Raw genomic sequence first — 43100 nt, forward strand, 5'->3', positions numbered from 1 at the left:
GTCGCTACCTATCTCGCTAGAAATAAGTAACTATATTTATTTGCATGAACATCATTCATTAAGCGTTTTTGTTCTCCCCGAAAGGAAAACTAGGTAAAACAACATTAATGTGAGTGCTCACACAAATTGCATGATAACTAATTGTTAAAGAAAATATCTCGATTGAGATATCGATGAGAGTCGCATTCGCTCTTCACCGGAGCAAGTTAAGTTGAACTTAATTTGCTTGGCTTCGTTGCTGTAGCCCCGAAGCAGGATGCGTATAATACGCTTCCGAGTTTTGAAGTCAACGTTTATTTTAAATAAATTTAAAATCCTACGTTAAGTTAACTAATTTCGCTTAAAAGCAAGTAGATAACTTATCAAAACGCCCAGTTGGTAAAGGTTTTCGCCTGAACCCCTTGGAACTGGAGCGCATTATAGAGAGCTTTAAGTTTTGGTCAATAGCTTTTTAACATAAAATCCTAGTTATTTAATCGTTCGTTTAGTTAAGCGACATAATGATTATTTAAACAACTATTCTAGTAGGTATTCTTAGTGTTTGTGCTTTATTAGAAGATTAATTGCATAAATTTTGCACTTGATAGTTGCACATTATAAAAAGCTGCGTAACATAGAATTGCTATTTGCATATATTCAAGCAGTTAAATTAGTTTATTAAAATAATAATTAGGTATCTTTATATGAAGTCTCCAACTTTACAAACAGTCATCATTGCTGTTGTTTTTGCCATCATCGCATACATCATCACATACATTGTCGCCCCTACCATGCCAGTTAGCTCTACTCTTGTAGCTGGTCTAGTATTTATTAGTGCGTTTCTCGCACCTCTAGTTATTGGTAAGTCCTCAACTAGCTCTGGTTCATCTACAGACAGTAACACTAATGTTTCAGATGAAGATGTTAGAACACTCTATGTTGGTAACTTACCTTATAGAGCAAATGAAACCGCAGTAAGAGAACTTTTTTCCAATCATGGCGCGGTACTTTCTGTACGCTTAATGAAAGATAAGCATACCGGAAAACGTCGCGGTTTTGGTTTTGTTGAGATGGCTGCTGATGATTTAGATACTGCTATTTCAGCTTTAAATGATACAGAGTTTCAACAGCGTACACTTAAAGTAAGAGAAGCAAAAGAACGCCCTGAACGAACAGATGAAAATAATCTAGATGATTAATCTCTGATTGAGTAAAATATAAAAGGCTACTAACGAAGGTTAGTGGCCTTTTTTAATGACTTTTAGTTACCGCATTAACATTAACTGTTCTAACGAATTTCCTTTTTGCTAAAGCTTCAAGCAGCTTACCTCTCATATCAAGCAGCAATTAAAGCCTATAGTCATCCATTGTAATGCTCAACTCTGCTTTACTCGCTATTTTTTGTTAATAGCATCATCCAAGTAAAAACTTGCACTTACTTTAATGAAGACTGCTGAACGGCTTTGGCTTTTTATAGCTACAGGCATCTTAATATTCAAGGGGTTAGTTTAATTAACCATGATACAAACCTTACCTTAGTCTTACAACATAGTTAATTATTGGCAAGATGCACTAAAAATTTAACTTTTTAGTTATACTTTGTTTATTAATTATATGAATTAAAGGCTAGACAAAAGCTAAGTCGATAGTAAAATCCGCGCTGTTATTCTTATCTCTATTTCTTTATACAAGGCACTTTTATGTTTAGTCACATTCATCCCGATAATTACGATGCGCAATTATCTAAAAAACAACAAGATATGGCTGAGTTATTTAGTGACTTTGCGTTACCACCTGCCGATTTATATCCATCTGCCCCCTTAAATTACCGTCAAAGAGCTGAATTTAGGGTTTGGCATGATGGTGATGATCTTTATTATATTATGTTTGATAGTAAAACTAAGGAAAAATTTAGAGTAGACGACTTCCCTGTTGCCAGCGAATTAATTAATAAAGCGATGAAAGCTTTGTTAACTGCTATTAAAGGCCATAAGGAATTACGTTTCAAGCTATTCCAAGTAGATTTTTTATCGACATTAAGTGGCGAGCTATTAATAAGTATGTTGTACCACAAACCTTTGGAAGATAATTGGCAAATTGAAGCCGAAAAGTTAAAAGCTCAATTATCAACTATTGCTCCCGTTGATATTATTGGTAGAGCAAAAAAGCAAAAAATTATTGTTGATAAAGATTATGTGATGGAATCATTACAGGTTGGGGAAAAGACCTTTGTATATCAGCAAGTAGAAAATAGCTTTACCCAGCCCAATGCCGGCGTAAATGAGCAAATGCTGTTATGGGCTCAGCAAGCGACGATAAATTCCAGTGGAGATTTAATTGAGCTGTACTGTGGTAATGGTAACTTTAGTATTGCACTTGCTGAAAACTTTGAGCGAGTACTAGGTACAGAGATATCTAAAACATCGGTTCGTTCTGCCCAAATAAACATTAGTAAAAACAATATTGATAATATCGATATTGTTCGTATGTCGAGTGAAGAGTTTAGCCAGGCAATGAATGGCGAGCGTAAATTCAGACGCTTAGAAGGTTTCGATTTAACAGCATATAACTACGATACTGTGCTAGTTGATCCACCACGTGCTGGATTGGATAAAGATAGCGTTGAATTGGTAAGTCGCTTTAACAAAATTATCTACATATCTTGCAACCCAGAAACATTAAAAGATAACCTAGCTCTGCTAGTTAAAACCCATAAGATTGATAAATTCGCTTTGTTTGATCAATTTCCTTACACCCATCATGTTGAAACAGGTGTAATACTAACAAGGAAGTAGAACTAGCGATTTCTTCTCAATTTTTTACGGCGATCACTGAGCTCAAGTGCGCCGCGTGCAATGAAGCGTAGTTGCTGAATAGTTTGCTGGGCTAGTTGATCGCGCTCTGCTTTGTCTTCAATATCAAGCGCATCTGAGCCAGCACTAAAAACAATGGTTACCGCTGCATTGGCTTGCATATAAGCGACATCTGCGTCTAATTGGTTAGCTTTTTGTAAATAATCGCACAACTCCATAGTAAAATAACGTATCTCTCGAATAACTGCGGCACGAAAAGCTGCAGAAGTCCCAGAACGCTCACGTAGTAAGAGTCTGAAAATATTACCATTACTTTCAATTAACTCCATAAAGGTTTGCACTGATATTTGAATTACAGAGCCACCTTTAGCTATACGTTGTCGTGCTTGACGCATTAACTGTCTAAGCGTTAAACCCGCTTCATCTACCAGAGTTAAACCTAATTCGTCCATATCAGAAAAATGACGATAAAAAGAAGTTGGCGCCAATCCGGCTTCTTTTGCTACCTCGCGTAAACTTAAGCTAGAGAAACTGCGCTCGGCACTGAGTTGTTTTAAAGCCGCATTAATTAGTTGACGACGGGTCTTTTCTTTTTGCTGTGCTCTTACACCACTCATGCTCATTGCTCTTGTAAAAATACCGAATTATTTTCTATAGCTATCATACTGTAATAGCGAATAAATGTCAGTTTTGCCCAATAAGTATAAAGATATTTAATAAACATACTTGACTGGTCGGATGATCTAGCTAAAATAGTTATAACAGCGTACACGTGTACGCTTAAATTTATTTAATACTATTTTAGAGAAAGAAATGAATAAACCCGCTGTCATTTGGCCTAATGTTACACTTTTTTTAGTTACCTTTTTAGTAGCCGCTATAGCTGTGCCTTATCGGGCATTAACTTATGGTTTTGATAACACGGAAATAATCTTTGCATTGCTTTGTTTTATTTATTGTGGCATGTCAATTACAGCAGGTTATCATCGCCTCTGGTCACATAAAACCTATCAAGCGCATTGGAGTTTGCGTTTCATATTTGCACTTGGTGGTGCCTTTGCCTTACAAAATAGTATTCTACATTGGTCCTCAGACCATAGAATACATCACAAGCATGTTGATAAAAATGATGTCGACCCCTATTCAGCTAAAATGGGATTTTGGTATTCTCATATAGGTTGGATGTGTAGGGAGTATCAAGCAAATCGATACCATGATTACAAAAATGTTCGGGATTTACAGAAAGATGCCATCGTTATGTGGCAACACAAACATTATTTACTACTAATGCTATTAATGAACATAGGTATTCCGGTTGCTTTTGGTTTATGGCATGGCAATGTAATTAATAGTTTATTATTGGTAGGATTCTTTCGTCTGGTAATGAGTCACCATACAACTTTCTTCATCAACTCATTGGCACACATTTGGGGAAAACAGACTTATAGTGACAAAAATACCGCTCGAGATAATGGTTTATTAGCTTATCTAACTTTTGGTGAGGGCTATCATAATTATCATCATATTTTTGAAAATGATTACCGTAATGGTATTCGATGGTGGCAATTTGACCCAACAAAATGGTTAATTAAAAGCTGTCAGTGGTTAGGTCTAACTCATCATTTACGTGTTAGCCCTGAAGATAAAATCGAAAAGATGCGTATTGCCATGACACTGAAACATACTAAAGCAAAGCTAATTAGTCACCCACATACTGAGCAAACTCTTATATACCTTCAACAAGAGTATGAATTACTGGTAAATAAGATTAACGAGTATTACATTATTCGTAAAAAAGTCTTGCAAGAAAAACGAGAACACCTACTGGTTGAGGTTGAAAAATCAGACTTGATGGCTCATTACCAAGAATTAAAGCAAAGATTAACGGAGCAACGTCGTAGCTGGCAGACTTTAACGGAAAAACTCGGTTAACATCAATAAAATGGTCTAAAAACTGTATTACCATTTGCCTCAAATCCTGTTAAAATTTTTGCTTCAAATAAAATGAATGAGCAAGGTTTGAGGACTTCTTTTGACTAAATCAAAAACAAGTAAAACTGAAGTAAAAAGTTTTGATTATGACGTAATTATTATAGGTACGGGCCCAGGAGGAGAAGGTGCGGCAATGAATCTTGCTAAGCGCCAAAAGAAAGTTGCCATTATTGAACGTTACCATCAAGTTGGCGGTGGTTGTACTCATTGGGGTACCATTCCATCAAAAGCATTACGCCAATCAGTAAGTCGTTTGATTGAATACAACTCCAACCCATTGTTTAATCAAAACGATCAAGTAAAGCAATTAACCTTCCAAGATATATTAAGTCATGCCTCTTCGGTAATTCGTAAGCAAGTTAATTTACGTAGCGGTTTTTATAACCGTAATCGCGTAGAACATATATTTGGTGAAGCTTCTTTTATTGATGCCCATACTATACGTGTGTTGCATCCTGATGGTTCAGTAGAAAAAATATCCGCTAAACAAATAGTTATTGCTACCGGATCTCGACCTTACCAACCGGATAATATTGACTTTAATCATTCCCGAGTTTATGACTCCGATAGTATATTAAGCCTAAAACATGCTCCTAGACATATCATTATTTATGGTGCAGGTGTTATTGGTAGTGAGTATGCTTCTATATTTAGAGGCTTAGGGGTAAAAGTAGATTTAATCAATACCCGTGAGCGATTACTGTCGTTCTTAGATACAGAAATGTCTGACTCACTCAGTTATCACTTATGGAATAACGGTGTAGTTATACGCCACGGTGAAGAGATTGAACGCGTAGAAGCTACCGATGATGCTGTAGTGGTACATTTGAAGTCAGGTAAAAAAATGCGCGCCGATTGTTTACTGTTTGCTAATGGACGCACAGGTAATACTGCAGATTTAAACCTTACAGCTGCTGGCTTAAAAGCAGATAGTCGCGGTCAGTTGAAAGTAAATGATTGTTATCAAACTGACGTAGATAATATTTATGCCGTAGGTGATGTTATCGGTTACCCAAGCCTAGCCAGTGCTGCTTTTGATCAAGGTCGAATCGCCGCTTTAGCTATGGTTGATAGTACGAGTAAAGCTAAGTTAATTGTTGATATACCCACAGGCATATACACTATTCCTGAAATAAGCTCTGTCGGTAAAACTGAACAGGAGCTCACCGCAGCCAAAATACCTTATGAAGTGGGTCGTGCTCAGTTTAAACACCTTGCTCGTGCACAAATTTCTAATAATCTGGTTGGCTCGTTGAAGATACTTTTTCACCGTGAGACTAAAGAAATCTTAGGCATTCATTGTTTTGGTGAAAATGCTGCTGAGATTATTCATATCGGACAAGCAATTATGCAGCAAAAAAATGGTGGCAACACCATAGAATACTTTGTTGAAACAACTTTCAATTATCCAACTATGGCTGAAGCATTTCGTGTAGCTGCCTTAAATGGGTTAAACCGGTTGTTTTAATGATGGTATAGGCTTTACGGTTCAGAGTGATAGTAAATACTTATCACTCTGAACCGCTCACTTTTATTTAAAGAAAATAATACAATAAAAGCTATATGATGAAAAAATTAACTTTAATGATTGCCAGTGCTTTATTATTGCAACCTTGCCTAGCGAGCGATAATTTTACTCTTTACCTAGTAAGACATGCTGAAAAACAGACTGACAGTAAAAACCCGCCATTAACTCAATGTGGTAAGGCAAGAGCAAAGCAGTTAGCCACTTTACTTAGCAATGCTGAGATAAAATCGGTTTACAGTACAAGCTACCAAAGAACCATGTCGACAGCTGCCCCGCTGGCTAAAAAGCAACACGTTGCAATCAAACATTATAATCCTAAACAGCTGGAGCAATTTGCTCTGCATTTAAAGCTGCAGAAAGAAAATACTCTCATTGTCGGCCATAGTAATACTACTCCACAACTTACTCAGTTATTGAGCGGTAAAAAAGTAGCTGATTTAAGTGATAAGGATTATCAAAACTTGTATCAAGTTCAATTTATTGCAGGTAAAAGCCAGTTAACATTATTTAAACAACCCTTGGCATGCAAGCAGCCTTAATACTTGGCACCTGTGTTTTTGTCCTGCTTATTACCTAACTTAATTAACTCAACATCGTTAATTTTAAAGGGTTCTCCCCATTGTTGAATGGTCATCATATCTTTAATCAGCTGACCTTTCACTTTCAATTGTGTACCTTCCAATTGGTACTCCTTGGCTAGGTTCATTGGTAAAAGTTTTTCACCTTTACTCGACACTAAACCGTAGAAACCACCTTCAAAGTTCAAGTACTTCACGGTAACTTGTTGCCAACTTTGTTTTGCTGATTTATCCATATCGCTCTCCCTTAGCTCAGTCACTTTATTTTCATTGTTTGATACATCATGTGCTTGTGAACAGCCAGCTACTAGTAAGGTCAATGTAACCGCTACGATTAAAGTTTTTTTCATAATAATTATCCAATAAAAAAGGCCAAGGTAATTTTTATACCATGACCTTTATTTGTATTGTTGTCAAAACAATCAAGGACTAACGAAGGTAAAGTGACATTGCCCTCACATTCATTAGCCAATAACTACTAAGCCATGTAGTTCTCAGGCATTTCTAGAGCGGCAACACCAGAGTCTACCGCAGCTTGGGCAACAGCCTTAGCAACGGCAGCACACAAACGAGAATCCATAGGTTTAGGAATAATGTAATCTTTACCAAAGGTCAGGGCTTTCACACCACTCGCTTTAAGTACTTCCTCTGGTACTGGCTCTTTGGCTAGCGCTCTAATGGCATGTACAGCTGCGATTTTCATAGCATCATTGATAGTACTAGCGCGAACATCTAATGCTCCACGGAAAATAAATGGAAAGCACAGAACATTATTTACTTGATTTGGATAATCCGAACGGCCAGTAGCAATAATTAAGTCATCACGCACAGCAAGGGCAAGCTCAGGTTTAATTTCTGGATCTGGGTTAGAACAAGCAAAAATTATAGGATTTTTCGCCATGGATTGTACTTGCTCTTGAGATAGAAGATTTGGACCTGAAACACCGACAAAAACGTCAGCCCCTTCGATAGCATCATCAAGGGTACGTTTATCGGTATTGTTAGCAAATAGTGTTTTATATTCATTTAGATCAGTACGACGAGTGTGTATTACACCCTTAGTATCTAGCATGTAAATTTTTTCACGCTGGGCACCACACTTAATCAATAATTCCATACACGCTATTGCTGCAGCACCGGCACCTAAACAGACGATGTTAGCTTGTTTAATATCTTTACCCTGGATATCTAGCGCATTCATCATGCCTGCAGCTGTTACTATGGCTGTTCCGTGTTGATCATCATGAAACACCGGAATCGCACAACGTTCAATTAGCGCTTTTTCTATGGCGAAACATTCCGGCGCTTTAATATCTTCAAGGTTAATACCACCAAAACTATCCGCAATACTGGCAACAGTATTGACGAACTCTTCAATCGTTTTATGTTTTACTTCGATATCAAAAGAGTCAATATTGGCAAAACGTTTGAAAAGTAACGACTTACCTTCCATAACTGGCTTTGACGCCATAGGTCCTAAATTACCTAAACCTAAAACCGCCGTGCCATTAGTAATAACCGCAACAGTATTGCCTTTAGCTGTGTATTTATAAACATCATCTGGGTTTTTAGCGATCTCACGACAAGGCTCAGCTACACCTGGGCTATAAGCGAGTGACAAGTCATAACTTGTTTCCGCTGATGTTGTCAATGCAACACTAATTTTACCTGGCGTAGGTAGGGAGTGGTAATCTAAAGCTTGCTGACGTAGATCTGTCATGATAATTCCTAATGCGTTATTGATAGTGTTAGTTTTTGTTGTTAGTGCAAGTATAGCTATATTTGTTTTTTCTTATTATTATCGTGATTATTAATACTAGCTTTTACGTACTTATATGGTATTGCAATTAAATAGCTCAATACAAGTCTGTTTTGCTATATGACATTTATGTAAGCTATAACCAATAAGACTCTAGCATACGATAAAATCATATCAATTTGATAAATATCGACTATATCGAATTAACTATTCAAGCAATAATCTAGCTTAGCTAAGCTGGAACAGGCTTAAAGCTATTTAAAAGACATTATCTATCCACATGCCATATATAGCGTACTATGATAACCGAAATGGATTAATCTAGACATCCGATCACTTACTCATACTTGGTAATTTAATCAAAAAATTTCCCAAAAAAAGTCAAAAAAAAGCCCAGCACTTAGCTAGACTTTTTATTAAGTAATTACCCTACCTTCTCTTTATTAGAGAAAAATAGCTAAAGTTATCCTAAACGAAAGGGTTCACTTTAATAATCGTTTCAACACGATCTGGACCGGTAGAGATAATATCTACTGGTATACCGGTAATTTCTTCAATACGCTTGATGTAAGCAATAGCATTTTCAGGTAAGGCATCAACTGATGTTGCGCCTACTGTGATTTCAGTCCAGCCTGGCATCTCTTCGTATACTGGCGTAACCTTTTCATAACCTTCAGCTGCCGTAGGTGGCACAGTGATAATATCACCTGCTTCAGTTTTATAACCAATACAGATTTTTAATGTTTTTAAACCATCAAGTACGTCAAGCTTAGTTAAACAAAAACCTGTGATACTATTTACTTGAATTGCACGATGCATAGCAACGGCATCAAACCAACCACAACGACGCTCACGGCCTGTAGTAGCACCAAATTCATGGCCAACGGTACCTAAATGTTCACCGATATCATCATGTAGCTCTGTCGGGAAAGGACCTGAACCAACACGCGTAGTGTAAGCTTTGGTAATACCTAAGATGTAATCTAAATGACGAGGTCCAACACCACAACCTGTAGCAACACCACCGGCAGTAGTATTTGAAGAGGTTACATAAGGATAAGTACCATGATCGATATCAAGTAAAGTACCTTGAGCACCTTCAAACATGATTGACTCACCCGCTTTGCGCGCTTGATCTAATATTTCTGAAATATCAGCCGTCATCTTTTTAATGGTATCTGCAACAGCTAACGCATCAGCTAGTACTTCTTCATAGTTCACTGGCTCAACTTTATAGTAGTTAACCAATGAGAAGTTATGATATTCAACAATCTCTTTTAGTTTAACCGCAAATGTCTCTGCACAGAATAAATCACCAACACGTAAACCGCGTCGTGCAACTTTATCTTCATATGCTGGACCAATACCACGACCTGTAGTACCAATGGCTTTACTACCGCGTGCAATTTCACGTGCAGCATCTAAAGCGTTATGGTAAGGAAGGATTAGTGGACATGCGTCACTAATCAATAAACGCTCACGTACTGGAACGCCCTTGGCTTCTAACATGGTAATTTCTGTCATTAAAGCTTTAGGACATAAAACTACACCATTACCAATTAGACATTTTACGTTATCACGTAATATGCCCGATGGAATAAGATGTAACACGGTCTTTTCACCGTTAATCACTAAAGTATGGCCAGCATTGTGACCGCCTTGATAACGAACTACATATTTAGCTTTATCAGTTAGTAAGTCTACGATCTTACCTTTACCTTCGTCACCCCATTGGGTGCCGAGAACAACTACATTTTTGCCCATGTTTTACTATTTCGTAAGTAAATTAGGCGGGGATTTTACCAAAGATCTATTTGTAGTCCAAGAGAAAAAAGCAGCTTTTTAGGCTGCTTTTAAAATAACCTATTAAGTTAACAAGTTAGCTCAATAATTATTCATAGCCCCAGGGCGTAATTGGCGTACTAATTGGCTTAGTTAAGTCAAAATCTACTCTAAATTCTCTACCTTGACGGATCAACCGGTAAGTAAATTTTTCTGGATAGATATACATTTGCCAGGTATTACCAACAGATTGTGGTATGCCATTAGAGACAAAAAGTTCTTTAGAGTATTGATCTGCAGGGAAAGATTGTACTTCGGCCCAACCAGCGTCATTAGTATGACCACCATACATAGTTGAATTGTCGTTGCTGCCATCTTTTTGTCTATGATCATGCTTTAGCGACAAACCTGAGCCAGTTTTAGTAATGATCCAAGTACGTGAAGCATCGTCACCAACATGGAAAGGGACTTGTAATTGACTATCAGTACACTTGCGCACATGCATAACTAATTTTTTATTAGCAAAACTACCACCATCTGAATTATCAACAGTAACTTTACCCTCATAGGATTTACCACAGAGTTTACTGATATTATTAAAAAAGTCATCTTGGGTCTTAATGGAAACTAAAGGAGCTTCTGCCGCCATTAACGTTGTTGTCATTGGTAACGATACGATTGCCGCGATAAGATATTTTCTTATTGTCATTTTTTTACCTTTATTGAATGGGTACTCTACAGTCGCGCTTACTACTGCTATTTATCTATTATTTAGAGTTAATCTCCTTGAATATAACAGAAGTTAAACGGGTTATTTGTTTCATAGTGTTCATTTGCATTAAGTAACCTGAACTCGGCTTAACAAATGTTTCTCTAGCCGCTATTTTTACTTACTTCTGCGTTAAATTCACTTGCAATAGGCCAGCTATTGACGCGTAAATTAGCCTTGAATTAAGAAAAACTATCAAGCTAGAGGTAGCACTAAGTTATTTGGCTCATAGTTTCAATGAGTTAAATATATCTTAAACCGGGATCAGGTTAAGTACAGCTGATTCTGCATCAAGATATTTTGTATTAGGTACAAAAAAGCCAGCAGATATGCTGGCTTTTTATAACACTAGAGTACTAACTAGTTTTTAACTGCACTACCGCCTTTTAAATAACGGAAGAATTCGCTATCAGGTTGGACCACCATGATATCATTTTTACTGCTAAAGCTCTTTTCATACGCTTCAAGACTACGATAGAAGCTATAGAACTCGGCATCTTTGGTATAAGCATCGGCATAAACTTTCGCTGCAATAGCATCACCTTCACCACGTACGGTAAAAGAGTTCTTTTGTGCTTCAGCTAACATGATTGTTACTTTAGCATCAATAGTCGCACGGAGAATTTCTGCTTGCTCTTGACCTTGTGACCTATGCTCTTTAGCAACAGCCGTTCGCTCAGCACGCATACGCTCATAAATTGAATTACTTATCTCAGTAGGTAAGTTAATCGCTTTAATACGTACGTCTACTACTTCAATGCCTAAATCTTCCCGACTACTGGAAGCACTTTCTAAGGCTTTACTCATGATCGCAGAACGATCACCAGAAACGATTTCTTTAATGGTACGATTACCGAATTCGGTACGTAAACCGTTATTAACTTTCTGCTTAAGTAGTGCACGAGCATTATCTACAGAGCCGCCAGTACGGAGGTAATAAGTAGAAAAATCAACGATGCGCCATTTAACAAATGAGTCGACCATTAAATCTTTTTTCTCTGATGTTACAAAACGATCTGCTGGTTCATCTAACGTTTGAATACGCGCATCTAATTTACGTACTGTCTCGATAAATGGAATCTTGAAATGTAAACCCGGCTCAAACACCATCATTTCATCAGTAGCACTATCACGTTTAATCTTTGAGAATTGGAATACGATGCCACGTTGGCCTTCGTAAATCACAAAAACTGACGATACCGCAAGAATGAAAAGTAGCGATATTATCGCAATGATAAAATTTTTCATTGTTTAGTTTCTCCCGTTGCTGAATCTATCAGAGCGGTCTGACGATGACGAAGGTGATGTGTTTAGATTAGGTTCAGTTAATGGAGCATAAGAATTTTTATTACTGCGTTTACTGGTATTTTGCTGTTGAATAATTTTATCTAAAGGTAAGTACATCATATTATTACTCCCTTCAACATCAATCATAACCTTACTAGTATTGCCATATACTTTTTCCATGGTGGCAATATATAAACGTTCACGTGTTACTTTCGGAGCAGCCTGATATTCGGGTAAGATTTTTTCGAAACGAGCTACCTCACCTTGTGCATCTAAGACTATTTGAGCTTTATAGGCAATGGCTTCTTGCTCCATACGCTTAACTCGACCACGTGCACGAGGCTCTATACCACGAGCATAAGCTTCGGCTTCACGTAGGAAACGAACCTCATCTTCTTGTGCAGAAATTGCATCATCAAAAGCATCTTTCACTTCATTTGGTGGACGAGCGTCTTTAAAGTTAACATCAACAATAATTAAGCCTAGGTTATAAGGGGCAATTATTTTTTCTAACTCTTGCCATACCGATTGACGAATATCTTCACGTCCACGAGTTAGAATGTCATCCATATCGGCATGGCCAACAACATAACGAAGCGCACTATCAAGTGATTGATTCAAGCTATCATCAGCATTAGTTACACTGAAAATATAGTTGCGGGGATCAACAACACGATACTGGATTTGCATCTCTACACGTACTACGTTTTCATCTTTAGTTAGCATAAAGCCAGATGAAGGCATATCACGGGTACTTTGTATATCTACCGGAATAATGCGGTCAATAAAGGTCCACTTCCAGTTAATACCAGGTTCAACTGTACCTGAGTACTCACCAAATCTTAGTACAATACCTTGCTCAGCTTCCTTAATGGTGTAAAAACCACTAAAGGCATAAACAATTGAAGCGACGATCAAAGCAATACTTAACCCAATGCTAGAAAAGCTTTTGCCTGAGCCAGAACCACCTTTAGTGGTTTTACCACCAAAAATCCCGGTAACTTTTTTACCAAGATCATTAAGAAGTTCATCTAAATCAGGTGGACCTTGATTCTTGCCACCTTTATTTTTCCAGGGGTCTTTATCATTATTCCCCGGTTCGTTCCAAGCCATATTGTTCTCCACTAAAATCGGCAAAAAATAGAATTATCGCCGCTATAATTAAAATTATTTAACTTAATGTTCGATATAATCGACTAATTCACTGTACTTAGTCGCAATTAATCTGTCCCATTCCCGCGATGGCATATTCACTTCAAGGTGACAATAACCTTGCTCATCAAAAGCCTCACTGGTAATGCAATTTAACTTGTACAATTCACCACGTAATTTTCCTGCACTTGGCGGGATATTCAATTGGTGATTCACAACTTGTATGTCCAATCGTTCAGCAAGTGCTGTAAATAACAGCTCAACACCAATATTCGCTTGTGCCGAAAGCCAAACACGAATTGGAACACCTTGATCGTCTCTATCTATACGCGGTTCAATATCATCTAAGTTATCAATTTTATTACAGATAACCAACTGAGGCACGTCGTGAGCTTCTATCTCTTTAAGTACATATTCTACTTGTTCGATATTTTCGCTACGCCTGTCATCTGAAATATCAACCACATGCAATAACAACTCAGCTTCACGAGTTTCGGTCAACGTTGCTTTAAATGCCGCGACTAAATCATGAGGCAAATGACGAATAAAGCCTACCGTATCAGCTAATATAACCCGACCGACGCCTGGTAACTCCATTTTTCTTAATGTCGGATCTAAAGTCGCAAATAGTTGATCAGCCGTATAAACTTCTGACTGAGTTAGGGTATTAAATAAAGTTGATTTACCAGCATTGGTATAGCCCACTAGCGATAAAGTCGGTAATTCGGCTCTAGTTCTAGCTCTACGCCCTTGCTGTCTTTGTACTTCAACTTTCCCTAAACGCTTACGAATGTTAACCATGCGTTCACGCAATAACCGTCTATCTGTTTCTAGTTGTGTTTCACCTGGCCCTCGAAGGCCGATACCACCTTTTTGTCGTTCTAAATGCGTCCACCCACGAATCAAGCGACTACTCATATGACGTAGCTGTGCTAATTCGACTTGTAATTTACCTTCATGAGTTCGAGCTCGTTGGGCAAAAATATCTAGAATTAAAGTAGTGCGATCAACAACTCGGCATTCACATAATGCCTCAATATTTTTTTCTTGAGACGGTGTTAAGCTATGATTAAACAGAATAACATTAGCGCCAACTAAATGAACTGCGTCTCGTATTTCTTCAGCTTTACCTGAGCCAACAAAAAAACGAGCGTGTGGAGTATTTCGCTTACCTGTTACCACGGTTAACGCTTGTACACCTGCTGAAGACACTAACATTTTAAATTCGTTTAGGTCTTCTCTACAGCTTTCATCTGGAAAGTCTAAATGAACAAGTACGGCTTGCTCACCCGCTTGATAACGTTCAAACAATAGCGTTAAATCCTAGTGCCATGATTGAATGTACTCAAAGAAAGATAAAAAGCTTTAAGCATCTGAAGGTTGATCATCCGTGCTAGGTGCTGGTGCTGTAATAACAGCGCGTGAAGGTACAACGGTAGATATAGCGTGCTTATATACCATCTGGCTAACAGTGTTTTTAAGGAGAATAACAAACTGATCGAACGATTCTACTTGTCCTTGTAACTTAATACCGTTAACTAAATATATTGCAACTGGAATGCGATCGCGACGTAAAGCATTTAAGAATGGGTCTTGTAAAGACTGCCCTTTTGCCATTATATGGTCCCTTTTATTATTATTAAAACGTTACTGGTAAAACTTGAAGAACAGTAACAAAGTTTCTGAAAAATTTACTATGAAAACAACACAACACAACGTCGTATTAAATAGCTAACAAATTAATTATACATCAATTTTCAACTAATGCTTTATATTTGCTTATGCTTTTTTCTTGCTGTCAAGCAGTGATAAAACTTGTGCTAAGTTAGTGTTATCATCCGTTGTTAACCAGTGTAAATCGGGCCAATTGCGTAACCAAGTTAATTGCCTTTTAGCCAATTGCCTAGTTGCACAAACACCACGAAAAATCATTTCATCATGATCAAATTCACCATCAAGGTATTGCCACATCTGCCTGTAGCCTACGCAGCGAATAGCAGGTAAATCTTGATGTAAATCACCTCGTGATTTTAACTTAATCACTTCTTGTTCAAAGCCCATGGCAATCATTTGTTGATAACGTAAGGCAATTCGCTCATGTAGCGTACTTCGCTCTTGAGGCGTTATCGCTAATTGTAGAACATTGCCGCCGAGCTTAGCACCTTTTATTTGAGTCAATTGTGTCAAAGTGTTACTTGTTAGCCTATACACTTCAAGGGCTCTGGTTAAGCGTTGTGGATCGTTTGGATGAATTCGTAAGGCAGAAACGGGGTCTATTTCCGCTAGCTGATCATGCATTGCTTGCCAGCCTTTTGCCAAAGCTTCACGCTCAATCGCTTGGCGTATTTCGGTATTTGCTGTCGGTAACGGCGAAATTCCTTCAATTAAGCTTTTGAAATACATCATAGTACCGCCGACCAATAATGGAATACGGTTATTACTTCTAATCTCAGCAATTTCAGCTAAGGCATCTCGACAAAAATCGGCTGCTGAGTAGCTCTCGCTAGCATCCCGTAAATCAATAAGTCGATGAGGATACTGAGCCAATTCTACTTTGGTTGGCTTAGCTGTACCTATATTCATATCTCGATAAATGAGCGCGGAGTCGACGCTGACTATATCGCAAGGCAACGCTTCTTGTAGTGCCATGGCCAAGGCGGTTTTACCCGATGCTGTTGGTCCCATTAAACAAATAACAGGTGGCTGATTTGACTCTGTGATACTTTCAACTGACACGAATACTGAACTCTATCTAAATTAACTAAAGGAATTAAAGCAACTGCTTAATATGAGATGTAAGGTCAAGGGCAATAGAATTCAAGAGCAATTGTTCACTAAGTTGTCCATTAAACAGTTTTCTTGACAGTTTTAATAAAATTTCTGCCTGTATTGCATCGTATTGCGTTAAAACCATTGCAAAGCCAATACTATGATAAAAACTATCTTCACTAAGTTGTTTACCGTCATTAGTATTATGCTGTTGAATAAGATCATCAATAATGACGATAAAGGCACGACTTACATCTTGCTCACGCAATAGCGCCGGGAATTGCCTTATTTGTATTTTATTTCTTCCCTGCTCAACAAATATCACACCCGCTTTAGTCAGTTGTTCTTGTTCCGCTAAGGCCAGCTTTAATTGCTGGTCAGAAAGACTTACCATCACGGGTAATAATAAAGGTTGACTGACTAAGCCGGCAATAGTGCTATCTGCTTGCTCTCTTGTTGTCTGCCAACTTTGCTCAACAAGTTTACTGTAAGTATTTGTTGCTAATTTAAACAGCGATAGAACTCTTACTTTATTATCGACTTCATAAAGTGCATACCCAGGTTGCTGTAAGCTTAGCAAGATGCTCTGATTTGATGAGTATTGCTGATTGCCTAACTCATGTTCGAGTTCAAACTCTTTATCCGATGCTATTGAAAGCGGCACTTCACTTACAACGTCAGTATAAGGCGTCATTAATGCTTGATAGTTAGTCGCTGCCGCTGGAGAAACTCTATTACTCGTTGCTTGCCTGTCATTACCAATATAACCATAAGCCGATTGACGATGACTAGCATCATTTGCTGGCTGTAACGGTGTGACATAATCTGCCCGTGGGTAATTTACTGATGAGTCATTCGCGCTCGGCGACTGGCCAACTTGAGCTTCATTGATACCGATTCCATCTACAGAAGCATAGGACTGCTCTGGTGCTAGCGTAATATCACTATCAGGTGTAGTAAATAACTCCTCACCGGATAACGCTGACGTCAACGCTTTATGACAAACAGAATAGATAAAATCATGTACATAGCGGCTTTGATGAAAGCGTACTTCATGTTTTGCTGGATGAACATTAACATCCACTTCTTTGTGATCAAGCTGCAAAAATAAGACAAAGGCTGGATAAGTATCTGGCGGCAATAAATCTGCATACGCTTGGCGTATGGCATGATTAATTAACTTATCACGCATCATCCGACCATTAACATAGCTATAGCAAAGATCATTTTGACTGCGTGAGAAACTTGGTTTTGCTAACCAGCCAGATAGCTTCATATTGTCGTGGGGACAATCGACTTCAACAGCATGTTCAATAAACTTTGGTCCACAGACACTAGCTACACGTTTCGTCTGTTGTGCATGCGTACTCGCCATACGGTATTGACGAACAGTTTTACCGTTATGCGTTAACATAAAGCTGACTTGAAAGTGGGCCAGTGCAATGCGACGTACTACTTCATCAATATGATTAAATTCTGTTTTTTCTGTACGTAAGAACTTCCGCCTAGCGGGCGTATTAAAGAACAGATCGAGTACTTCAATGCTGGTACCGTCGGGGTGAGCCGCAGGTTTAATATGCACCGACATATCTCGCCCTTCTGCGACGGCTTGCCATGCAGTAGCTTGAGTGTTCGGTTTGGAGGTTAAGGTTAACCGGGAAACTGAGCTGATACTGGCTAATGCTTCACCACGAAACCCTAAGCTATCAATAGCTTCGAGATCATTTAAATCTTTGATCTTACTGGTTGCATGACGACTTAACGCCAAGGTTAATTCGTCTTTAACTATGCCATGACCATTGTCAGTGATTTTTATCTTTTTGATGCCACCTTTATCAACATCAATGTGAATCGATGTAGCACCAGCATCTAAACTATTTTCAATCAGTTCTTTAATAACAGATGCAGGGCGCTCGACCACTTCGCCAGCAGCAATTTGGTTAGCCAAACGTGCCGGTAATATCGCAATAGTCATAGGGGTTATCCAGTACGGGGAATTTTTAAGGTTTGCCCAATACGTAAAGAATTAGACTTTAAGTTATTGACAGATTTTAATTTACTCATAGAGATATTGTAACGTTTAGCTAGTACCGATAATGATTCACCACTGCGTACTTTATGCTTTTTATAACCAACAGAAGCAAAGTATGAGCCGGTTAGAGGATAAGCAAGAAAGTGTGCTTTAATACCCGTATGAATTGCATTAGCTAACCGCTGCTGATGTTTAGGCCAAGTTAAATTTTTCTCTTCTCTATGATTAGAAATAAAACCTGTTTCGACCAGAATAGAGGGGATATCTGATGACTTTAACACAGCAAAATTACCATTTTGTGGCGTCTTTTTATGCATTTTAGTGATTTTTTTCATTTCTTTGATCACTTTATTAGCAACACCAAAACTTACGCCAAGGGAGTGCTCTTTACTCATATCCGCTAAGGCCAGCGCTAAGTGGCTATCTGAAGTATTCTTGATTACCCCGCCGCCGCCGCCAAGCAATTCTGATTTTTTTTCTCTATTTGCTAACCACTTGGCCATCTCTGATTCGGCCCTACGTTTAGTCACAACCCAGACCGAGGCACCACTAGGTCCAGGGGTACGGAATGCATCTGCATGAATGGAGACTAAGAAATCAACATTTTTTTCTCGAGCTAAACTGGTGCGACGATTTAAATTAACATAATAATCACCGGTACGGATCATTACCGCCTTCATACCTTTTTCTTTATTAATTAGCTTCTGCAATTTTTTAGCTATCGCTAAGGTTACATTTTTTTCATAGGTGCCTTTACTGCCAATTGAGCCAGGATCTTCACCACCATGACCAGCAACAACACCAATTATAATATCGCCTATATTTTTCCTGTCTTTAGCAGTGCTTTTCACTGTTGTTTTTTTATCATATAAATCAATAACTAAACGGTGACCATATTGGCCTGCTGGTGATAGCGGAAAAACAGTAAGTTGATAGGATTGGCTCAGCTCTAACACTAAGCGGGTTTTGCCTTTATTGATACTAGATCGAAAAAGCTTTACCCGAGGATCGTTGGCAGCAAGGTTTTTTAGCGGCACAGTATTTTTAGTGTTGGTAAAATCGATGACCAAGCGGTTTGGATTACTTAAGGTAAAGTACTTGTAATCAGGTTTTTTCTTAACATCAAAAACTATACGAGTATTTTCTGGCGCCGGCCAGACACGAATGCCATCAATGCTATTAGCAGCAAAGCCACTTACCGAAAATAACATCGATAAGGCAAAAGCACATAATAAACTAAATGCGCGTAACTTTACTAGCGCTAGAAGAACCCTGTAATACATCCAACTCCCCCAATTTTTATAACTTTATTATTTGTGCAAGTGCTGTCATCACTTGTTCGCCATGTATAGATTCAGCTTGCAGCTTGATGACTCTTTGTTCATCTTGATAAGCCATATTAATGATTAAATCTGCTTTAGCCAAGAGGCCGGTGCCTTTTTCTGGCCATTCAATAAAGCAGCAACAGTCATTATTAAAATAATCCCGTATGCCCATATATTCTAATTCTTCGGCATCAGCAAGGCGATACAAATCAAAGTGAAATACTCGCCAGTTTTCTAATTCATAAGGTTCAACTAGGGTATAAGTTGGGCTTTTTACATTACCTTGATGTCCCATACCTCGAACAAAACCGCGTGTAAGCGTGGTTTTACCCGCGCCTAAATCACCGTTAAGATAAACCACTAATAGTTGCTGATCGGCGGTACTTTTAAGTACTTTTGCCAGCCCTGTTCCAATGGCAATGGTGGCGGCTTCATCAGCTAAAAAATATTCTAATTGTTTCATTTTGCTTTTCTATGTTTAATAAGGTCATTGCTGTGACTACTATTATGACGGATTAGTCATTTTACCATTGAGCAATTGCTGCAAGGGTACAAATAAGTCACTGGCTAACAAACCCCGTTGACCATTGTTATTGGCTATAATATCAGCTGACGCGCCATGAATATAGGCTGCCAAGCATGTTGCGTAAAAAACATCATCACTTTGCATCACTAACGCACCAATAATGCCACTTAATACGTCTCCCATACCGCCCGATGCCAAGCCGAGAGCATAATTAGCATCACTCAAACGCTCGGCTACAAAAAAACACCGGCAGAGCTCATGTTTTGCTATGCCAACAGTCCATCAGCTTTTAACGGGCTAAAAGCAAAGGTAAGTAAAACACTTACCTTTATCTTTGTTTGCTCGGCTAGTGTGACAATTATAAAACCATCGCCACCATTATTGCCTTTACCACACAGCACTAATATGTGCTTGGTATTAGGCCAGCTTTTCAATAGCTGGGTAAAAACGGCTGCACCGGCACTTTGCATAAGATCATACATTGCTATGTGTTAACTTTGCGCAATCTTAGCTTCATTTTTCAATACCTGGTTAGCACATACATTGACGTCACTGGCGGCTTTTGTGATAAACTTAGCGATAATTTCAAGGTTAAAATTTTAACCACAATCAATGGTTCAGCAAATGGACTAAAGCTAACTGTAATTGTATGACAATGTCTCTTATTAACTATCAAGAATTGGCCGAAAAAATCAAGGGTTGGGGTAAAGAACTCGGTTTTTCTGATTTAGGCATCAGTGATATTGACCTAACGGCTCATGAAAGTGTACTCGAAGCTTGGTTAGCTAATAACTACCACGGCAATATGGATTACATGGCACGCCATGGTTTGATGCGTGCGCGACCAGCAGAATTAGTGCCCGGTACCATAAGAGTCATTAGTGTACGTTTAGATTACCTGCCACAAAATGCTCAATTTGCCCGCATACTAAAAGATAAAGACAAAGCTTATATTAGCCGTTATGCCCTTGGTCGTGATTATCATAAATTAATGCGCAAACGCTTACAGCAATTAGGCAAGAAAATTTCCGAGCACTGCAGCGATTTTAATTGCCGCCCCTTCGTTGATTCTGCCCCCGTAATGGAGAGGCCATTAGCAGAGAAAGCTGGCTTAGGTTGGGCGGGTAAACATACCTTATTAATCAATAAAGAAGCCGGTTCTTGGTTTTTTCTGGGTGAATTATTTGTTGATATACCGCTACCGGTAAGCAGCAATGAATATAGTGTCAATGCGAGTAAAGCCATTGAAACACAAAGCAAGATTAATGATTGCGGTAGCTGCGTCGCCTGTATCAAAATCTGCCCAACTAAGGCGATAGTAGCACCCTATACAGTTGATGCTAGGCGCTGCATTTCTTATTTCACCATTGAATCACCCGAAGCCATTCCTGAAGAATTACGGCCATTAATGGGTAATCGAATTTATGGTTGTGATGATTGCCAATTAATTTGCCCATGGAACAAATACGCTAAGCTCAGTCTTGAGGATGACTTTCAAGCGAGAAACAATCTCGATGACATCAGTTTATTGGAGTTATTCGCTTGGTCAGAAGAATACTTTCTTAACACATTACAAGGCTCTCCCATCAGGCGTATAGGCTTTGAAAGTTGGCTACGTAATATTGCTGTGGCATTAGGCAATGCCCCTTATAGCGACAACATTGTTAGCGCATTAACTAAAAAACAATCTGCGGTAAGTGAGTTGGTTGCAGAACATATTAGCTGGGCACTTACTCAGCAAAACAATAAAAAAATGTTGACCGCGAAAGTGGCTGCCGAGCAAGGGAAAAATCATAGATTAACACTGCGCTTAATCCGTTCAGTCGAGAAAGGCCTGAGTAGAGATGCTTAGGCTTTTTAGCGTCCAACACTCCCATTAATTAACACTAGCTAGCGTCTTTATCCATATTAGCCAAGGTTAACTAGCTTTGCTTTGATTTAACATATCGATATCTGCTCTTGCTTCATCTAATTCATGTTGCACACTTAATAACTTTTTAATGGCATCATTTTTATCAGTGACTGCTTTTTTCTCACGTGCTCTAGTCTCAGCCAGTTGTTGTTGCGTTTTTGTTAGGGTAGCCATCAAATTCGCAATATCAGTATTTTTCGCAAACTTTTGATCATCTCTAACATTGACGAAATCATCATCAGCGGAATTTAACAACTCCTTAGATTTAAAGCTTAAATAATTCGCACCAAGACGAACAATAAAGATTAAACCAGTAAGTAACAACACGACAATATATTGATTGTCTTCAATAGCGGATAACGCGGCTGACACTTTAGTAAAAAAATCACCCTGAGTATTGATGAAATGGCTAAATAATTGATTGTGCCAGGCAAGCCAAGTAGCTATATAGATAACGATAAAACTAGGGCCAGGATGCTGGTTCTCACTAAAGGAGAGCATTGACTTGAGGGTTTTCTTATTAATCACAAAAAGTCCTTTTAAAAATTCAATTATTTACTTAACTTGCTTGGGCACTTGGGCAGAAGCATGATAACTTACGTAACAAGTATTGCTAAGAGTTATCCTCACTGTTTTCTCGCCTTTGTTGGCACAACGTAACAATCTGCTGCTTATCTTGCTCAGAATAACTACGCCACGCTACTATTTCATCGATGTGCCTAAAACATCCCAAACAGATATCATCGCCATCTAAGCAGCAATTTCTAACACATGGGCTGTTAATTAAGCTTATTTTCTTATCACTATTCAAGATACTCCCTATAAATTTATGTGAAGAACATTCATTACTACCATAAACTTAAACTAAACGATGGCATCTGCATATTGACTGATCGCTTGCACCGCTTGTTTGGTTTTGCTTAAGAGAAGTACTTGTATTTGTTCACTGTTATCTAAGTTTTCATTATTTAGCAATTTTTGCCAATGCTGACATAAATGCAGTAAGTTATTTGCCGCAAGTATTTTACCGTTAACCTGTAATGCTTTGATAGCACTATCAGCATTGTTAGCATCGTTTATGCTAAATGCTTGACTTAGCTGTGCCACTAATTCGATATTTTCAGTGGTATATTCTTCTATCATATAAAACGCTAACTCTGCTGAACCTTGATGTTGCAAATACTGTTCAAAATTAAAGCTTGGCGCATCTGCCATAGCTGCGGTTACAGAACTTTCATATTGAACGCCATTCACAGTAAGCGCTTTATCAGGCATAAGTTGTACTGTATTGTTCGAGCCGCACTCACTACTTACTTGCTCTTTGAGCCAAGGTTGCATTGCGGAAATTAATTCATCAACGCTACTGTTGGCATTTAACTCGCCCACCAGCCAGTGGGTATAGTCCTCGGACTTATTTGATAAATCTACTGAGCTCGCCAAGCTAAAAACACCTCTCTCTAGGGCGAATTCCACCGAAATTGTTTCATCTTCATCAACCAGAAAAGTACTAAAAGCTAGGCAGTCGATGTCAGTCATCAAGACAGCAAAGCGACCAGTTTGCCAATTTTTTTCTAACATCAATTCACTGTTGACCAAGGTTGTTTGTAAGCCTATGCCTTGCAACAATTGTTTCAAGCGTTGATATTTAATCGGCTCTTGTACCGCTAGCAATATTTCTATCGGCATAGCCAAATATTTAGCGGCTAATGTTAGACAAGCTTTTTCGATATCCGCTTTACCCCCAGGTAATGACAACACCGAGTGATTTTTTTGCTGTGTATTTTTAGTAATAGCCAACGGCAGTGTGAAACTGAACTGATAGCCTTGTTCAGCTAAGTTAGCGCTAACATTATCACCATGCTGGTAGCGCAATAATGTTTTAAAGTACTCGCTAAGCTCATTTTTTTCGGCCTCTTCATCAATAAAACTGTGTAGTACTTGCGGCAATTGCGCAATTTTATCGCCACCTTTTACCTGACCACTAAAACATATTTTTTGTTGACCATTATTTTTATCAACTAGACGTAAATTTAGCTCTAAGTGCCTATCAATCTGCTTAGACAATAGCAGCTGAATAAAAGCTGCAAACATTTCTGAAAAGAGCTCGGCATCGAGATTTACTTCGGCAATAATTTTTTTATCAATGTTCAATCGTAACTTATTTTTACCTCGGTATAACTGAGCATCTAGATTAAATAAAATTGCTTGGATTTGACCAACAAGATTGACATCACTCAAGGTAAGTACGGCGTCACTACTTTGCAAGTAACGATAACAACTCGCTTGCCTTAACTTTAAAACTAAGTCTCGAGCATGAAGGTGAGCATAATGTAAATAATTCCCTGGATCACCTTCATGGCTAGTGCTAATACTCGTGGTAATAGCACTACGCCCTAATAGCACTAGTTGCTTTATAGTGGCTAAGTAAAGTGCTTTACCTCGTTGTTGCTCAAGTAATAATTGTGTTTGATATTTTTTTGAGGCATTCAGTTTGATTCGCTCTAACTCGATATTTAATTTTTCTTGAACAGCATTATGGATAACGATTAGCCCTGCAAGCTGCTCGTTTTTATCACTCAGTGCTAGATACTCTTGCTCGCTATAATTACTGCCATTTGTTTTTACTATTTTATTTATCAGCTGCTCTGACTCCTCAGTATGAAAACTATGCTGATAAAATTGCATGAAAATGCTTTTATCTTTTATGTTCAACTGGCTAAACTCGCCGTCTAAGGCACGACTAATACAATTAACACTGTATTGACTAGCAAGCTTAATCCTTACTCGCACTAACCACAGCAAAACAAAAATGCTCGCCAAGCTAGTAACAAATATAAGCCATTGCCATATTGGTAATTGTTGAGCCGTTATAGTTTCTTTATCCGCTGCGACATAAGGATAAATTGTTGAGTTAGGGTCTTGGCTATTTTCTAATAGGTCAGCAAGAATACTACGCAATTTCTGTTGCTGATAGACCCTTTCTTGATGATAATCAGCCATCAATCGCAAATTCCCTTGCCACTTTGACAGTAAACCAGCGGTTAAAGTAAAATCTTCAAAGTGAATAAGGTCTCTAACAATATCTGCCGTACTCTGACTTTCATGCTGCTGACTCGCTAACTTCTTAGTATAATCAGCAATAAACACTTCATCGATTTTCTGACGTAATTGCTCGAATGTCCCAAGCGAAGTTTGTAAACTTAGCGGGGTCAGCATAGTTACTATATTGGTTAATTTTCCATGTAATTCTGTTAATAGCTGTACTTTATTCGAGTCAATGTCTTGATTTTCTCCCTGGATAGCTAGGGCATCAAGTAAAGTATCGAGCTGAATTAAGGATTTATCTTTTAACTGTATATTTATTAACTGATTAGATTCAATGCGGGTAATAAGGCTCATAGCAGCATTATTCTGAGTAAACCATTGTTGATAAGTGTTTTTATACTGAGATTGTAATAATGATAATTTTTTACTTTGCAAAGCCAGCTCTTGCTGTAAGGCTATAACGTCATTCGTATTGACGCTTTGTAATATTTCATCAATAGTTTTATTCGCTTTGCTCAGATAGCTTTGTTGTATAAGTTGCTTTTGTAAGGGTACTAGCTGTTCACTTATTAACGCTTGAGAGAGCTTAGCTTGCTGAGCAGAGAACCATAGTGCCGAAGATAATACTGCAACAACAATCAGGAAGATTGCCAGTAAATATCCGCTAAAGTATTGATACAATGGCTTACTAGCAATGTTACAAGGCGCTACAAGCACTTGCTTACTAGGCAAATTAGCAGCGTTTTTATCCGTTTTATTTGTAGTCATTACTCATCAACATAGTTCAGTTCCTTTGAACAATATTTTATACCATATACCCGTTACCATTCAAGATACATGTTTCAGAGTGCTTGAGCAATTTCAATTCAAGGCATATCAATGTAGCCATGGTTATTCCATTTCAAATTGATGTAACGATGAAGTGATGTTGCTCAAGCACTTTGAATGGTAACGGGTATATAGGCAAGTAAGACATTAAGCTTTACAACTTTAGTTTGGTCTTTGTTAGTGCTTTTTTTTACCACTTTTTTTAGTTACCCATGCCCACTCCATCTGACATTCTATCGGGGATTGCCCTGATTCATCTTCAATAGTTACTGGCACAAAGATACTACCTTTGTCTTCTTGCTCAATCAGTTTAATTTGTTCATCGGTTAACTGAGCTACAGCGCTTAAGCTCCCTTGCATGCGCCTTTGATAATTGACTTTCATAGACTTTAATAAGGGTAATTTTGAGTTAGGCACATTCATACCAAAGACAATACCTGTTGCTGATTCTGCTAGCACAGCCGCAGCAATTGCATGTATGCCACCAATATGATTTTGCACCGATTTTTTATTCGCTAAAAACAACTGTGTTTTATGGTTAGTTATCTCATTAATTTTAATACCGCTTGTGCCGGCAAATTTAACTTTACTGGTGAATAGCTTTGTTAATAAAAAAGAGCGGAGAAAGCTAGGTGCTGAATTGATCTTTGATACAATATTATTAAACTGATTAGCCATAAGTAACGTCTTTGATAAATTAATTGATGCTTGCATTGTCATCCATACTGGTCAGACCTGCAAGTGGTTTTTTATTTCAGCGGTTTAAACGGACCAGTTCTGAAGCCAAGTTTACCCATTAAGTAAGCTCCTGCACTCATAGGCTTTGCTATCAATAGTATCACATCCAATTTAGACAGAATTAACTGCAAGCTTACTGGTCCAATAATAGCTCTAGCTGAGCAAGGGATAGCTCGGAAAACACTTTAATACCATGTTGACGCAGCAGTTTTGTCGTGATGCCCTCACCAACAATTATTTTTTGGCTAAATGAACCATCATAAATAGTATTGCTACCACAGGATGGACTAGACTCTTTTAGTAAAGCAAAACGAATATCATGCCGTTGGCATAAACTTAAAGCCAGCTGAGCACCTTTTTTAAACTGTTGGCTAACATCAACGGATTCAATAGTTAGCACTTGCTTGGTCTTGGGATTTATTTCAGCTGGCGGTCTTGGTACTGGTAAGCCTGACATAACCTCAGGACAAACAGAGATAAAACGACCTTGCTGCTGCCATTGACTTATCAATTGACTGACTAAGCTTTTGACTACACCGTTATAGCGTACTCTTTCACCAAGAAAACAGGCACTGATCAAAATCTTATCAAAGCATTGCTTGTTACTAGCCATTATTTTTCTAACTCCGCATATAAATTAGCTAAAGACTCAGTGCTTTTACTACCTCGCCCTTCTAACCAACAAGATTGGCTATAATAATCAAAGTTCAACACAAAATAATGCTCTTGCCAAGAAAAGCGAATATTTTCTCGGTCTGCGCCAATTATATTTTCTTGCATAGTAACCGGCATGATTGGCGAAAGTAGGAGCGTTATTAGTGCTGCAATATTTTCTTGGTACCAGTCATTTTCAAAATAAACGCTTAAATGGTCTGCTTGGTATGTGAGCGACTTAATACTCTGTGAGCTTGTTCCAGGGATCATAATGCACCATTTTATTATCTTATCGAATATGGCTAATTATACGATGAAAGTTTGATGTTAATCAGGGCTTTTAACAAAAAAATCAACGACAAGTAAGTCTAATTTCCATATACTCAAGACAGGATTTTATCTTTGTAACTTGAGTATCATGCTTGCATTTTACCTTGGTTACAAATACCTTTGAACCAAAGAGAGTGAAACTATGAATAAACTTATGCTTGCTGTGGCAACAGCAACAGTTATGATGGCATCGCCTGTATTTGCTGGTGACGCAGAAGCCGGTAAAGCAAAATCAATGATGTGTGCGGCTTGTCACGGTGCTGCCGGTATTTCAGCGGTGCCAACTTACCCTAACTTAGCTGGTCAAAAAGAAGCTTACCTTGTTAAGCAACTTACCGATTTTAAATCAGGCAAACGTAATGACCCTACTATGAAAGGTATGGTTATGGCGCTTACTCCTACTGATATAGAGAACTTAGCGGCTTACTACGCTAACATGAAATAAGCTTCCGCTTTTTCTGCCAGAATAAAATCAGTCCTGTCAAAAGCCCAGTTTAACTTAGTTAAACTGGGCTTTTTTATCGGTGATTTTCAACCTAGCGTTGTTAGCTTTGTTGTCACCACTAGCTAAACACTTCATATGGTAATTGCTAAAGCTTAGACATAAAAAAACCTCACTTTGTTTATTTACAGTGAGGTTTTAAATTTGCAATTAAACTGATAACTAGGTTACCAATTCATCAATATAACTTCAGCATTAAGCTTTACGACGAGCTGCACCAGCTAAGCCTAAAAGACCTAAAGCAAAGATAGCTAAGCTAGTAGGCTCTGGAATAGAGTTACCATTCATAATAAATGTACCGGCATCAGTGCCTCCAGTACGAACAGAGCTATAAGCTAAGTCACTACCAAAAATCTGACCATTGGTATCAAAATTACTAGCAACTAAACCACCAATAACATTAAAATATGCATTACCAAATGCACCATCCGTTACATTGCCTGCTACATCGATAGTAGAGCCGGCACCATCCCCTGCTAACGGATTAATCACAGCCTCTAATTCTAACCACAGTAAATCATCTGATGCCGAAGCATAATCAGTAGGTAAACCACCAGTATCAGCATAAACCGCAGCACTACCACCAGAGAATATTGGTGAGCCTGTACCTGTTAGATTCACAAGTTCGAAGTCAGTAAAAGTGAAAGTTAAAAGCTGACAAGTCACACAATATTCGCCCTGATTTTGACCATTTAAACTAGTTAAAAAGCCATAACCTTGCAAAGTGTCTGCAAGAGTTACCAAACTAAAATCAGTTATTATATCACCTACATTAATACCATTTCGTGAAGTACCCGCAACATAGTACTGTTTAAAAAAGCCATTCGAAGTAAAGTCACTAAAAAACCCATTATCAAAATCAGGATCCCAGGTAACACCACCAGAAGTTATTTGTGATGCATTAGCACCAAAGCTTGCCAGAGCAATTACTGACGCTGCTGCAAGAGTTTTCAATAAGTTCATAGAATTTCCTTATAGATATTCAAAGTTTTGTATAATACTCCTCGTACTGAGCATTTTTTATGCCAAAACGAAAACTTTCACCATTTCGTTTATAAATCATAAGTTAAGCTAGTTGCTGCCTTATACAGCTATTAAGAAAGTCACAAACTTGTAAAATTTACTGACAGTGACTGCCACTTGCATAACTAACTTAATATTGCTCTACCTCTTGTTTCAACTTAGCTATTTTTACATTTAACTTACTATCATGGGCACTCAAACCAGATAAGACCTGCTTTGCTTGCTCATGCTGCTGCAAGGCGATATAGGCCTCAGCCAAGCTCACTTTAGCACTGACATCTATTGGGCCTTGCTTAATGACATTAACGAGCACTTCAATCGCCTCTTCATAACGCTTATTAGCGACTAAAATCACACCATAACTTTCTGCAATAGCACTATTGTCAGGTGCTAAATACAAGGCTTTTTCGATATTCAGTTGCGCATTAACTAAATCATCACTCTGGTACTGCTGCCAAGCTAGGTTATTCAACGCAGCTAAATTATTAGGTTGATCTTTTATAATTCTTTGGTAGATAGTAATGATCTTGGCAGATTTATTATTATCGACATTGTTCATGCCATAAAGCTCTGCAAGTAACATTCTCACCCTATTATCGTTAACAATGTTAGTGAGGTAGTTTTCTAAAACCAATTCAGCTTCAGCGCCTTGCTTAGAGAACTGCAAGGCTCTTGCTAAGTTAATGGCACCAGTACTATTTGGTACTTGCTCATATAATTCACTATAAAGTTCAATTGCTAGATCATATTGTTTTTCTTGTATCGCAACCTTAGCTGTTGTCATGGTTATTATATTGTTAGAGACACCTTTATCTTTTAATACTTTTAATTGCTGCTTAGTGGCTTGAATATTATTGTTAGCTAGCTCTAAATAGGCTCGCATTGTCATCAAGTTATCATCGTCAGGGAAATCTATATTTGCCTTTTTAGTTAACGCTAAGGCCGGTGAAAATTGTTTTAGTTTTTCCAGTGTGCCAATATGGCCAACACGAAGAATATAACTTTTACCGTGCTCTTTTAAACCCTGTTCATAGGTAGTTAACACGCGTTTAAACTGATGCATTTGTGTATAACTAGCCGCCAAGACTGCCCAATAACGTGGCGATAAGTTTTTTTCACTTTTGATCGATTCTAACAATGAAATGGCTGTAGGTACCTGCTTACTAATACGTAGGTTTTGAGCCAAACCCATAACTAAATTCTTATGGATAGGCTTACCATTGAGTTTACTTTGCTGATGTAACGCATTTAAAAATAAAATAGCCTCTGCAGAACGTCCCTGCCTTGTTTGCAAAACAGTATAGCGGCGAATAGCGTTATGATGATTAGGGCTAAGCTCGATGACCTCTTTAAAGCCAGCAATGGCCTTTGTCGCTTGTTTATGAAAAGCGGCAACGATTGCTAAATTATAAATGGCACTGATACTTTTAGGCGCTATTTTCAGAGCATTTAGAAAATATTTTTCCGCTGCAGTTACCTTTTCTAACTTCATGGCAATAAGTCCGTTTAAGATATTGCCTGACACCTGATGACTGTCAGAGTCTAGCCACTTATTGGCAATAACTTGTGCCTTAGCGACTTCATTACCTCGCAAATACTGACGAGCTAAAGCGAACTCGGTATCGTGTAAACTTGGGTCAATAGTTAGTGCTTGCTCTAACGACTTAATTCCGGATAAATCTCTTTGACTCAGTAATAGAGAGCCTTGCTGAACCTGTAAAGCCGCATTGTTTGGCGATACCTGTACAGCTTTATTTATTAATGTTTGCGCACTGGCATAGTCCCCAGCCTTCATTAACTCAACACTGGTTATTTGTAATAAGTCGCTATCACTATTTTTTATTTCATTCAATTTAGCCTCCGACAGGGCTAAATCATCGGTGTGACCTAGTTTTATTTTTATTGATAATAAAATAACATTGATAGGGTGTGTTGCTGGTAACAGACTCTCCAAAGCAATCAAATAACCGTAAGCTTGCTCCAATTCATCAAGCTTATAAGAGCTAACTCCAGCAATCATTTTGGCAATAACAAAAGTATCATTAAGACCAACAGCTTGACTCGCATACTCCCTAGCGGCCATATAATTGCCATGTTGAAAGGCAATTTGAGCTTTATATTGCAAGGCTAGTGGTGAATTTTCAAAGGCCTTTAACAAACTATCATTGAGCGTACTTGCTTGGGCGAACTTTTGCGCTTTAATTAAGGTGTTCACCTGAAAAAAACGAATGTTATTATCATAAGGGTAAGCGATTATATAGCGCGAAAAATCCTTGCTTGCTTGTTCAAAGTTATTTGAAGCAAAATTTAAATAGCCTTGTAACAGCAATGCCTCGAAAAAATCGCTATCTTCTGCTAGCAAGCTATTGCTCAGCTCTAGACCTGCCGCGAACTTTCTTTCACTGTAAAGTAAATAGGCACTCGCAAGTTGACTAAAAACGTTCTCTTGATTAATTGCAACCGCTTGAGAGAAATAATATTGTGCTTTAGTCACTAACCCATCTGTTAGCGCATTCATGCCGGCATAGGTCAAGATCACAATATAGTCACTATCATTGAGGACTTCACTTGCTCTGACCAATTGCTCAACTTCTTCAGATTTATTGAGACGAGTTTTTACCTGTGTTAATAGTGTTGCCGTTTGCGCAAAACTTGCGCCAAGGGCCACCGCTCTTTCTAATTCTTTCTCGGCACTAATATAGTTACCTTGGTTAAGGTATGCCCTGCCAAGCCAGAACCTAGCAGCAGAATTTTTCGGGTCTAATCTAACAGCGTTTTTATAATCGATAATAGCCGTAGCAAATTTACCCTGCTGGCTAAACACATTTGCACTTGCCATTAATTGTTCCGCAGTCTTTTGCTCGCTACAAGCACTCAAGGTAAGCGCCAAGATTATTGCTGATGTAATTATTATTTTATTCATGATAAATCCTTTATTGGCATTTAGAGCTGATTTTTTGAGTTAGGGCTAGGGTGATAGTAACTTGACAAAATGAAGCCATATTCCTCACGACTATAAAAAAGCGACTGTCGTAGCAGTCGCTTTTGTTGCCAGTTAACCTAATTATAATTGTGCTTGTAATTGAGCTTTTTTCTCAGTTTGCTCATCTGTTTGCGGAGATGTTTTACTTAATAAGTCTTTTGCTTCATTTGCTCGACTATTGGCAATCAGAGCTTCAATATAATTAAGCTGGATATCAATATCCTGTCCTTGAGCTAAATCAGAGGCTTTAGTGGCATATTTTAATGCCGCCCTTTTATCACCCGACTTAAGCAGCACTTTACCGTAAGTATCGGCAATATTTGGAATGTGAGGCGCTAAGGCAAAAGCCTCTTTTGCATGTATTAATGCTTTATCGAGTTTACTCTGCTCTAAATACAGCCAAGCTAAATTATTATGAGCAATAACATTTTTCGGTTGATTTTTAACTACGTCAGCATAAATAGCAATGGCTTTATTGGTATCGCCCTCTAAGTAAATACCCGCCAGCATAGTTTTAATACGGCTGTCATTAGGCTCTATAGTTAAATAATGCTCTAGTACTTTGACAGCTTTGTGCTCTTCTTTATTGCCCATATAAGCACCCGCTAAATATACGGCATTTTGACTACTTGGGTAAACTTGATAGAACTTGTTTAGTTTAGGTACTGCTTGACTATGCTTTTCTTCTAACAGTAGAATCCGCCCAAGAAAGCCTTGTTTTAGCGCATCGTTAATACCGGTAACAGCTAGTGTTTTATAGAGACTTTTAGCCGGTGTAATTTGTTGGCTATTAAGCAGCAATTGCATTTTTACCAGCTGTAACACCAAATTATCTTGATGATAATCTAAACCACGTTTCACTATATTCAAGGCACGCTCATTATTACCACGGTTAGCATGTAAATCGGCTAATAGCACTACAGGTTCTATATGGTATGGGCTAGCTTTTAACCAACTATCTAAAGCCGATTCCATTTTCTTACCGTCATGTTGTTTTCTATGGTTAAACACCACTAATTGCCAATAGCGTCTTGGTAATTTAGGTGTATCAGCAAAGTCAGTCAGTAAATTTTCGGCCTGCTTATATTGCGCTAAGCTCACCATAGCTTCAGCCACTAATATCGCTTTGTTAATATCCTTGTTATCCGCTTGGTAGGCTGCTTGTAATTTCTCTAATGCCATTTCATTGCGGTAGATGCCAAAGTAATGTCGCAAGACTTTATTATTGCTTGGCGCAAGTTTCATTAAATAATCAACGCGCTCTTTACTCAAAGTTTCATTTTTTTGTTGACGAGCCAACCTAAGCTGCTCAGTAAGTGCGAAAATATTATCAGGTTCTAACTTTAAGCTCAGCTTTAACGATTGCTCTGCTTTATCATATTTTTTTTCCTTAATAGCAATACTTGCCATTAAATTATAACCACCCGGTTTTTCAGGATATTTGTCCTGCCATTTAATGGCTATCTCACGCGCTTGTTTAATATCATTATTTTGTAGCGCAGCATAAGCTAATGCTAACTCAGCCTCAATAAAGCTTGGATCTAGTTTAACCGCATCTTGCAAGTCCTGGATACCTGAGGGGTCATTCATCATCAACTTTAAAATACCCTGCCTAGCGTTATCTCCGGCATTAGTAGAAGTAGTCGCTGCACTTTGCTCAAGTAATTTTTTTGCTTCCGCCATTGCACCAAGTTCTAGTAGCTTATAGCTTAATGAAGAAAGAAATTGTGCATCACCCTCTCGGCTTGCCGAAAAATCACCTACCGTGGCACTTATTTCATCAACGAAACCCAGTTCTAACTGGGTAACAGCCAACATGCGCCTAGCTTGATGATCTTTCGGCAAGTATTTAACCACCATAGATAAATGACGATGGCTCTGTTGCCAGTTTTTTAGATAAAAGGCACTCGCACCCGCGACTAATCTTAAGTTAGCTTGGTTAAAATTCGCCGATAATGCCCTTTCCGCATGTGCACTGGCTTTATCAAATACTTTGCCATTAAAAGCAACCATGGCTTTTATATAATGGGCAAAAGGTTGGCTATCAATTCGGGCTAAGATGGCATCGGCATACTTTTCAGCTTCTTCATCTTGACCGGACTTAAGTAACGCATCCGCTAACAATAATTGCACAATTCCTGAACGAGGCTGTAAATCTAAATATTCTTTAAAGCTTAGCGCTGCTTGCTCATAGTCCTTGGTTACCATTGATACTTGCCCTTGCAGCATAAGTGCATCGACTTGCTGCGCATCTATGGCTAAAATCCGTGAAATTAAGGTTTTCACTTCATCATAGTTATTCTCTGCCAATTGCAGGTAGGCCATAGCCAACATGCTATATAAACTTTGATTGGCGATGGACTGCGCTACAGCGGCACTCTCTTTTGCCTGCTCAGGTTGCTTACTTCGCAATGCCGCTAGGGTTTTATAAGCTAAGTAATGGCTTTGTTCTTCATTAGCCAATTTTTCCGCCTCATCACTTAAGGCCAAAACATCAGCATCGCTGTCCGTTAAAGTATATGCACGGGCAAGTAATGGCAGTACCTTATTAGCTGCATAGTCAAACTGATGGGCTCGTTCAAGTTCCTTTACTGCGGCAAGACCATCACCTAAATTCAAATAAATTTGACCCAGTAAAAATCGTGCTTCAGCATTTTTGCTATCGGCACGAATAGCATTTTTGAACTCAATAATACTTTCATTGATTTGCTTATTGCTGAGATAGCTTTTGGCATTTTCTAGATGAGATTCATCAGAGACTTGTTCACTACAGGCAGTAAGTGCCAACGCGATACTTAAACAGAGGGAGGCTTTTACAAATTTCATCTCGAATTTCCTTTTGCTATTCTAATTATTATTGAAGCTAATACCTTAACTATCGTATTGGCAAACTTTATCCATATTCTAGGGGCTGTTGATCTTTCGAGATTACTTTTGCAGCGTATTGTTAGGTATTTGTACAAGGCAGATCCTTTGTCATGTGGTTATTCCACATAAAAAGGCGATAACGCAGTAAAAATGCCCAACAAACGCTGTCCGAAGGATTCGGCTAAAAGCGTTTTATTCTTTGTTGAGTAGTATTTGCTTAGAATGACTAGGCTACACACTACTCGCCGCGACTAAAACGCTTTTATCTCGAACAAAATTTAACCCTGAAATATCAATAGCCCCTAAGCTAGCAAAAAATAAAGCCCATTAACAGCAAAGCTAATGGGCTATTTTTATGCTCGAGTATTAAGCAGTGGCGTAGCTAACGCCAAATTGCCATAACACTCATGATCGGTAACCAAGATTAATACATCAGCCCAATCATCAATGGCGGTTAGCGACTCTTGACGCTCACAATGCCAGCTAGGCACGAAGGGATCATGATAATTCACTGCCACTCCTGCTTGGATAAAGTACTGATGAATGGCATCGGCAGGTGATTCACGGCAGTCATCAACATTGGCTTTATAAGCTACGCCCAAAATACCAATTCTTTTTCCTGCCAATGAACTCGCTGATAGAGCCAATAAATCCAAGGCTTGCTGGGCAACGATACTTGGACGTTTGTCATTAATTGCGCGGGCTAAACGGACAAATTCACCTGCTTTGGTGTTTTCAACCAAGAACCAAGGGTCAATTGGGATACAATGTCCGCCGACACCTGGGCCTGGCGTTAAAACATTTACTCTTGGATGACGATTAGCGAGTCGAATGACTTCATAGACATCCACTTCAAGCTCTGCACAGATGTCAGATAACTCATTGGCAAAAGCAATACCAACATCCCGTGATGTATTTTCAACTAACTTGATACATTCGGCAGTGGTTAAATCCGTTAAAAACACTTCGCCTTTAACAAAGCTTTGGTAAATCGTTTTAACTTTCTGTTGTGCTGCCGGGTTTGCTGCACCAATGATCCTGTCGTTGTGCACAAGCTCATGCAAGGTTTGTCCTGGAATAGCACGCTCTGGGCAATGAACTACATCAATAGTTAAACCGGCATCAGCAAAACGTTGCGCTACCGCTAAGCTTGTTTGTGGCGAGATAGTTGACTCAACAATAACGGTTTGACCATTTTTAGCCACTTTCGCAATAGCATCGACAGCACTAAAAACATAACTGCGATCACAGCTGTTATCTTTATGAGGGGTCGGCACAGCAATTAAATAGGTTTCGCTTGAAGGTATTTCAATACTGGCTGTTAAGAAGCCTTGGGAAACAACCTTAGTAATAAGGTCAGGTAAACCGGCTTCATCAAAGGGGCATTGCGCCTTATTAATAGCGGTAACTTTATCGATATTTAAATCAACACCAGTCACCTTATAACCGGCTTCGGCTAGTAGGCTAGCAATAGGTAAACCCATGTACCCCATACCGATAACACTCAGTGTTTCGTTTTTAGCAATAATTTCAGCATCAAGGGTATTTGGCACTGAATTAGTAATAATATTTAAAATAGTTTCAGCAACATGACCATCACCAAAAGGATTATTCCAGTTAAAGTTACCAGCATCATTGGCAAGCCATTTCTCTGCCGCAGCTAACGCTTTATCGGCATCACGGCCAACCAATACGTTAGCACCGACTTCAATTGACTCAGGACGCTCGGTATTTTCGCGTAAAGTAATACAGGGAACACCTAATAAACAGGCTTCTTCTTGTATTCCGCCAGAGTCGGTTAAAATAAGCCGAGCATGTTTTTGTAATTGAATAAAGTCTAAGTAACCAACGGGAGGGATAAGCTGTAAATAGCTCGGCAATTCAATAGAAAATTCTTTCAGTTTAGCTTGGGTTCTTGGATGAATTGGCCAGACAATAGTTTGACTGTATTTTGCATGTAACTTATCAAATAATACCAACAGTTCTAATAGATTTGCCATTACATCAACATTGGCAGCACGATGGGCAGTCACTAAGAAAAACGCTCCTGACGACACCCCTAAGTCGGCCAGAATAGTACTGGTGCTGGCTGAAATATCTAAATGCTGAAATAAAGAATCAGAAACGGTATTACCGACCGTGAATATTTTATCGCCATCAATACCTTCTTTTGCCAAAATAGCATGTTGATTAGGACCAACGGCAAATAAGTACTCACTCATATGATCAGTCAATATGCGGTTAGTTTCTTCTGGCATAGTACGGTCATAACTTCGTAAACCAGCTTCAATATGACCGACCTTGATATCAAGCTTTGAAGCAGCCAATGCGCCGGCAAGTACCGTATTGGTATCGCCTTGTACCAGCACTACATCAGGCTTTTCTTGCAATAAGATAGGCTCCATTTCAATCAATATATTACCGGTTTGATTACTATGTAAACCCGAACCAACACCTAAATTATAATCCGGTGCAGGTAATTCTAGTTCTTTAAAAAAGATACTATCCATCTCTTCAGAGTAATGTTGATTAGAATGGATAATAAAATAGGCAATACCGCGTTTTTTACATTCACGAATAACGGGCGCCATTTTGATTATTTCTGGCCGAGTGCCAACGATGATCCCTATTTTCATCTTGCTTCCTTAAAAGTTTCTAGATTTATTCTGCTGATTTTATCTACTTGGGTAATTGTAAAGCATTTACTAACACATGTAACAGAACTCAAGTGAATTTTTTAACCAACTGTTAACCAACCTGAGCTTTGGATAAGCAATATGGCATAACAAAGCTATTTTTACTGCTCTCAGCGTTATTTCTACTACCAATAGCCAACTATTAGGTAGGTAAAATGCCTTGATAACGGCTAAACTATCATCATTGTCTATAACGTGTAATTTACTATTAAAATTTCATAGCGTTATAACATTCATTATCCAGAGTTCAGGTTAACTATTTTACTTAATTAAAGTACTAACGGTAAATGCTATCAGTTGCTTTTTCTTATGCTGTTGCGAAAAAGTATGATCTGCTTGGCTGATGACTTGCTGAGTTATAGTAGCGCTAGCCATTATCTGGCGCCAATGCTTATTACTTTTAACCAATAACTTAAATTCATCTGCGGTTAAATCATTACCACTAAGGATGACATGACTCTGACCAGTAAACTTGTCCAAGCCCTGTAGCATTTTAGTAACAAAATTGTCCTCAAGGTGAAGTTTATTATTTACTTTACCTTGCTGATGGAATTGATTAATTTCAGTAAACGCTACTTGTGCTTTAACTTTCCCGCTAAATAGTTTCCGCCAAAAACCTCTACTCATCAATCGTTTAATGTAATACGAGCGAAGATAGATTTGTGCTTGTGTCTCGGCTTGCCTGACCCAAGGATTGATCAAGAATAACTGCTTTATTTTCTCTTCTGCAGGGTGATCATTGAGATAAAGCAAAATGGCCGATGCTGCATCGCATAGCCCCCATAAAGCCAATTCAGTTATATCACTATGACGACTTTTAAAGGTTTGAATGGCAGCATCAAGGTCATGTTGAATTTCAGTAAAACTACTCACCTCACCTTCGCTATCACCGGCACCACTATAATCAAAGCGAAATACTGTGATACCTTTTTTAGCTAGCGCTCGGGCCAAATAAACAAACAGTCGGTGACTACCTACACGGGTTTGTGGGCCGCCAACAACAATGATTAAACCTTTCTTAGGCTGTTGCTGATTACTGGCCACTGATGTTATTGCTGAGCTGGGCAAATGTTCAATGGCTATTAATTGTTTACCCTGACTATTAAAAATAACACCTTGCTCTATCATCAGCTTATTGCCGCTGAGTGAGAGAGTAACTGGCTAAAAGCTATCTGCTCTTGCGCTAAAAACTCAGCACTAAGTTGTAATTCAGTTGCCTGCCAAAATTTCACCGCTGCTACTTGCTGTACAATCAGCTTATTCGCTTTATTCGCTAGCGCTTGTTGCTGCTTTAGTCGTCCCGGGCTCAACTCATCTGTCTTGGCCAACCATTCAAACCAATAGCAATCGACATTAAAACTAGTTAGCTGGGATAAATTCTGCCCTGCTAGCTGTTCGAGCAGCTTTTTATCTATGGTATAGCCGGCAATCTCGAGGTTCTCTTGACCATTCATTTCAGTGGGGTTTTTCTTATCAGCTTGAGTTAACTTGGCTGCTAACGCTAGACGCTTAAACTGCTGAACAAAGCGTTTACCGTTAAAGTCTGGTTGCAAAAGTATTAAGCCATCAACAAGGCTTAACATTTCATCCGATAATAATAATACTGCCGATAAGGGTAAGGATAAATAAATAGCTTTGGCTGAATTGGCTTTGATTTCTTCTATTTGGCGTTGAATATCTTGCTGCCACAAACTTAAGTTAGCTTCGACTAGTTCACCACCACTATCACCTGTGCCATAGTGATCATAAACGATAGTTTGCAAGCCTTGGTGATAGCCATTAATAGCTGAACGGGTGATATGGTGGCGGGTTTGATTAGCTTGCTCGAACAAGGGAGCAATACATAGCAGATGAGCAAGTACGTGCTCTGGAGTACGAATTATTCGAAATAATGACCCTTTCGTGCCTTGATAAAATTCAACATGAGTCGATATCATGGCCAAAGCGCTTAACTACGCTCTAGGACTAATTCAGTTAAACTAGCCACGGAAGCAAAATTCTCCGCACTGATGTCATCATCATCAAGACTTATATCGAAAGACTCTTCTATTTCGCCGATCAAGGTGACTAAAGTCATTGAATCAAACTCAGCAATGGCGCCAAAAAGTTCGGTATCGACATGCCAGAAACTTTCTTCATAGTTTGGAATAATAGCGATTAATAACTTAATCAGTTGCGCTGTGGTTTGTCCACTTTTTTGCTCGTTAGTTTTATCGGTAAATGGTGCAGAAGTCATTATTTACTTACTTTTCCTTGTGAATATTTTAATTAGCCGCGGTAGCACTAGATGGCGAATAATAGCTAACTTACCATAGATACTATGCTGATTAAAAATTTGATAGCTTTGTCGTGTTTTTTTCGCGCTTAGCCAATCCTGTTTATAGGGCTCAGAGCCCATACCAAATTCAATAGCAGTGACTTGATCTTCACTGATGACATGTTCAGATAAAGCTAACGATACAATAGAGCCGACCGAATACATTTGATATTTAGGTGCATAAGCTAACTTAAAAATAGAGGCCGTTACTTCAACAGCTCCGCTATCATTATGGCTAGTTTGTAAGAACCACAGCTGTGCTGCCGCTGGCTCATCATCGACAAACAATACCCCCAAACGTAATTTGTTTTCCTGTAACGCAGCTAGAGATACTTGCTCAATAAAATCGAAACTAAACTCATCACCTTTCCAGCTTTGTTGGTAAATGTTTTTATAAGCCGAAAACGCCGAGGAAAATCCGCTAAGTTCAGTAATTATTTCGATGCGGTATTGGTGCGCTTTACTCAGTTTTTTCTCACGCCTTTTTATAGTATTACGTAATTGACTGGGCCTTTGTTGATAATAGCTGACGTAATCACTGATACCCGATTGATAGACATTGTCCGTACTAGAAAAAATCCGCTGATAAGGAAAAGACTCAAATAGTGCTTGGCTGACTAGCCCTTCTTCAAAAGCACCGAGCTGCATACTATGCCACTGATGATGTTGCTGAATATAAGTGAGCAGTTGCGCCATACTTTCTTTACTTGGCGAGGTAAGAAATATGGGCTCGGCCACCGCAGAATAAAAGCTGGTTAGTGACGTTATCTTTTTCTCAGCTTGGTTGTGAACCAAAGGCCAAGCAATGCTTAATACTGGCTCTCGTCCTTTGCTGACTTGAAATAGACAATGCACCAGCACTTGGCTATTTTCAGGGAGCATAAAGGCTGCAGTTGCCGTTAGCCAAGGCAAGGTTAGCTCAAATAACCTCGCTTTGGGCATACTGTTTTTATAGCGATGAGTAAACTCAGTAAATGAAAGCTCACGATAAGAGAGCTGAACATTCTGGTCTATTAAGCTCCCTGTCATAAAGAAGACTACTCAGCTAGTAACAAAGCTAATACTTGCGCAGTTTTTTCCTGCATCAAGGCCTTATCGCCTTTAGACTCAACATTTAACCGTACCACTGGCTCGGTATTACTGCTACGCAAATTAAAGCGCCAATTGCCAAATTCCATACTAATACCATCGGTTTTATCAATTACTTGCGCTTGGGGTTGATAAAAATCCAGTACACGAGCGATAGCAGACTTAGGGTCGACAATTTTATTATTAATTTCACCTGATGATGGGTAAGCCGCGATGCGCTCTTTCACTAAACTTGATAATGGCTGTTTACGTAAACAAAGTAACTCGGCAATTAATAACCAAGGAATCATACCGCTATCACAGTAGAAAAAATCGCGGAAATAATGATGAGCACTCATTTCACCACCATAAATAGCATCTTCACTACGCATGCGCTCTTTGATAAAAGCATGGCCGGTTTTACTTTGAATAGCTTGTGCACCCGATTTTTCGACAATATCGATGGTATTCCAAGTTAACCTTGGGTCATGAATGATTTTGGCTTGTGCTTTATCACCGTCAATTTTACTTAAAAAATTTTCTGCTAATAAACCAACAATATAATAACCTTCAATAAAGTCGCCATTTTCATCAAATAAGAAACAACGATCAAAATCACCATCCCAAGCAATGCCCATATCAGCGCCATGTTTAATGACAGCATCACGCGTCGCGGCACGATTTTCTACTAACAATGGATTTGGAATACCATTTGGGAAACTACCATCTGGCTCATGGTGTACTTTAATAAATTCAACAGGTACATTTAAGGCATTAAACGCGCTTTCTATGGCATCAAGCGCTGGACCTGCGGTGCCATTGCCGGCATTCACTACCAACTTTAATGGCGTGATATTTTTGTTATCAATATAGGTTAACAAGTGCTCGGTATAAGGTTTGGTAATATCAATCGTTGTTAAAGTACCTTTATCAGCTACTTCAACAAAGTCATTTTGTTCCGCAAGGGCTTGAATATCAAACAAGCCAGTATCACCACTAATAGGTTTTGAGTTCTCACGTACTAACTTCATACCATTATAATCAATAGGATTATGACTTGCGGTCACGACGATGCCGCCGTCACAATTTAAATGGCTAGTGGCAAAATAAATGTGTTCTGTGCCCGCTAAGCCTAAATCGATAACATTAGTGCCGCCCGCCATTAAGCCTTCAGACAGTGCCTGCTTTAATTCTTCACTGGTTAAACGAATATCACCACCAACCACTACCGTTTTTGCTTGGGTATGTTGGGCAAAAGCACGACCGATGCGATAAGCAACATCAGTATTTAATTCTTCGCCTAATTTTCCGCGGATATCATAAGCTTTGAAACAGGTAATTGCAGAGGGGCCTGATGTTAAGGCGACTTTAGATGATGACATGGAATAATCTCGTCCTTACTAATATTTGGCATGAATTTATGAGTGATTTAAAAAATCATAGGGCTAAACTTTAACGCTTGGTGATTAACTGACTATTTTTTTGCTAGCTTGCTGCTATTTTTTCTTCAAGTTCTACTAGCTTAGCTTCAAGTTCGGTTAATTTAGCACGTGTTTTGAGCAATACTTGTGTTTGCACATCAAACTCTTCGCGTGTGACCACGTCAAGTTGTGACAATTTATTTTGCAAAACAGTTTTGGCTTTATCTTCAAATTCATTGGCCATATTTTTCAGGCTTGATGGGATAGCATCGGTGACTTGTTTAGCTATTTCTTCAATTTTTTTAGCATTGATCATAATAATTTCCTATTTTTTTACTTGTCTAGCATTGTAACTGTTTTGCCAATGACTAAAAACAGGTAAAATCATTGGTTCGACAGTTTATTTTCAATAGTGTAATAAAAG

At 38.6% G+C, this 43100-nt stretch carries 38 protein-coding genes and 1 pseudogene; 7 read left to right on the forward strand and 32 right to left on the reverse strand.

What is annotated here, in order from left to right; genetic code table 11:
- The first annotated feature begins 683 nt into the window (after positions 1-683).
- Positions 684-1178, forward strand: a complete 495-nt coding sequence (locus HRT50_RS06230) for an RNA-binding protein (RefSeq protein ID WP_291612439.1) — start codon at positions 684-686, stop codon at positions 1176-1178.
- A gap of 501 nt (positions 1179-1679) precedes the next feature.
- The gene (gene trmA, locus HRT50_RS06235) at positions 1680-2774 is read left to right on the forward strand and encodes a tRNA (uridine(54)-C5)-methyltransferase TrmA (RefSeq protein WP_291612441.1); all 1095 of its coding nucleotides are present in this window, start codon (positions 1680-1682) and stop codon (positions 2772-2774) included.
- 2 nt (positions 2775-2776) lie between these two features.
- Here the strand turns inward: trmA and fabR are convergent, their stop codons facing one another.
- A complete protein-coding gene (gene fabR / locus HRT50_RS06240) occupies positions 2777-3409 on the reverse strand; it encodes an HTH-type transcriptional repressor FabR (RefSeq protein WP_291612443.1) in 633 nt (210 codons plus the stop codon).
- A 196-nt stretch (positions 3410-3605) separates the two neighbouring features.
- Between fabR and HRT50_RS06245 the strand changes: the two genes are divergently transcribed.
- The 3 genes from HRT50_RS06245 (at position 3606) to HRT50_RS06255 (ending at position 6851) form a co-directional block, all read left to right on the forward strand.
- Entirely contained in the window at positions 3606-4724 is a 1119-nt protein-coding gene (locus HRT50_RS06245; protein ID WP_291612445.1) for a fatty acid desaturase, read from the forward strand.
- A gap of 100 nt (positions 4725-4824) precedes the next feature.
- Positions 4825-6252, forward strand: a complete 1428-nt coding sequence (gene sthA, locus HRT50_RS06250) for a Si-specific NAD(P)(+) transhydrogenase (protein ID WP_291612447.1) — start codon at positions 4825-4827, stop codon at positions 6250-6252.
- A 98-nt stretch (positions 6253-6350) separates the two neighbouring features.
- Positions 6351-6851, forward strand: a complete 501-nt coding sequence (locus HRT50_RS06255; RefSeq protein WP_291612449.1) for a histidine phosphatase family protein — start codon at positions 6351-6353, stop codon at positions 6849-6851.
- Here HRT50_RS06255 and HRT50_RS06260 read toward each other — a convergent pair.
- The 14 genes from HRT50_RS06260 to HRT50_RS06325 all read right to left on the reverse strand — a co-directional run bounded on the left by HRT50_RS06260 (position 6848) and on the right by HRT50_RS06325 (position 20773).
- Entirely contained in the window at positions 6848-7240 is a 393-nt protein-coding gene (locus HRT50_RS06260; protein WP_291612451.1) for a hypothetical protein, read from the reverse strand. The genes HRT50_RS06255 and HRT50_RS06260 overlap by 4 nt on opposite strands.
- 128 nt (positions 7241-7368) lie before the next feature.
- Positions 7369-8610 carry a malic enzyme-like NAD(P)-binding protein gene (locus tag HRT50_RS06265; RefSeq protein WP_291612454.1) on the reverse strand — a complete coding sequence of 414 codons (1242 nt, stop codon included), beginning with the start codon at positions 8608-8610 and terminating at the stop codon, positions 7369-7371.
- Between the two features lie 507 nt (positions 8611-9117).
- Positions 9118-10413 carry an adenylosuccinate synthase gene (locus HRT50_RS06270; RefSeq protein WP_291612455.1) on the reverse strand — a complete coding sequence of 432 codons (1296 nt, stop codon included), beginning with the start codon at positions 10411-10413 and terminating at the stop codon, positions 9118-9120.
- Between the two features lie 127 nt (positions 10414-10540).
- Entirely contained in the window at positions 10541-11140 is a 600-nt protein-coding gene (locus HRT50_RS06275) for a hypothetical protein (RefSeq protein WP_291612457.1), read from the reverse strand.
- Between the two features lie 420 nt (positions 11141-11560).
- Positions 11561-12448, reverse strand: coding sequence for a protease modulator HflC (gene hflC / locus HRT50_RS06280; protein ID WP_291612459.1), 888 nt, complete (start codon positions 12446-12448; stop codon positions 11561-11563).
- Between the two features lie 3 nt (positions 12449-12451).
- On the reverse strand, positions 12452-13600 hold the full coding sequence (gene hflK / locus HRT50_RS06285; protein WP_291612461.1) for an FtsH protease activity modulator HflK: 1149 nt from the start codon (positions 13598-13600) through the stop codon (positions 12452-12454).
- A gap of 63 nt (positions 13601-13663) precedes the next feature.
- Positions 13664-14950, reverse strand: coding sequence for a ribosome rescue GTPase HflX (hflX, locus tag HRT50_RS06290; RefSeq protein WP_291612463.1), 1287 nt, complete (start codon positions 14948-14950; stop codon positions 13664-13666).
- A 54-nt stretch (positions 14951-15004) separates the two neighbouring features.
- Complete coding sequence (gene hfq, locus HRT50_RS06295; RefSeq protein ID WP_291612465.1) at positions 15005-15256, reverse strand: RNA chaperone Hfq; 252 nt, start codon at positions 15254-15256, stop codon at positions 15005-15007.
- Between the two features lie 162 nt (positions 15257-15418).
- Complete coding sequence (miaA, locus tag HRT50_RS06300) at positions 15419-16360, reverse strand: tRNA (adenosine(37)-N6)-dimethylallyltransferase MiaA (RefSeq protein ID WP_291612527.1); 942 nt, start codon at positions 16358-16360, stop codon at positions 15419-15421.
- Between the two features lie 49 nt (positions 16361-16409).
- A complete protein-coding gene (gene mutL / locus HRT50_RS06305; protein ID WP_291612467.1) occupies positions 16410-18383 on the reverse strand; it encodes a DNA mismatch repair endonuclease MutL in 1974 nt (657 codons plus the stop codon).
- Positions 18384-18388: 5 nt separating this feature from the next.
- Complete coding sequence (locus tag HRT50_RS06310) at positions 18389-19723, reverse strand: N-acetylmuramoyl-L-alanine amidase (RefSeq protein WP_291612469.1); 1335 nt, start codon at positions 19721-19723, stop codon at positions 18389-18391.
- Positions 19724-19739: 16 nt separating this feature from the next.
- Positions 19740-20228 (reverse strand): tRNA (adenosine(37)-N6)-threonylcarbamoyltransferase complex ATPase subunit type 1 TsaE, encoded by a 489-nt coding sequence (tsaE, locus tag HRT50_RS06315; RefSeq protein ID WP_291612484.1) that lies wholly within the window; start codon positions 20226-20228, stop codon positions 19740-19742.
- 42 nt (positions 20229-20270) lie between these two features.
- Entirely contained in the window at positions 20271-20516 is a 246-nt protein-coding gene (locus HRT50_RS06320) for an NAD(P)H-hydrate dehydratase (protein WP_291612487.1), read from the reverse strand.
- A gap of 41 nt (positions 20517-20557) precedes the next feature.
- Positions 20558-20773, reverse strand: a complete 216-nt coding sequence (locus HRT50_RS06325; RefSeq protein WP_291612489.1) for an NAD(P)H-hydrate epimerase — start codon at positions 20771-20773, stop codon at positions 20558-20560.
- 167 nt (positions 20774-20940) lie between these two features.
- Between HRT50_RS06325 and queG the strand changes: the two genes are divergently transcribed.
- The gene (queG, locus tag HRT50_RS06330) at positions 20941-22143 is read left to right on the forward strand and encodes a tRNA epoxyqueuosine(34) reductase QueG (RefSeq protein WP_291612492.1); all 1203 of its coding nucleotides are present in this window, start codon (positions 20941-20943) and stop codon (positions 22141-22143) included.
- Positions 22144-22209: 66 nt separating this feature from the next.
- Here queG and HRT50_RS06335 read toward each other — a convergent pair whose 3' ends face one another.
- From HRT50_RS06335 to HRT50_RS06360, 6 genes are all read right to left on the reverse strand, one after another.
- Complete coding sequence (locus tag HRT50_RS06335) at positions 22210-22731, reverse strand: hypothetical protein (protein WP_291612494.1); 522 nt, start codon at positions 22729-22731, stop codon at positions 22210-22212.
- 85 nt (positions 22732-22816) lie between these two features.
- On the reverse strand, positions 22817-23014 hold the full coding sequence (locus HRT50_RS06340; RefSeq protein WP_291612496.1) for a DUF1289 domain-containing protein: 198 nt from the start codon (positions 23012-23014) through the stop codon (positions 22817-22819).
- 53 nt (positions 23015-23067) lie between these two features.
- On the reverse strand, positions 23068-26016 hold the full coding sequence (locus tag HRT50_RS06345; protein ID WP_291612498.1) for a hypothetical protein: 2949 nt from the start codon (positions 26014-26016) through the stop codon (positions 23068-23070).
- 237 nt (positions 26017-26253) lie between these two features.
- Positions 26254-26790, reverse strand: coding sequence for a DUF4442 domain-containing protein (locus tag HRT50_RS06350; protein ID WP_291612500.1), 537 nt, complete (start codon positions 26788-26790; stop codon positions 26254-26256).
- A gap of 157 nt (positions 26791-26947) precedes the next feature.
- Positions 26948-27427, reverse strand: coding sequence for a DUF523 domain-containing protein (locus HRT50_RS06355; protein ID WP_291612502.1), 480 nt, complete (start codon positions 27425-27427; stop codon positions 26948-26950).
- Positions 27427-27738, reverse strand: coding sequence for a DUF3630 family protein (locus HRT50_RS06360; protein ID WP_291612504.1), 312 nt, complete (start codon positions 27736-27738; stop codon positions 27427-27429). The genes HRT50_RS06355 and HRT50_RS06360 overlap by 1 nt, the downstream gene beginning before the upstream one ends.
- A 202-nt stretch (positions 27739-27940) precedes the next feature.
- Here HRT50_RS06360 and HRT50_RS06365 point away from each other — a divergent pair, with 202 nt between their 5' ends.
- A complete protein-coding gene (locus tag HRT50_RS06365; RefSeq protein WP_291612506.1) occupies positions 27941-28243 on the forward strand; it encodes a cytochrome c in 303 nt (100 codons plus the stop codon).
- Positions 28244-28495: 252 nt separating this feature from the next.
- Here the strand turns inward: HRT50_RS06365 and HRT50_RS06370 are convergent, their stop codons facing one another.
- From HRT50_RS06370 to HRT50_RS06420, 11 genes and pseudogenes are all read right to left on the reverse strand, one after another.
- Complete coding sequence (locus HRT50_RS06370) at positions 28496-29263, reverse strand: PEP-CTERM sorting domain-containing protein (protein ID WP_291612508.1); 768 nt, start codon at positions 29261-29263, stop codon at positions 28496-28498.
- A gap of 190 nt (positions 29264-29453) precedes the next feature.
- Positions 29454-32246, reverse strand: a complete 2793-nt coding sequence (gene prsT / locus HRT50_RS06375) for an XrtA/PEP-CTERM system TPR-repeat protein PrsT (protein WP_291612510.1) — start codon at positions 32244-32246, stop codon at positions 29454-29456.
- Between the two features lie 141 nt (positions 32247-32387).
- Entirely contained in the window at positions 32388-35132 is a 2745-nt protein-coding gene (prsT, locus tag HRT50_RS06380; RefSeq protein ID WP_291612512.1) for an XrtA/PEP-CTERM system TPR-repeat protein PrsT, read from the reverse strand.
- Positions 35129-35413: pseudogene (locus HRT50_RS06385) on the reverse strand (hypothetical protein). The gene prsT (HRT50_RS06380) and the pseudogene HRT50_RS06385 overlap by 4 nt, the downstream one beginning before the upstream one ends.
- Before the next feature lie 114 nt (positions 35414-35527).
- Positions 35528-37810, reverse strand: a complete 2283-nt coding sequence (wecB, locus tag HRT50_RS06390; protein ID WP_291612514.1) for a non-hydrolyzing UDP-N-acetylglucosamine 2-epimerase — start codon at positions 37808-37810, stop codon at positions 35528-35530.
- 321 nt (positions 37811-38131) lie between these two features.
- The gene (locus HRT50_RS06395) at positions 38132-38998 is read right to left on the reverse strand and encodes a hydrolase 1, exosortase A system-associated (RefSeq protein WP_291612516.1); all 867 of its coding nucleotides are present in this window, start codon (positions 38996-38998) and stop codon (positions 38132-38134) included.
- Entirely contained in the window at positions 38998-39807 is an 810-nt protein-coding gene (locus HRT50_RS06400) for a hydrolase 2, exosortase A system-associated (RefSeq protein WP_291612518.1), read from the reverse strand. Before HRT50_RS06400 ends, HRT50_RS06395 begins: the two co-directional genes overlap by 1 nt.
- Positions 39808-39818: 11 nt before the next feature.
- Complete coding sequence (locus HRT50_RS06405; protein ID WP_291612519.1) at positions 39819-40106, reverse strand: phosphopantetheine-binding protein; 288 nt, start codon at positions 40104-40106, stop codon at positions 39819-39821.
- A 3-nt stretch (positions 40107-40109) separates the two neighbouring features.
- Positions 40110-41216: a GNAT family N-acetyltransferase gene (locus HRT50_RS06410; protein WP_291612521.1), complete on the reverse strand. Its 1107-nt coding sequence runs from the start codon at positions 41214-41216 to the stop codon at positions 40110-40112.
- Between the two features lie 8 nt (positions 41217-41224).
- Positions 41225-42637: a phosphomannomutase CpsG gene (locus HRT50_RS06415; protein WP_291612523.1), complete on the reverse strand. Its 1413-nt coding sequence runs from the start codon at positions 42635-42637 to the stop codon at positions 41225-41227.
- A 103-nt stretch (positions 42638-42740) separates the two neighbouring features.
- Positions 42741-42992: an accessory factor UbiK family protein gene (locus HRT50_RS06420; RefSeq protein WP_291612525.1), complete on the reverse strand. Its 252-nt coding sequence runs from the start codon at positions 42990-42992 to the stop codon at positions 42741-42743.
- Between the last annotated feature and the right edge of the window lie 108 nt (positions 42993-43100).

Source organism: Colwellia sp., assembly GCF_013215345.1.
Taxonomy (GTDB): domain Bacteria; phylum Pseudomonadota; class Gammaproteobacteria; order Enterobacterales; family Alteromonadaceae; genus Colwellia.

What these genes read in the sequence shown, in the direction of transcription:
- HRT50_RS06230 (WP_291612439.1), top strand. Translation starts at nt 684, where the DNA reads ATGAAGTCTCCAACTTTACAAACAGTCATCATTGCTGTTGTTTTTGCC.
- trmA (WP_291612441.1), top strand. Translation starts at nt 1,680, where the DNA reads ATGTTTAGTCACATTCATCCCGATAATTACGATGCGCAATTATCTAAA.
- fabR (WP_291612443.1), bottom strand. Translation starts at nt 3,409, where the DNA reads ATGAGTGGTGTAAGAGCACAGCAAAAAGAAAAGACCCGTCGTCAACTA.
- HRT50_RS06245 (WP_291612445.1), top strand. Translation starts at nt 3,606, where the DNA reads ATGAATAAACCCGCTGTCATTTGGCCTAATGTTACACTTTTTTTAGTT.
- HRT50_RS06255 (WP_291612449.1), top strand. Translation starts at nt 6,351, where the DNA reads ATGAAAAAATTAACTTTAATGATTGCCAGTGCTTTATTATTGCAACCT.
- HRT50_RS06260 (WP_291612451.1), bottom strand. Translation starts at nt 7,240, where the DNA reads ATGAAAAAAACTTTAATCGTAGCGGTTACATTGACCTTACTAGTAGCT.
- HRT50_RS06265 (WP_291612454.1), bottom strand. Translation starts at nt 8,610, where the DNA reads ATGACAGATCTACGTCAGCAAGCTTTAGATTACCACTCCCTACCTACG.
- HRT50_RS06270 (WP_291612455.1), bottom strand. Translation starts at nt 10,413, where the DNA reads ATGGGCAAAAATGTAGTTGTTCTCGGCACCCAATGGGGTGACGAAGGT.
- HRT50_RS06275 (WP_291612457.1), bottom strand. Translation starts at nt 11,140, where the DNA reads ATGACAATAAGAAAATATCTTATCGCGGCAATCGTATCGTTACCAATG.
- hflC (WP_291612459.1), bottom strand. Translation starts at nt 12,448, where the DNA reads ATGAAAAATTTTATCATTGCGATAATATCGCTACTTTTCATTCTTGCG.
- hflK (WP_291612461.1), bottom strand. Translation starts at nt 13,600, where the DNA reads ATGGCTTGGAACGAACCGGGGAATAATGATAAAGACCCCTGGAAAAAT.
- hfq (WP_291612465.1), bottom strand. Translation starts at nt 15,256, where the DNA reads ATGGCAAAAGGGCAGTCTTTACAAGACCCATTCTTAAATGCTTTACGT.
- mutL (WP_291612467.1), bottom strand. Translation starts at nt 18,383, where the DNA reads ATGACTATTGCGATATTACCGGCACGTTTGGCTAACCAAATTGCTGCT.
- HRT50_RS06310 (WP_291612469.1), bottom strand. Translation starts at nt 19,723, where the DNA reads ATGTATTACAGGGTTCTTCTAGCGCTAGTAAAGTTACGCGCATTTAGT.
- tsaE (WP_291612484.1), bottom strand. Translation starts at nt 20,228, where the DNA reads ATGAAACAATTAGAATATTTTTTAGCTGATGAAGCCGCCACCATTGCC.
- HRT50_RS06325 (WP_291612489.1), bottom strand. Translation starts at nt 20,773, where the DNA reads ATGTATGATCTTATGCAAAGTGCCGGTGCAGCCGTTTTTACCCAGCTA.
- queG (WP_291612492.1), top strand. Translation starts at nt 20,941, where the DNA reads ATGACAATGTCTCTTATTAACTATCAAGAATTGGCCGAAAAAATCAAG.
- HRT50_RS06345 (WP_291612498.1), bottom strand. Translation starts at nt 26,016, where the DNA reads ATGACTACAAATAAAACGGATAAAAACGCTGCTAATTTGCCTAGTAAG.
- HRT50_RS06350 (WP_291612500.1), bottom strand. Translation starts at nt 26,790, where the DNA reads ATGCAAGCATCAATTAATTTATCAAAGACGTTACTTATGGCTAATCAG.
- HRT50_RS06355 (WP_291612502.1), bottom strand. Translation starts at nt 27,427, where the DNA reads ATGGCTAGTAACAAGCAATGCTTTGATAAGATTTTGATCAGTGCCTGT.
- HRT50_RS06360 (WP_291612504.1), bottom strand. Translation starts at nt 27,738, where the DNA reads ATGATCCCTGGAACAAGCTCACAGAGTATTAAGTCGCTCACATACCAA.
- HRT50_RS06365 (WP_291612506.1), top strand. Translation starts at nt 27,941, where the DNA reads ATGAATAAACTTATGCTTGCTGTGGCAACAGCAACAGTTATGATGGCA.
- HRT50_RS06370 (WP_291612508.1), bottom strand. Translation starts at nt 29,263, where the DNA reads ATGAACTTATTGAAAACTCTTGCAGCAGCGTCAGTAATTGCTCTGGCA.
- prsT (WP_291612510.1), bottom strand. Translation starts at nt 32,246, where the DNA reads ATGAATAAAATAATAATTACATCAGCAATAATCTTGGCGCTTACCTTG.
- prsT (WP_291612512.1), bottom strand. Translation starts at nt 35,132, where the DNA reads ATGAAATTTGTAAAAGCCTCCCTCTGTTTAAGTATCGCGTTGGCACTT.
- wecB (WP_291612514.1), bottom strand. Translation starts at nt 37,810, where the DNA reads ATGAAAATAGGGATCATCGTTGGCACTCGGCCAGAAATAATCAAAATG.
- HRT50_RS06395 (WP_291612516.1), bottom strand. Translation starts at nt 38,998, where the DNA reads ATGATAGAGCAAGGTGTTATTTTTAATAGTCAGGGTAAACAATTAATA.
- HRT50_RS06400 (WP_291612518.1), bottom strand. Translation starts at nt 39,807, where the DNA reads ATGATATCGACTCATGTTGAATTTTATCAAGGCACGAAAGGGTCATTA.
- HRT50_RS06405 (WP_291612519.1), bottom strand. Translation starts at nt 40,106, where the DNA reads ATGACTTCTGCACCATTTACCGATAAAACTAACGAGCAAAAAAGTGGA.
- HRT50_RS06410 (WP_291612521.1), bottom strand. Translation starts at nt 41,216, where the DNA reads ATGACAGGGAGCTTAATAGACCAGAATGTTCAGCTCTCTTATCGTGAG.
- HRT50_RS06415 (WP_291612523.1), bottom strand. Translation starts at nt 42,637, where the DNA reads ATGTCATCATCTAAAGTCGCCTTAACATCAGGCCCCTCTGCAATTACC.
- HRT50_RS06420 (WP_291612525.1), bottom strand. Translation starts at nt 42,992, where the DNA reads ATGATCAATGCTAAAAAAATTGAAGAAATAGCTAAACAAGTCACCGAT.